This is a genomic window from Comamonas sp. MYb69, assembly GCF_037479315.1.
GTDB lineage: Bacteria > Pseudomonadota > Gammaproteobacteria > Burkholderiales > Burkholderiaceae_C > Comamonas.
In genome coordinates, this window is record NZ_JBBGZG010000012.1 from 57,672 (window position 1) to 115,342 (window position 57,671).

The following is a 57,671-nucleotide window of genomic DNA, read 5'->3' on the forward strand; positions in this document are numbered from 1 at the left end:
TGCAGCCGGTCATCGGACTGCGCCTCGTTCTTTTGCAGCTGGCGCACCAGGCGCCGCGCCCGGTCGGCCGCCTCGCCCCACATGCCCATCAGCTGCGGGGCGCTGTCCGCGTCGCCGTGCCGCAGCCAGCCCACCACCTTGTTGCCGCGCCAGACATCGACGACAAACCAGCACCAGGCCCCGATGATGGCCGCCAACAGTGCACCGGGCAACTGCCCCAGCCACCAGCCCAGGGCCGCGCCCAGGGCCTGAAAAAACAAAAAACTGACAATGCGAAACAGCATGCAGGCCTAACGCTCAAAAACAAAAAAAGCTGCGACCAGCGCAGCCTACAAAAAAAGAGCAAGCTGCCCGAATGCGGAAGTATCCCCGCATCACAGGCAGGCTGCAAGCTAAGCGCGCTGCAGCGCCTGGGGCTGGCCGGTGATGCGGTAGCCGGCACCACGCACGGTCTCCACCATCACATTGGCAGCGCCCAAGGCCTCGCGCAGACGCTTGACGTGGACGTCCACGGTGCGCTCCTCAATGAAGACATGGTCGCCCCAGACCTTGTCGAGCAGCTGCGAGCGCGAGTGCACACGCTCGGCATGCTTCATCAAAAAGTGCAGCAGCTTGAACTCGGTGGGGCCGAGCTTGAGCAGCTCACCCTGGAAGGTCACGCGGTGCGTGGCCGCGTCCAGCACCAGCTCGCCAATCGTCACACTGTCGTTGACCTGCTCGGGAATGCGGCGGCGCAGCACTGCACGGATGCGGGCCAGCAGCTCCTGCGTGGAAAAAGGCTTGGTGATGTAGTCATCGGCACCGGCATCGAGCCCGGCGATCTTGTCGGGCTCATCGCCGCGGGCGGTCAGCATGATGATGGGGATGCCCTTGACGCGGGCATCCGCACGCCATTTGCGCGCCAGCGAGAGGCCGCTTTGGCCAGGCAGCATCCAGTCCAGCAAGATCACATCGGGCAGCACCGCGTCCAACTCGCGCTGTGCAGCATCACCATCCTCTGCCCAGATCGGCAGGCAGCCGTTGTGTCGCAGGTTCACCGCGATCAGCTCGGCAATCGCGGGCTCGTCTTCGACAATGAGAACGCGTGGCAGTTTTTTCATAACTCAGACTCTACAAAACACTCGATTCGATTTCTTGCATGGTGGTGTGGCGCACATCGATACCCTTGACCAGGTAGATGATGAGCTCGGCAACATTCTTCGAGTGGTCACCGATGCGCTCGATGGCCTTGGCCAGGAACAGCAGGTCCAGGCTCGGCGAGATCTTGCGCGGATCTTCCATCATGTAGGTGATGAGCTTGCGCACAAAACCGTCGAACTCGGCATCGATCAGGTCGTCTTCCTTGAGGATCGACACGGCCGCCGTGGTGTCCAGGCGGGCAAAGGCATCCAAGGTCTTGCGCAGCAGGCCCGAGGCGAGCTCGGCGGCCACACGCAGGTCCGAGGTCGGCAGCGAGCGGGCGGCGCCGCTGTCAATGATGGAGCCGACCATGCGGGCCATCTTGTGGGCTTCGTCACCCATGCGTTCCAGGTTGGCCGTGGCCTTGGAAAAAGCTATCAGCAAGCGCAGATCGCGGGCCGTGGGCTGGCGGCGCGCAATGATGGTCGAGAGTTCGTAGTCGATGTCCACTTCCAGCTGGTTGACGCGCTTTTCCTGCTCTTCAACGCGCTCGACGGCCTCGGTGCTGAACTGCGACAGCGCGTAGATGGCCTGCTGGATCTGGGACTCGACCAGGCCGCCCAACTCCATCACCCGCGAGGAGATGCTGTTGAGCTCGCTGTCGAACTGTGATGAGAGATGTTTTTCTGTCATATCAGGCTCTTTTCGTTGTAGTGGTTGGCGTGACCGCGCGGCTTAGCCGAAACGACCGGTGATGTAGTCTTCGGTCTCTTTGCGCTGGGGCTTGAAGAACATCTGTTCGGTGGCACCGAACTCCATCAGGCTGCCCAGGTACATGTAGGCGGTGAAATCGCTGCAGCGGGCGGCCTGCTGCATATTGTGGGTCACGATCACCACCGTGTAGTCGTCCTTCAGCTCAGCGATCAGCTCTTCGATCTTGGCCGTAGAGATGGGGTCCAGCGCCGAGCAAGGCTCATCGAGCAGCAGCACTTCGGGCTTGATCGCGATACCGCGGGCAATGCACAGACGCTGCTGCTGACCGCCGGAGAGGCCCGAGCCGCTTTGGCCCAGCTTGTCCTTGACTTCGGTCCACAGCGCGGCCTTGCGCAGCGCCCATTCCACGCGCTCTTCCATGTCGCTCTTGCTCAGGTCCTCGAACAGCTTCACGCCAAAGGCGATGTTGTCGTAGATGGACATCGGGAACGGCGTGGGCTTTTGGAAGACCATGCCGACCTTGGCGCGAATCAGGGCCACGTCCTGCTTGCTGGTCAGCAGGTTTTCACCATCCAGACCGATATGGCCTTCGGCGCGCTGCTCGGGGTAGAGCTCGTACATGCGGTTGAAGGTACGCAGCAAGGTGGACTTGCCGCAGCCCGACGGGCCGATGAAGGCGGTGACCTTGTTTTCCGGGATTTCCAGGTTGATGTTCTTGAGCGCGTGGAACTTGCCGTAGTAGAAGTTCAGGTCGCGCACCGAGATCTTGGAGTTCAGTGCATTGGCGTTAGCCGCATTGGTTTTTGTCAACATAGGGTTCACCTGTGAATACTTATTTTTGGCGCGCCATGCTGCGCGCAAGAATGTTCAGACCCAGCACCGCCAGCGTGATCAGGAAGACACCTGCCCAGGCCAGTTGTTGCCAGTTTTCATAAGGGCTCATCGCAAACTTGAAGATGGTGACCGGCAGGCTCGCCATCGGCTTGGACAAGTCGGTATTCCAGAACTGGTTGTTCAGTGCGGTGAACAGCAGCGGAGCGGTTTCGCCAGCGATACGGGCCACGGCCAGCAGCACACCGGTGATGACACCGGCACGGGCGGCACGCAAGGTCACCATGCTGATCACCTTCCACTTGGGCGTGCCCAGTGCGTAGGCCGCTTCACGCAGGCTCGATGGCACCAGGATCAGCATGTTCTCGGTGGTACGGATGACCACCGGAATCACGATCAGCGCCAGCGCAATGACACCGGCATAGCCCGAGAAGCTCTTGAAGCGGATCACGATCATCGAGTAGACGAACAGACCGATCACGATCGAGGGTGCCGACAGCAGAATGTCGTTGACAAAGCGGGTCACCGACGCGAGCCAGCCGGTCTTGTTGTACTCGGCCAGGTAGATACCGGCCATCACACCGATGGGCGTGCCCACGAAGGTGGCCAGGGTCACCATCACCAGCGAGCCCCAGATGGCGTTGGCGATACCGCCAATTTCATTGGGAGCCGGGGTCATCTGGGTGACCAGGGCCACGCTCAGACCGCCCACGCCCAGGCGCAGGGTTTCCCACAGAATCCAGATCAGCCAAAACACGCCAAAGGCCATGGCTGCGAGGGACAGGGCAATCGCGACTTGGTTGACGCGGTTGCGTGCACGGTACTTGGCAGCGCGCTGGCTGGCCAGATCGGATGCCTGGATCAAGCTTTCTCCGGTGGTCATGAACGGGCTCCTTCATTCTTTTGCAGGCGGCTCAGCATAAATTTGGAGCAGGCCAGGACGATGAACGTGATGAAAAACAGGGCCAGACCCAGGTAGATCAGCGATGCCTGGTGCAGACCTTCGCCGGCTTCGGCGAACTCATTGGCCAGTGCCGAGGTGATGCTGTTGGCCGCTTCAAAGATGGACAGCGAGTTGAGCTGGTTCATGTTACCGATCACGAAGGTGACGGCCATGGTCTCGCCCAGTGCGCGGCCCAGGCCCAGCATCACGCCACCGAAGACACCGGTCTTGGTGTAGGGCAGCACGACTTTCCACATCACTTCCCAGGTGGTGGAACCCAGGCCATAGGCCGATTCCTTGAGCAGCGCGGGGGTGACTTCAAACACATCACGCATCACCGATGCGATGAAGGGGATCACCATGATGGCCAGGATCACGCCGGCCGAGAAAATACCGATACCGACGGGAGGGCCGGAGAAGAAGGCTTCCATGTAAGGAACGCCTTGGAACAGGTTCTGCAGCGGCTGCTGCACATAGGTGGCCAGCAAGGGGCCAAACACCATCAAGCCCCACATACCGTAGACGATGGACGGCACGGCAGCGAGCAGTTCCACAGCGGTACCCAGCGGGCGCTTGAGCCAGACGGGGGAGAGTTCAGTCAGGAACAGCGCAATGCCAAAGCTCACGGGCACAGCGATCAGCATCGCAATGAACGAGGTGGCCAAGGTGCCATAGATCATCACCAGACCGCCGTAACGGTTCTGGACAGGATCCCACTCGCTGTTGAAGAAAAATCCGATGCCGTATTCACGGATGGCAGGCCAGGCGCCGACGATCAGCGAGCCCATGATGGCCAACAGCAGGGCCAGGGTCAGCACCGCAGCACCGCGCGCGAGGAACGCAAAAAAGCCGTCAGCGACGGAGTTGGAGAGCCAAGGCTTGCGCGTTGGCGGTTGGCTGGATTGCATCTGCGCTTTGCCGGCGGCAACCGTTTTGTTTTGAACAGGAAAGGATGTCGACACGTTTGATTCCATTCAGTGTGGAAAAGGGCCGCTACCCGAGCGGCCCATCATTTTTCGACTTACTTGGCGAACACAGCCTTGCCGCTGCCGTCCTTGATCTCGCCCCAGGACTTGTAGATGATGTCCTTGACGCTGGCAGGCATTGGCACATAGTCCAGGCCGTCAGCAGTGCCGTCACCGGAGGTGTAAGCCCACTCGAAGAACTTCAGCGAGGTGGTGCCCTGGGCTGGCTTTTCCTGCAGCTTGCGCATCAGGATGAAGGTAGCCGAGGTGATGGGCCATGCATCCTTGCCAGGCTGGTTGTTCAGGATCTGGTAGAAGCTCTTGTTCCAGTCGGCACCGGCAGCAGCGGCCTTGAAGTTGGCGCTTTCTGGGCTGACAAAGTTGCCATCGGCGTTTTGCAGCTGGGCGAAGACCATCTTGTTTTGCTTGACGTAGGCGTATTCCACGTAGCCGATGGAGTTAGGCAGGCGACCCACATAGGCGGCCACGCCTTCGTTGCCCTTGCCACCGGCACCGGTAGGCCAGTTCACGGCAGCGCCCTCACCCACTTTTTCCTTCCACTCGGTGTTGACCTTGGAGAGGTAGTTGGTGAAGCCGAAGGTCGTGCCCGAGCCGTCAGCGCGGCGCACGGGAGCGATGGTGGCGTCTGGCAGAGCCACGCCGGGGTTCAGCTTGGTGATCGCTGGATCATTCCACTTGGTGATCTTGCCCAGGTAGATGTCGCCCAGCACTTGGCCGTTGAGCTTGAGTTGACCGGGGGTGATGCCCTTGATGTTGACCACGGGCACAATGCCGCCGATCACGGTGGGGAACTGCACCAGACCCTTTTGTGCCAGCTCTTCGTCCTTCAAAGGCATGTCGGAGGCACCGAAGTCCACGGTCTTGGCATCGATTTGCTTGATACCGGCGCTCGAACCCACCGATTGGTAGTTAATCTTGACGCCAGTGGCCTTGTTGTAGTCAGCAGCCCACTTGGAATACAGTGGAGCTGGGAAGCTTGCACCGGCACCGGTAGCCTCTTCGGCGTGCACATGGGCAAACGCACCGGCGGCAACCAGACCAGCTACCAGCACTCGAATCGCGGACACTTTCATGAAAACTCCTGTTGGTGATGAAACGCAATGGAGTGAACTGTAAAAAATGTATATGACACTGGCATGACATTTTTCACCCAATTTGCCCCGTACGGGGGTCGATGTCACACAACAACAGCGCACAGGATTGTCATATTAGATTCACGCGAAAGACTTACTTTTAAAGTTTTGTCAGCATGCCGCTGTATAGCGGAGTCACCTAGAGAGTCAGGTGCTATGCTGCCTGCCTCGACTGCAGAACCGATAGATGACGACACTTATGCTTGATGGCACCTTGCTTGCCGCGGTGGATCTGGGATCCAATAGTTTCCGCCTGGAAGTTGGCCGCTATGCCGCTGGCCATATTGAACGCGTGCAATATTTCAAGGAGATGGTGCGCCAGGGCGCCGGCCTCGATGAGCAAGGCCTGCTGACGGCCGAGGCCATGCAGCGCGGCTGGGACTGCCTGGCCCGCTTTGCCGAGCGCCTGCAGGGCTTTCCTGCCGCCCATGTGCGCGCCGTAGCCACCCAGACCTTGCGCGAGGCGCGCAACAGCGATGTCTTCATCCAGCGCGCCAACCAGATTCTGGGCTACCCGATCAGCATCATCTCCGGGCCCGAAGAAGCGCGCCTGATCTACCAGGGCGCGGCCCACTCGCTGCCCCCGTCGGACGAGCGCCGCCTGGTGGTCGATATCGGCGGCCGCTCCACCGAGCTGATCCTGGGCCAGCGCTACAGCTCGCAGCGCGTGGCCTCCTTCCCCGTGGGCAGCGTGGCCTGGTCGTTGCGTTATTTTCCCCAGGGTGAATTCAGCAAATCGGCGCTGAAAACCGCGCAGATCGCCGCGCAGGCGGTGATGGAAGAAGCAGCCCACCATTTTGTGCCCGGCAGCTGGGACTGCGCCTATGGCACCTCGGGCACGGCCAACGCGATTGCCGATGTGCTGGCGCTGCACGGCGGCCAGCCCGACGTGGTGACGCGCGAGCAGCTGCACTGGCTCTGCGACCAATTGCTGGCTGCCGGCAATGCCAGCGAGCTGCGGCTTGAAGGCCTCAAGGAAGAGCGCCGCGCAGTGATTGGCGGCGGCGTGACCGTGCTGTGCGCAGTGTTTGATCTGCTGCAGATCCAGGAGCTGCGCATTGCCAGCGGCGCGCTGCGCCAAGGCCTGCTGCGCGACATGGTGCAGCACGAGGAATTCAGCGATATCCGCCACCGCACGATCGCCGCGCTCAAGGAGCGCTACCAGGTCGATCGCACGCAAGCGGGCCGCGTGCAGCGCACTGCCGCCACCTTGTACGAGCAGGCACGCCGCTATGCGGGAGCAACCGCGCCGGCCGAGCTGCAGTCGCCCATGCTCGACTGGGCCAGCCAGCTCCATGAGATCGGCTGCCTTATCTCGCACACCGACCACCACCACCACGGCGCCTATGTGCTGGGCCACAGCGATGTGCCCGGCTTTACCCAAACCGAGCTGTCCCACCTGGCAGCCCTGGTGCTGGCGCAGAGGGGCAAGCTGCGCAAGGTCGATGCCTTCTTGCAGGACCGCGATTTTGCGCTGGAGCTGCTGTGCCTGCGCCTCGCGACCCTGCTGTGCCATGCGCGCCGCGACCCGGCGCTCGACCAGATCTGCCTGCGCGACAAGACCGAAAAATGGTCGCTCAAGGTGGCCCCCGGCTGGGCCGAGCAGTTTCCGCAATCGGCCTACCTGCTGGGCGAAGAAGTGCTGGCCTGGCAGAAGACGCCCTACCCCTTCCAGTTCAAGCAGGCGCTGGGCATCACCGCCAAATAAGGCGCTACACACCCAGGCCGGTGACGGCCTGGGTGTTTTTTCTGCCGAGCCTTAAGCGCCCAGATTCACGGGCGCCACAGCGCCCTTACCCGAGAACACGCCCGTCAGGTTGCCGATGAACTGCGTCAGGCTCGCCTGGGTGGCCTCTGGCGACCAGCCCGCCACATGGGGCGTGATGAGGATGTTGGGCAGGTCGATCAGCGGCTCGGGGCGATGCGGCTCGCTCTCATAGACATCGATGCCGGCGCCAGCAATGGTGCCGTCCTTCAAGGCCGCAGCCAGCGCCAGTGTGTCCACCACCGAGCCCCGCGCAATATTGATCAGGTAGCCGCTCGGGCCCAGCGCCTGCAGAATCTCGGCATTGACCAGGTGCTTGGTGCCCGGGCCGCCCGGCGTGGCGCAGACCAGGATATCGGCCCAGCTGGCCAGCGCATGCAGCGAATCGAAATAGCGGTGGCCCACCCCTGCCTTGGGCTGGCGGTTGTGGTAGCCCACCGGCATGTCAAAGCCCTCGGCACGCCTGGCGATCTTCAGGCCGATATGACCCAGGCCCAGAATGCCCAGCTTCTTGCCCGACACGCTGGGCGGATGGGCCAGGCTGTAGCGGTCGACACCGGCGCGGGCCTGCTGGTCCAGGGTGCGGAAATTGCGCATGGACGCCAGAATCAGACCAAAGCTGTGGTCGGCCACGCTGGTGTCATTGGTGCCCGCCCCGGTCGCCAGCACAATGCCGCGCGCGCGCAGCGCATCCAGCGCCAAGCCTTCATAGCCCGCGCCCAAGGTGCAGGCCAGGCGCAGCTGCGGCATCTGGTCGATTTCTTCGGCCGTCAGGCCAATCGAGCCAATGGTCAACACGGCCTGCGCCTGGGCGCCGTGCGAGGCCACCGCGCTGGCGCGCAGCTCGGGGGTGGGTGCATACACCACCTCAGCATGCGCGCGAATCTGGTCGAGCAGCGGCTCGGCCATGGGGTTGAACACCAGCAAGGTAATCGGCGGTTGTGGGGATTGCGAGAGAGAGCTCACCATAGGTCCTTTGGATAGCAAAAAACACCGCCTGCAGCACAAGCAGTGTTTTGATTATGAGGACTTTCCACTAGGCCTATATGCATCCATTCTGTATGCCTACGTTGCCGCCTTGGAATGGACCCGAGAGGTGAACCGTCACTTGCGCCCGGCGTCCTTCGGAAGGGGAGGCGCAGCGCTTGCAAGCGGCTTGCGCCATCAACCCAGAAAGTGCTTGCGGTAGCGCGCAGGCAGGCGGTCGAGCTGCATCAGCATCGGCAGATCGGCGGTATTGAAGTCTGGATCCCAGGCCGGCGCACCGATCACCTCGGTGCCGACGCGCAGATAGCCCTTGATCAGCGCAGGCGGCTCCACATCGACCTGGTCGTTGAGTTGCTCCAGGGGCAGCGGCAGGTGCGGCACGACGCTGTATTCATGGGAGATCTGGCCCTTGGCCAGCAGTTGGCGCCAGATGCTGGCAGCGGCATCACCACTGACAATCCCGTTGTGCCACATGGGGATGCTCGCGCAGCCCATCATCACATCGAGCTTGTTGCGCAGCATGAAGCTGGCCAGCGCGCCCCACAGCGCCATGATCACCCCGCCCTGGCGGTAGTCCGGATGCACGCAGCTGCGGCCGAGTTCCACCATGCGCGGGCGCAATGCATCAATGGCGCTCAGGTCAAACTCTCCGTCAGAATAGGTGCGGCCGGCGCGCAAGGCCTGGGCGGGGGTCAGCAGGCGGTAGGTGCCGATCACCTGCTTGCTCTGGCCCTGGCGCACCAGCAGGTGCTCGCAGTAGTCATCAAAGCCATCGACATCATGGCCTTCCAGGCTGGTTTGCAGCTGCGCGCCCATCTCGCCGGCAAAAATCTGGTGGCGCAGGCGCTGGGCTTCGCGCACCTCGTCGAGGTGGCAGGCCCAGGAGACCTCGATGTCCAGCGGGTTGGCCGCCGCGGCGGTTGCAGGCAGGGTCGCCTGCGGTTTCGGCGCCGAGGGCGTGACAATGGCGGTCTCGGATGCGCTGAAAAAGCTGTGTTTGTTGTGCATGGCAGAGCTCCTGTAGCGCCCTGCCGCCCTTGCATGGTGCCAGACCGCCGTGCGGCCCCGGCTGCTCGACGGGCTGATACAGAGCGCTTTCAGTGTCCTGCCCGCAGATGACAGCGCCATGTGCAAAACATGACAGTTGCATGAAGGTGCACTCCTACAACAACTGCCTTCAAAACACTGCTTACACGCAGCTACACATCAGGACTGGCGGGCTACCTCGGCCAATTGTTCCGCACAGCGGCTGGCCTGGGCCGCATCAAAGGCCTCGACCATCACGCGCAGCAGCGGCTCGGTACCGCTGGGCCGGATCAGCACCCGGCCCTGGCCGGCAAAGTCGTCGGTGATGCTGCGCTCGAGTTCAAACAGCTTGTTGTTGTTGCGCCAGTCCTGGCCCGGCTGCAGCCGCACATTGAGCAGCACCTGGGGGCACAGATCCACGCCATCGAGCTGCTCGGCCACGCTCTGGTTGCGGCTCACGCAGGCTTGCAGCACCTGCAGGGCACTCACCAGGCCATCGCCGGTGGTGTGCTTGTCCAGCGCCAGCAGGTGGCCCGAGCTCTCACCGCCCAGCACCCAGTTGCGGCGCTGCAGCTCTTCGAGCACATAACGGTCACCGACCTTGGCACGCACCAGCTCCACGCCCTGCTTTTGCAAGGCGGTTTCCACCGCCAGGTTGGTCATCAAGGTGCCCACGACGCCGGGCAGCTTCTTGCCCCGGCGCAGGCGGTCCATGGCCATCAGGTAGAGCAACTCATCGCCGTTGTAGAGCCGGCCCTTGGCATCGACCAGTTGCAGCCGATCGGCATCGCCATCGAGCGCCACGCCCAGATCGGCGCCGTTGGAGCGCACCGAGCGCACCAGCGCATCGGGATGGGTGGCCCCCACATCCTGGTTGATGTTGAGGCCGTCCGGATTGCAGCCAATGGTGATGACCTCGGCGCCCAGCTCATGGAAGACCTTGGGCGCAATATGGTAGGCCGCGCCGTGGGCTGCATCGACCACGATCTTGAGGCCGCGCAAGGTCAGCCGGTGGTCAAAGGTGCTCTTGCAGAATTCGATATAGCGGCCTGCAGCATCATCGAGGCGGCGGGCCTTGCCCAGCGCTGCGGAGGGCACCCAGTCAAAGCCCTCCATCAGAGCCGCTTCCACCGACTCTTCCCAGCTGTCGGGCAGCTTGGCGCCTTCGGCGCTGAAGAACTTGATGCCGTTGTCGTCAAAGGGGTTGTGGCTGGCGCTGATGACCACACCCAGGCTGGCGCGCTGGGCGCGCGTGAGGTAGGCCACGCCCGGGGTCGGCAACGGGCCCAGCAGAACCACATCGACACCGGCCGAATTGAGTCCCGACTCCAGCGCGCTCTCAAGCATATAGCCCGAGATGCGCGTGTCCTTGCCGATCAGCACCGTCGGGCGCTCCTGCTCGCGGCGCAGCACCCGGCCCACGGCATGGCCCAGGCGCAGCACAAAGTCAGGGGTGATCGGTGGCTTGCCTACCGTGCCACGGATGCCATCGGTTCCAAAATACTGTCGTGCCATAGTGTTCTTGCTTGTGGGGGGCCTGAGAGAAAGTGAAAACGCGCCATCGGTGGTGTATGGCGCAGTAGCAGTGTAGCGCCTGACCAACGATGCCAGGCGCAAACCGCGTCAGCCCTGGGTATCCAAAGATTGCGGGGCGCGCATCGCCTGCAGCACGGCCAGCGCATCGCAGGTCTCGCGTACATCGTGCACACGCACAATGGCCGCGCCATGCTCGACCGACAGCAGCGCCGCCGCAATGCTGGCGGGCATGCGCTCGGCCACCACCCGCCCCGTCACCTTGCCCAGCGAGCCCTTGCGCGACCAGCCCGCCAGCAGCGGGTAGCCGGCCGCAGCCAGCCGGGGCTGCTGCTGCAGCAGCGCAAAGTTCTGGCCCGGGCTTTTGCCAAAGCCGGTGCCGGCATCCCAGACGATGCGTTCGGTCTGCACACCCAGCGCCTCCAGGCTGCGGGTCTGGGTCTGCAAAAAATCCAGCACCTCGGCCGCCACATCGCCCAGAGCGGCCATGTGCTCCTGGTGCATGGTCTGCGGATCGGCATGCATGTGCATCAGACAGACGCCGCATTGCGGGTGGGCCGCAACCACCGCCTGCGCGCCTGGCTGGCGCAACGCCCAGATGTCGTTGATGATGTCCGCGCCTAGATCCAGCACCGCCTGCATCACCTCGGGCTTGTAGGTATCGACCGAGATCGGCACCTGCAAGGCCACCGCAGCCTTGACCACCGGCAGCACCCGGCGCAACTCTTCGTCCAGCGGCACCGCAGGGCTGCCCGGGCGGGTGGACTCACCGCCAATGTCCAGGATATGCGCGCCATCAGCCAGCAGCTTTTCCGCATGGATCATCGCGGCCGAGACGCCCTCGTGGCTGCCGCCGTCCGAGAACGAGTCCGGCGTGACATTGACGATGCCCATCACTTGCGGCGCAGTCAGGTCAATACGAAAGCGGGTGGTTTGCCAGTGGCGCATCAGAGGTGTCCTTTAAAAATAAGAAAAGCGCTCGGGCAGAGCGCTTTTCGCCAGGGTCTGTCGTGATCAGACCGGGGTGTGTGCCGGCTCCGTCACCACGGTGGGGCTGCCGCCTGCGCCGCCGTCATTGCTGCTCGACGGTGGGTTGCGTGGCGTCCAGTCCTTGGGCGGGCGCGGTGCCTTGCCCGCCATGATGTCGTCCAGCTGCTCGGCATCGATGGTTTCCCACTCCAGCATGGCCTTGGCCATCGCATGCATCTTGTCGCTGTGCTCTTCGATCAGGCGGCGCGCCAGACCATATTGCTCATCGATGATGCGGCGCACTTCGGCGTCCACCTTCTGCATGGTCTCTTCGCTGATGTTGCTGGGCTTGCTCATCGAGCGGCCCAGGAAGGGCTCGCCTTCCTGCTCGGCGTAGACCATCGGGCCCAGCGCATCGGTCATGCCGTAGCGGGTCACCATGTCGCGCGCCAGCTGGGTGGCCTTGTTGAAGTCGTCCGATGCACCCGTGGTCATCTGGTTCATGAAGACTTCTTCAGCAATCCGGCCGCCAAACAGCATCGCGATACGGCTCAGTGCCCATTCCTTGTCGTAACCGTAGCGGTCCTTCTCGGGCAGCGTGAAGGTCACGCCCAGCGCACGGCCACGCGGCACGATGGTGACCTTGTGCACCGGATCGCACTTGGGCAGCAGCTTGCCGATCAGCGCGTGGCCGGCTTCGTGGTAGGCGGTGTTCTTCAGCTCTTCGGGGTCCATCACCGCAGACTTGCGCTCTGGGCCCATGAAGATCTTGTCCTTGGCCTTTTCGAAGTCCTGCATCTCCACGGTGCGTGCGTTACGGCGGGCAGCCATCAGCGCAGCTTCGTTGCAGAGGTTGGCCAGATCAGCACCGGACATGCCGGGCGTGCCACGGGCGATGATGTTGGGGTTCACATCCTGGCCCACCGGGATCTTGCGCATGTGCACATTCAGGATCTGTTCGCGGCCACGCACATCGGGCAGGGTCACGTAGACCTGGCGGTCAAAGCGGCCTGGGCGCAGCAAGGCGGCATCGAGAATGTCGGGGCGGTTGGTGGCAGCCACCACGATCACGCCCATATTGGTCTCGAAACCATCCATCTCGACCAGCATCTGGTTCAGGGTCTGCTCGCGCTCGTCGTTGCCACCGCCCATGCCGGCGCCACGCTGGCGGCCGACGGCGTCGATTTCGTCGATGAAGATGATGCAAGGCGCATTCTTCTTGGCGTTCTCGAACATGTCGCGCACGCGGGCCGCGCCCACGCCGACAAACATTTCGACGAAGTCCGAACCCGAGATCGAGAAGAACGGCACCTTGGCTTCGCCGGCAATGGACTTGGCCAGCAAGGTCTTACCGGTACCGGGAGGGCCGACCAGCAGCAGACCACGGGGAATGCGGCCGCCGAGCTTTTGGAACTTGTTGGGGTCTTTGAGGAAGTCGACGACTTCCTTGACTTCTTCCTTGGCCTCGTCGCAACCGGCCACATCGGCAAAGGTGACGCTGTTGTTGTTTTCGTCGAGCATGCGCGCCTTGGACTTGCCAAAGCTGAATGCACCGCCCTTGCCGCCGCCTTGCATCTGGCGCATGAAGTAGACCCAGACGCCGATCAGCAGCAGCATCGGGCCCCAGCTGATCAGCAGGCTCATCAGCAGCGAGCCTTCTTCGCGCTCCTTCACGTCAAACTTGACGTTGTTGTTGATCAGGTCGCCAATCAGGCCACGGTCCATGTAGGTCGCCGTGGTCTGGAGCTTGCGATCGTCGCCCGTGGTCGCCGTGATCACCGTGCCGGCAGGGCTTTCCTGCAGGGTCGCAGTCTTGATGCGGCCATTGCGGACATCTTGCAAAAACTCGGAATACGGGATCTTGTTCGCGCTGGCGCCTGCACGGTTGTCCAATTGCTTGAACACGGTGAACAGCACCATGGCAATGACAAGCCATACGGCGATCTTAGAAAACCACTGATTGTTCAAGGGGGCTCCAGTAGTAGGAAATCGGGAAAGACACAGAATCTGTTATGTCAGATATGCACTATTTTAGGACTTTCAAGGGTCAATGCTTGCGCTTTCCCCTTGGTGGCACGCAGGATTGCTCAGTAAAGCCTATTGTCTCAGTGTTTCAGCGCCCTCTGTGCATGCCGCACTAAAGCAGGCAGTTTGCCAAGGGTGCTCAGCGCTGCGCCTCGGGCTTGAGGCGCATGCCGATCAAATAGGTTTCCGAGGATTTATCGCGCGAGGCCTTGGGTTTGTAAGGCTTGACCACCTGGAAGGTCTGCCTGAACAAATCCACCAGTTGCGAGTAACCACTGCCGTGGAACAGCTTGACCACCAAGGTGCCCTCGGGCTTCATGTGCTGGCAGGTAAAGTCCACGGCCAGCTCGATCAGATGCGAAATACGGGCGGCATCCACGTTCTCCACCCCTGACAGGTTGGGCGCCATGTCCGAGATCACCACATCGACGCGGCGCTTGGCCAAGGTTTTCTCCAGCTGGTCCAGCACTTCCTGCTCGCGGAAATCGCCCAGGATGAAGTCCACACCCTCGATGGGCTCCATCGGCAGCATGTCCAGCCCGATGATGGCACCATTGAGCTCCCCCACCGCAGCACCCTCGGGCGAGAGGCGGCGGCGCACGTACTGGCTCCAGGCGCCAGGCGTGGAGCCCAGATCGACCACCACATCGCCCGGCCGGATCAGCTTGAAATGCTCATCGATTTCCTTGAGCTTGTAGACCGCACGGGCGCGGTAGCCGTCTTTTTGCGCGGCCCGCACATAGGGGTCATTGATGTGCTGATTGAGCCAAGTCTTGTTGACCTTCTTGGTTTTAGTACTTACTTTCATGTTTTCTCCCCGGAGCCCCGATAATACGGGCTATGCCCCAAATACAACTCACTCCCGCCCAACGTCGCGAGCACCGCGCCGAAGCCCACCACCTCGACCCCGTGGTTCTGATTGGCGGTGACGGCTTGACCGAAGCCGTCGAAAAAGAGGTCGACCTGGCCCTGAATGCCCATGGCCTGATCAAAATCCGTGTTTTCTCCGATGACCGCGCCAACCGCGAGGCCATCTTCCTGAAGCTGACCGACTCGCTCAATGCAGCGCCTATCCAGCACATCGGCAAGCTGCTGGTCCTGTGGCGCCCGATGCCCGAGAAGGAAAAGCAACTCGACGAAGACCGCAAGGCCGGTCCGCGCGAAGTCAAGGTGCTCAAGTTCAGCAAGAACGTCTGGCAAAAGCCCGAAGTCAAGCAGATCCGCATCCTGGGTAACCAGCGCCTGACGGCCGGCGGCCAGGTCAAGCGCGCCAAGCCCAAGCAAAAGTCGATCAAAAAGCAGCAGGGCAGCTAGTGTGACCGATCGCCACATCCTTTGCATGAAATGGGGTACCAAATATGGCCCCGACTATGTCAATCGGCTGTACGCCATGGTTCGCCGCCATCTGAGTGGCGATTTTCGCTTTGTCTGCCTGACCGACGACACGCAAGGGATTCGCAGCGAAGTGGAATGCCACCCGATTCCGGACCTGAACATCCATCTGGCCCCCGGCCAGCGGGATGGCGCCTGGAAAAAGCTCACCACCTTCGAGCAGGACCTGTATGGTCTGCAAGGCCAGGCGCTGTTCCTGGACCTGGATGTGGTGATCGTCGGCAGCATCGATGAGTTCTTCACCCTGCCGGGTGAATTTCGCATCATCCATGACTACCCGCGTTTTTGGCGCTTTGGCGAGCGCATTGTCGGCAACTCTTCGGTCTACCGCTTCACCTTGGGCGCCCATGCCGATGTGCTGGCCAACTTCCGTGCCAACACCGAGCAGCTGCGCGCCCAGTACCGCAATGAGCAGGAGTACCTGTCGCATTTTCTGCACCAGCAGGGCAAGCTCGATTACTGGCCGGCTGCCTGGTGCCCGAGCTTCAAGTACTACTGCATCCCCACCTGGCCGAGCAACTACTGGAAGGAGCCGGTGCCGCCCGCCGATGCGCGCATCGTCATCTTCCACGGTGAGGTCAACCCGCCCGACGCGCTGCAAGGCCTGCGCAACAAGCGCTTCCACCATATCCAGCCGGCCCGCTGGATTGAAAAGGCCTGGGGCTAAGCCGCCCTGCGCATAAAAAACCAAAGGCGTTGATCCCTGCGATCAACGCCTTTTTTTGGCCCGCAGCGGGCTTTGGCGCAGCAGGTTTAGCGCTGGTCAGCTGCCACCAGCGCATGGCCCTGCATGCGCGTCAAGATCGCCAGCGGGCTTGCATCGGGGTTGTATTCCTTGCCCGGGGGCAGGAAGAAAGTCTGCTCCAGCATGTACTGGCCCGACATCACCGCATGCACCGCCTGGTCCGAAAAGCAGACCCAGCTGGAGCCGGCAGCAAAGGGCACGGTCTCCTGCGGCGCATTGCGCTGGTAATCCATGTCGCCCTTCATGCCATCGTGCAGCTGCAGCATCAGGTGGTCGTATTCGCTGCGAAGCGACTTGGTCACATGCAGCATCGCCAAGGCCTTGGCCTGCCAGGCCACATAGGGCTTGGCGCGTGGCAAGAACTTGCGCGCCACATCCTCGAAAGGCTCACCCACACGCCAGACACGGGGCTGGCCATCGGGATTGACATTGCTGAACACGCGCAGGATGCGCTCGCCGTAGTTGGGCCGCGAGGGAAAGGCGTCGACATGCATGCGCTTGTCGTCGGCACGCCAGGACTGGGCACGGGTCTCGACCTGTGAGGGCCGGTAGCTCGTGGGCGCCATGCGCACCAGCGGCATGTAGTCGGGGAACAGACCGGCAATCAGCGCGGTGGCCTGCGCGCGAAAACGCGTGACCATGGCCGCCACGGCAGCCTGCGTGGCGGCATCACCGGCCACGCCCTTGATGCTGCCATCCACATTCAGGCTGATGTTGCGCGACTTGGGGTCGCGCACATCGGGGCGCAGCAGCGTCTTTTCCTGCTCGGAGAGCGCAAACGCGAGTTGGGGGAAATACAGCACCTTGCCCGATTCAACGGCGGCCGTCCATTCCGGACGGCCCGGTGTGTTGCGCCAGTCATTGGCGTCGATGGAAACGATGGGAGATTGCATGGCCCGCCCAGTGTAGCGCGGCGGCGGGCGATTGCCTTGGGCCAGATCAAGCCCGTGGTGCGGGTGCGGATGTCCGCCACAGCACAAGGGCCGCGCACAGCCACTGCAGCGCATACAGCAAGGTGCCCAGGCCGTGCCAGAGCTTGAGGTTCTCGCGCTGCACGATCTTGGGCGAGATGCCGTACTGCACGACCAGCGCCATCAGCATGCCGGCCAGCACAAAGCCCAATGCCGCGCGCGCCCAGCGCTCGATGGTGTTGCTGGCCTTGTCCTTGGCCAGCACCAGCAGCACCAAGCCGCAGGCCAGCGACACCCAGGTCTGCGCCGCAAACAGCTTGGCGGCCATGAAGCCCGCCATCGATGCCTGCGGCAGGTTGGCAAACAGCATGGGCACGGCCATGAAGCCGATGGCCGACAGACTGCCCCACCACAGGGCGGCTGCGAAAACGGGCAGACGGTTTTTCATCGCGGGCTCGGTGCGCAGTGGCCGATGGCTTTAGAGGTAGCGCACGGCCACGACTTCGTAGCGGCGCTCGCCACCGGGGGCCTGCACGACGGCGGTGTCGCCCTCTTCCTTGCCGATCAGCGCACGGGCAATCGGGCTGGAGACATTGATCAGGCCCTGCTTGAGGTCGGCCTCGTCTTCGCCGACGATCTGGTAGGTCACCGGATCGCCGCTGTCCTCATCGGCCAGGTCCACGGTCGCGCCAAACACCACCTTGCCGCCCGCGTCGAGCTGCGAGGGGTCGATGATCTGGGCGGCCGACAGCTTGGCCTCCACTTCCTGGATACGGCCTTCGATAAAGCCTTGGCGGTCTTTGGCCGCATCGTATTCGGCGTTTTCGCTCAGATCGCCATGCGAGCGAGCTTCCGCAATGGCCGCGATGACGCCGGGACGATCCACGGTCTTGAGGCGTTGCAGCTCTTCTTTGAGCTTTTCTGCACCGCGCTTGGTAATGGGGATAGTGGCCATCTCGGTCTCCACAAACAGTCGCGATGCCAGCGCTGTGGCTGGCATCTGATAGACATCATCCGCCTGCTATGCGGCGGGGGTTCAAAAGCAAACCGCCGCGCTGGGGAGCGCGGCGGTTGCGAGGCAGTCTCTATTATGCCGATTTTTGAGCCTTGCAACAAAAATCGGCCAACGGCGATGCGATCAGTGCTGCAAGCTGGCGTGCAGCTCCTGCACCGAGTACACCTCCAGGTCATCCATGTTGCGCAGGCCTTCGACAGCGGCCTCGGCCCCAAAGATGGTCGTGAAGGTGGTCACGCGGGCCAGCAAAGCACTGGTGCGGATCGCACGCGAGTCGGCAATGGCGTTGCGGCGCTCTTCCACGGTGTTGATGACCATCGCAATTTCATTGTTCTTGATCATGTCCACGATGTGGGGACGGCCCTCGGTCACCTTGTTGACCGTTTGCACCTCGATACCGGCATCGGCAATCGCAGCCGCAGTGCCACGGGTGGCGCAGAGCTGGAAGCCCATGCTCGCCAGCTCCTTGGCAATCTGCACGGCGCGTGGCTTGTCGGCGTTCTTCACGGTCAGGAACACCTTGCCCGAGCGGGGCAGCTTGGTGCCTGCGCCCAGCTGGCTCTTGACATAGGCTTCGCCAAAGGTCTTGCCCACACCCATCACCTCACCCGTGGACTTCATCTCGGGGCCGAGGATGGTGTCCACACCGGGGAACTTGACAAACGGGAACACGGCTTCCTTGACGCTGAAGTACGGAGGCGTCACTTCCTGGGTGATGCCCTGCTCTTCGAGCGTGTCGCCCACCATGCAGCGTGCGGCCACCTTGGCCAGCTGGATGCCGGTGGCCTTGGAGACAAAAGGCACGGTACGCGATGCGCGAGGATTCACTTCCAGCACATAGATGATGTCCTTGCCGTCGCGCTCCTGGATCGCGAACTGCACGTTCATCAGGCCCACCACGTTCAGGCCTTCGGCCATGGCTGCGGTCTGGCGCTTGATCTCGTCGACCGTCGCCTTGCTCAGGTAGTAAGGCGGCAGCGAGCAGGCCGAGTCACCGGAGTGCACGCCCGCTTGCTCGATGTGCTCCATCACGCCGCCGATGAACACCTTGCCGGTGCGGTCACGCACGCAGTCCACATCGCACTCGATGGCGTTGGACAGGAAGTGGTCCAGCAGCACGGGCGAGTCGTTGGAGACCTTGACCGCTTCACGCATGTAGCGCTCCAGATCACGCTCTTCGTGCACGATCTCCATCGCGCGGCCGCCCAGCACGTAGCTGGGACGCACCACCAGCGGGTAGCCCAGCTCGCGGGCGTGCTCCATCGCCTGCGCCTCGGTACGCGCGGTGGCGTTGGGCGGTTGGCGCAGGTTCAGCGTCTGCAGCATCTGCTGGAAACGCTCACGGTCTTCGGCCGCGTCGATCATGTCCGGCGTGGTGCCGACGATCGGCACACCGGCCTCTTCCAGCGCCAGCGCCAGCTTCAACGGGGTCTGGCCACCGTACTGCACGATCACGCCCACGGGCTTTTCAACGGCCACGATTTCCAGCACGTCTTCCAGAGTCACCGGCTCGAAGTAGAGGCGGTCCGAGGTGTCGTAGTCGGTCGAGACGGTTTCGGGGTTGCAGTTGACCATGATGGTTTCATAACCATCTTCGCGCATCGCGAGCGCGGCATGCACGCAGCAGTAGTCGAACTCGATACCCTGGCCAATGCGGTTGGGGCCGCCGCCGAGCACCATGATTTTTTTCTTGTCGCTGGGCTGGGCTTCGCACTCTTCGTCGTAGGTCGAGTACATGTAGGCCGTGTTGGTCGAGAACTCGGCCGCGCAGGTATCGACGCGCTTGAACACGGGGCGCACATTCAGCGCATGGCGCGCTTCGCGCACGGCCTTGTCGCTCGTGTGCAGCAGCTTGGCCAGACGGCGGTCGGAGAAGCCCTTTTGCTTGAGGCTGCGCAGATCATCGGCCGACAGTGCAGCCAGCGCCTTGTCGTCGCCCTGGGCTTCGGTGTGCTTGTCCAGTGCCAGCTCGAGCTTGACGATCTCCTCGATCTGCACCAGGAACCACTTGTCGATCTTGGTGATGTTGTGCACTTCATCGAGCGACCAGCCGGCGGCAAAGGCATCGCCCACATACCAGATACGGTCGGGACCGGGCTCGCCCAGTTCCTTTTCCAGGATCTCGCGGTCCTGGGTCTTTTCGTTCATGCCGTCCACGCCCACTTCCAGGCCGCGCAGCGCTTTCTGGAAGGACTCCTGGAAGGTACGGCCCATGGCCATCACTTCACCCACGGACTTCATCTGCGTGGTCAGGCGGTTGTCGGCCGTCGGGAATTTCTCGAAGGCAAAACGCGGGATCTTGGTGACCACGTAGTCGATGGTCGGCTCGAACGACGCGGGGGTCTTGCCACCGGTGATGTCGTTCTTCAACTCATCCAAGGTGAAGCCCACGGCCAGCTTGGCCGCGATCTTGGCAATCGGGAAACCCGTGGCCTTGGAGGCCAGTGCCGACGAACGCGAGACACGCGGGTTCATCTCGATGACGACCATCCGGCCATCCTTGGGGTTGATCGAGAACTGCACATTGGAGCCACCGGTGTCCACACCGATCTCGCGCAGCACGGCCAGCGAGGCATTGCGCAGGATCTGGTATTCCTTGTCGGTCAGGGTCTGGGCAGGGGCCACGGTGATCGAGTCACCGGTGTGCACGCCCATCGGGTCCAGGTTCTCGATCGAGCAGACGATGATGCAGTTGTCGGCGGTGTCGCGCACCACCTCCATCTCGTACTCTTTCCAGCCCAGCAGAGACTCTTCGATCAGCAGCTCGTTGGTGGGCGATGCCTCCAGACCGCGCTTGCAGATGACTTCGAACTCTTCGGGGTTGTAGGCAATGCCGCCGCCGGTGCCGCCCAGGGTGAAGCTGGGGCGGATCACGGTGGGGAAGCCCACCTGGCGCTGCACATCCCAGGCCTCTTCCATGCTGTGCGCAATGCCCGAGCGGGCCGAACCCAGCCCGATCTTGGTCATCGCGTCCTTGAACTTGAGACGGTCTTCTGCCTTGTCGATGGCTTCGGGCTTGGCGCCGATCAGCTCGACCTTGTACTTGTCGAGCACGCCGTTCTTCCACAGGTCCAGCGCGCAGTTCAGCGCGGTCTGGCCACCCATGGTCGGCAGGATGGCATCGGGGCGCTCCTTGGCGATGATCTTCTCGACCGTCTGCCAGGTGATGGGCTCGATATAGGTGACATCGGCTGTGGCCGGGTCGGTCATGATCGTCGCAGGGTTGCTGTTGATCAGGATGACCTTGTAGCCCTCCTCGCGCAGCGCCTTGCAGGCTTGCACGCCGGAGTAGTCGAATTCGCAGGCCTGGCCGATGATGATCGGGCCAGCGCCAATGATGAGAATGCTTTTGAGATCGGTGCGTTTAGACATGAGGCTCGCCTTGCAGTCGCGCGCGCTGGCTGGCTACCCTGGTAGGCAGCCGCCCAGCGCTGGGTTTATACGCGGTCGGTATCTAATTTGTTCAAAATGGCCAGGACACGGGCCTCGGGCAGGCTCTTTTGCATCAGCTGCAGCAGGCCATCCCCTTGCACCATGGGGCGCAGAACCTGCGCCTCGGCTTCGTAGAACTTGGCGTCCCACTCGGCCATCACCTGGTCGAATTCCTCGTCCGTCATGGTCTTGCACTTGGACACGATGGTCACCAGCGGCAAGGCCTTGTTGTCGAGGAACGATTTCTTGTAGGGCTTTTGCTGCCAGCGCGCCATGAACCATTCCTTGTGCTCGGCAGGCAAGGTCATGATGCGTTTGCTGATCGCTTTCTCTAAGGTGGCGACAGGAAAAGAAAACAGTTTCACGGCAGCATATTCCTTGGGTTCATCGTGTGCAGGTTCGGGCGCGGGCAACAGGCGCCTGGCATCAGGCCTTCTTGTGCTCGCGCATCAGGTTCACAAAACGGTCGAACAGGTACGACACGTCATGCGGGCCTGGCGAGGCTTCGGGGTGGCCCTGGAAGCAGAAGGCCGGGCGGTCGGTGCGCTCCATGCCTTGCAAGGTGCCATCGAACAGGCTCACATGCGTGGCACGGGTGTTGGCCGGCAGGGTGTCCAGGTCCACGGCAAAGCCATGGTTCTGGCTGGTGATGCAGACGCGGCCCGAGTCCAGATCCTTGACCGGATGGTTGGCACCGTGGTGGCTGTTTTGCATCTTGAAGGTCTTGGCACCGCAGGCCAGCGCCATGATCTGGTGGCCCAGGCAGATACCAAAGGTCGGCACGCCACTGTCCATGATGGTGCGCGCAGCGTCGATCGCGTAGTCGCAGGGCTCCGGGTCGCCAGGGCCGTTGGACAGGAAGACGCCATCGGGCTGGTACTTGAGCACTTCGGCCGCAGGCGTCTGGGCGGGCACCACCGTCACGCGGCAGCCGCGCTCGGCCAGCATGCGCAGGATGTTCTTCTTGACGCCGTAGTCATAGGCGACCACGTGGAAGGCATGGTCCTGCAGCTTGCCGTAGCCGGGCGTGCCATCGGCGCGCGCCAGTTGCCACTCGGTCTGCACCCATTCGTAGGACTGCGAGACGCTGACCACCTTGGCCAGGTCCAGACCCTTCATGCTGGGCGCGGCCTGGGCGGCGGCGATGGCTTCGTCGATGCGCGCCTGCGAGACCTGCTCGCCAGCGGCCAGACCGACGATGGCGCCGTTTTGCGCACCCTTGTCGCGCAGCAGGCGGGTGAGCTTGCGGGTATCGATGTTGGCGATGGAGACCGTCTTGCTGCGGACCAGGTATTCCGACAAGGTTTCCGTGCTTCGGAAATTGCTGGCCAGCAGGGGCAGATTCTTGATGATCAGGCCAGCAGCAAAGACTTTGTCGGACTCAATATCTTCCGCATTGATCCCGTAGTTGCCGATGTGCGGATACGTGAGTGTCACGATCTGCTGGCAGTAGCTGGGGTCGGTGAGGATTTCCTGGTAACCGGTCATCGCGGTGTTGAACACCACTTCGCCGGTCGTGGTGCCTTGCGCACCGATTGAGTTGCCAATAAAGACCGTGCCGTCTGCGAGCGCCAGGATGGCGGGAGGAAACGCGCTCTGTTGAGACAAAAACACTGGGTTCTCCGGATGGTTACGGGTCGCCCGGAGTCTGTGGTGTCCCTGAGGATCACCGCGAAGACTGTGCTTATGAGAGATTGCTTTGAGTGCAGCCGGGCGACGTGATTACTTGAAAGCCACCCATTGTAGCGTGCAAGCTGCAATCTGAGTGGAGGCAGGGGATGATTTGAGGGTCAAATCGCTAAAAATTACACACTCTGCGCAGAAGCGCACCAACGCAGAGCGTAGTTACAACAGCAAATTTACGCAATGCGCATACTCGTTATTACTGGCAGAGCCTACCCCAGTGCCCGCTGCAGCCGCATCAATCGGCGCGCGCTGCCGCACTGGCATGCAGGCAAATGGCCGCTGCCGCGCCCACATTGAGCGACTCCTCACCCCCAGGCTGGGTGATGCGGATGTGCTGCTGGGCCACCGCCTGCAAGGGCTCGGACACGCCCTGCCCCTCATGGCCCATGACCCAGGTGCAAGGCCAGGGCAAGGCGGCGCGGTGCAGCCAGTCGCCCTGGTGCGAGCTGGTGACCAGCATCGGCTGCTGCAAGGCCAGCACATCGTCCTGCGAGGCATTCTCGACCAGGTGCAGCGCAAAATGCGCACCCATGCCGGCGCGCAGCACCTTGCCGCTCCACAGCGCAGCCGATCCCTTGAGCGCAATCACCTGGCCAAAACCAAAGGCCGAGGCACTGCGCAAGATGGAGCCCACATTGCCGGCATCCTGCACACGGTCCAGCACCACGGCGGCCACGCCGGGCTGGATACCCGCCTGCTGCAGCGGCAGATCCATCAAAAAGCCAAAAGGCGCAGGCGATGGCAGCGGGCTGAGGCTGGCCAACAAGGCCGTGTCGATGACGATGTTGCGAGCGGCCGCATGGGCATAGACGTTCTCGGGCGACTGCCAGAATTTCTCGGAGAACACGGCCACTGCCGGCTTGACGCCACGCGTCAGCGCTGCGCGGCAGAGGTGGTCGCCCTCGATCCAGTAGCGCCCCTGCTTGCGGTAGGCCGCACCCTCTTCCATCAAACGGCGTAAATCCTTGACCAAGGCATTGTCACGCGACTGGATAAAAACGGGAGGATGCGCAGCAGGGGACACAGATGATTCCTTTGCGCAGGCTTGGCGCCTGCAAACAGCGAGGGCGGAGGTTTAGGCGCCCGTCTTGACCAAGGCCATCGCCTGGGCCACCGGAGAGAACGAGCGCCGGTGCTCAGGGCAGGCACCAAAGCTCTGCAGCGCCGCCAGGTGAACGGCGGTGCCATAGCCCTTGTGCGCGGCAAAACCGTACTGCGGGTAGAGCCGGTCGATGTCCTGGCACCAGCGGTCCCGGTGCACCTTGGCCAGGATCGATGCCGCCGAGATGGCCTGCACCAGCGCATCGCCTTTGACGATGGCCTCGGCCGGCATCTCCAGGCGCGGAATGCGGTTGCCGTCAACCAGCACGCGCACGGGCTTGAGGCGCAGGCCGTTGACCGCACGCTGCATGGCCAGCATCGTGGCTTGCAGGATATTGAGGCCATCGACCTCTTCGACGGAGGCCTGTGCGATCGAGCAGCACAGCGCCTTGCCGCAGATCTCGTCATAGAGACGCTCGCGGGCGCGCGCCGTGAGCTTCTTCGAATCGGCCAGCCCGGCAATGGGCGAGCGCTCATCCAGAATGACCGCTGCCGCCACCACCGGGCCCGCCAAGGGGCCCCGCCCTGCCTCATCCACACCCGCAACCAAGCCCGGCGGATGCCAAGGCAAGGAGGCCTGGTCAGGCAGAGAGAATTTTTTGGATGGCATCGGCAGCAAGCTTTGGGGTATCCCTGCGCAGTTCCAGGTGCAGGTCATGAAAACGCTGCTCCAACTGGGCCAGGCGTGCTGGATCAAGGCGTGGCGCGTCCAACCATTGCGCCACTGCCTCGGCCAAGGCCTCGGGCGTCGCCGCCTCTTGCAGGAGCTCGGGCACGACAAAGTCTTGGCACAGGATATTGGGCAGGCCCACCCAGGGCTGCAGCTGCTTGCGGCGCATCAAGCGCCAGCTGATGGCATGCATGTGGTAGCTGATGACCATGGGCCGCTTGAACAGCGCCGCCTCCAAGGTGGCGGTACCGCTGGCGATCAAGGTGCAGTCACAGGCCTCCAGCGCCAGATGCGACTGGCCATCCAGTACCCGGATGCGCTCCAATATCCCGCATTCAGCAGCCAGCGCATCAATGCGTGCGCGCAAAGCCGGAACGGCAGGGACGACGATTGTAAGCGAAGGTCGCGCCTGCAAAAGGCGCGCGGCGGCCAGAAAGAATGGCTTGGCGATGTAGCTGACTTCCGAGGCGCGGCTGCCCGGCAGCAGGGCCAGCACTTCGCCCTCCAGCGGCAAGCCCAGCTGCTGGCGTGCCGCTGCACGGTTGGGCTGCAGCGGGATCACATTGGCCAGCGGATGGCCCACATAGGTGCCGGCAATGCCGTGCTGGGCCAGCAAGGCGGGCTCAAATGGGAAAATGCACAGCACATGATCGGCCGAGCGGCGGATCTTCTCCACCCGCTCTGGGCGCCAGGCCCAGATCGAGGGGCAGACAAAATGCACCGTCTTGATGCCCTGGGCGCGCAGCCGCTCTTCGACACCGAGGTTGAAATCGGGCGCATCGACACCGACGAATAGCCGAGGCGGCTGCGCCGTCAAACGCTGCACCAGTTGCTTGCGGATGCGCAAAATACCCCAGATGCGCCGGACCAGCTCGGCGCTGTAGCCATGCACGGCCAGGCGCTCGCTGGGCCACCAGGCCTCAAACCCGGCCTGGGCCATGCGCGGCCCGCCAATGCCAGCCGAGCGCAGGCCGGGAAAATCAGCAGCCAGGCCCTGCAGCACCAGGCCAGCGAGCAGGTCGCCCGAGGTCTCGCCGGCCACCATGGCCAAAAACATCTCTTGCTGCGGGTCCATGACGGCAGGCACAGCCATCAGCGCACGATGCCGCGCTTGGATTGCTGCAGAAAGTCGAGCATCAGCTGCACATCGGCCTGGGCTTCGGCCTCGCAGCTGCCCTGCAGGTTGTCCAGCGCTTCAACGGCCGCCTGCAAGGTCAGGCCGCTGCGGTACAGCAGCCGGTAGGCCTGCTTGATGACCGCCAGGCGCTCGGCACTGAAACCGCGCCGGCGCAGGCCTTCCAGGTTGAGACCGCGCACCGCCAGCGGGTGGCCGTCGACCATGCAGAACGGCGGCACATCCTGGCTGATATGGCTGGCAAAACCGGCCATCACATGGGCGCCCACCTTGGTGAACTGGTGCACGCCCGACAGACCGCCGATGATGGCCCAGTCGGCCACATGCACATGACCGGCCAAGGTGGCATTGTTGGCCAGGATGGTCTGGTTGCCGACCTGGCAGTCATGGGCAATATGCACATAGGCCATGATCCAGTTGTCGTCGCCGACACGGGTTACGCCGCCATCCTGGGCGGTGCCGGTGTTGAAGGTGCAGAACTCGCGAATGGTGTTGCGGTCACCAATCTCCAGCCGAGTCGGCTCGCCTGCGTATTTCTTGTCCTGCGGCACGCCGCCCAGAGCAGCATGCGAATGGATCACATTGGATTCACCGATCGTGGTGATACCCTCGATCACGCAGTGCGTCCCCACCTTGGTGTGGGCGCCAATGCAAACCTGGGGGCCAATAACTGCGTACGGCCCAACTGACACCGTGGGGTGCAACTGGGCCGCAGGGTCAACGATCGCCGTGGGGTGGATGGGACTGACCGCCGTCATCTACCGTTATTCCACGTGGCGCATGGTGCACATCAGCTGTGCTTCTGCGGCGACTTCGCCTTCCACGCTGGCCACGGCATTGAACTTCCAGATACCGCCGCGCACGCGGTCAATGGTGATCTCCAGCACCAGCTGGTCTCCCGGCACCACCGGGCGCTTGAAGCGCGCCGAGTCGATACCGACGAAGTAGTAGATATTGTTTTCATCGGGCACCTGGCCCATGGCATCAAAGGCCAGCAGGCCAGCGGCCTGCGCCAGGGCTTCCAGGATCAGCACACCAGGCATCACAGGGCGGCCCGGGAAGTGACCGGTAAAGAACGGCTCATTGAAGGTGACGTTCTTGATCGCCTTGATGCGGGTGTTGCGCTCAAGCTCTTGCACGCGATCCACCAGCAAGAAGGGGTAGCGGTGAGGCAGCTGCTTGAGAATTGCTTGAATATCCATCATTGTGAACTCGGCTTAGCCGTTTTTCTGAGTTTGCTCCAAGGCCTTGATTCGGTCCCTCAACGCATGGAGATGTTTTAGGGTAGCGGCGTTCTTTTCCCAGCTGCCATTGTCGTCGATAGGAAAGAAGCCGGTGTACTGACCGGGCTGCCTGATCGAGCGACTGACCACGGTGGCCGCCGAAATATGTACATTGTCGGCGATTTCCAGGTGGCCAAGAATCATTCCAGCCCCTCCAATCGTGCAATGGCGTCCGATTTTGGCGCTTCCGGCGATGCCGACGCAGCCGGCCATGGCCGAATGCTCACCAATCTCGACGTTATGGCCGATCTGCACCTGGTTGTCGATCTTCACGCCATTGGCAATGATCGTGTCGCGCAGCGCTCCGCGATCAATGCAGGTGTTCGAGCCGATCTCGACATCATCGCCGATCTGCACACCACCCAGTTGCTCAATCTTGATCCAGCGCCCGCCCTCATTGGCAAAGCCAAAGCCGTCGCCGCCGATGACCGCACCGGGCTGCACCAGCACACGCTCGCCCAGCACGCAGTCGGCCCCGACGGTCACGCGCGAGGTCAGCACCGAATCGGCACCGATGACGGCCCCGCTGGCCACATGGCACAGCGGCCCAATGGACGCAGAAGGGTGCACGATGGCACCCTCTTCCACCACCGCAGAGGGGTGGATACCGGCGGGCACCGGGCGTATCGCATGGTGCTTGCGCCACAGCTGCGTCAGCCGCGCAAAGTAGAGGTAGGGGTTGTCCACCATCAGGAAGGCGCCGCCACGCTGGCGCGCCTGCTCCTGCATCTGCGCACTGACGGCGATGCAGCCGGCCTTGGAGGCCAGCATCTGGGCCTGCAGCTTGGGGTTGCTGAGAAAACTGAAGTCCTGCGGACCGGCATCTTCGAGCGAGGCAATCGCCTGGATCTCCATCGCTGGATCTCCTTGCCGAAGCGCCCCTCCCAGGACCTCAATGATCTGAACTAGCTGCAGGCTCACGCGTACCTCTGTCTTACTTGGCAGGGGCAGAAGCGTTCAGGGCCTTCAGAACCTTTTCGGTGATGTCGAACTTGGGGTTGATGTAGACCGCTTCTTGCAGCACCACATCGTACTTTTCCTGCTCGGCCACTTGCTTGACGACCTTGTTGGCACGCTCGAGCACCTGGGACAGCTCTTCGCTCTTGCGGGCGCTGAGGTCTTCCTGGAATTCGCGGCGCTTGCGCTGGAATTCACGGTCCTGGTCCACCAGCTGACGCTGGCGCGTCACGCGCTGGCTCTCGGACAGCGTTGGCGCGTCACGCTCAAACTTTTCGCCAGCGGTCTTCAGGGCATTACCCTGGTCCAGCAGGTCTTTTTCACGCTTGGAGAACTCGGCCTCCAGCTTGGTTTGCGCAGCCTTGGCGGCGTTGGCTTCGCGGAAGATGCGATCTGTATTGACAAAACCTGCCTTGAACTCTTGGGCCTGCGCTGCAGCGCCAAAGGACAGCGCTGCTGCCAATACCAGCAATGGGAAAGAACGAGATACGGTTTTCATTAGAAAGATGTTCCGATTTGGAATTGCAATTTCTGGATTTTATCGCCTGTGAATTTGCGAAATGGCTGAGCATACGCCAAACGCAGCGGTCCCAGTGGGGAAATCCAGCTCAACCCGATACCTGCAGACGCACGCATTTCATTCAGTTTCAAATCCTGCTCGTCACCCCAGACATTGCCCGCGTCCACAAAGGCAAACCAGCGGAAGGTGCGGTCGTTGCCGGTGCCGGGCATCGGGCCGATGAACTCGGCGTTCAAGGTGACCTTCTTGGAGCCGCCCAGCGTCGCGCCGGTCACGTCACGGGGACCGAGGGTGTTTTGCTCAAAGCCGCGCACCGAGCCCAGACCACCGGAGAAGTAGTTCTTGAACACGGGGAAGACCTTGCCGCCCATGCCCTTGCCCCAGCCGGCCTCGCCGTTCAGCGCAATGGTGTAGCGCTTGTTCAGTGGCAGGTACTGCTGGATCTGGTAGTTACCCTTCAGATAGCGGGCATCACCAAACAGCGACCATTCGGAGTTCAGCTTCTGGAAGCGGCCCGAATTGGGCGCCAGTGCGCTGTCACGGCTGTCACGCGACCAACCCAGGGTCAGCGGGAAGTTCAGGCTCGTGTCGCCATAGCGGGTGGCGTAATCCAGGTAGGCCGCCGGCATGTTGGTGCCCAGCTTGATGCGGGTGTTTTCCAAGCCGCCGCCGACATAGATGGTGTCAAGTTCGCTGAACGGAATACCAAAGCGCACGCTGGCACCGGTGGTCACGATCTGGTAGTTGCCGCCCTGCTCGTCATAAGGACGGTCGGTACGGTAGTACATGTCGTAGGTACGCGAGATACCGTCCGGCGTGAAGTAGGGGTCGGTCGTGCTCACCACCAGGGTGCGGTGGTACTTGCTGGTGTTGACGTCGATACCCAGGTAGTTGCCCGAGCCAAAGACGTTTTCCTGCTTGATACCAAAGGTCAGCGAGACCTTTTCAGCGCTGGAGTAACCGGCACCCAGCTGCAGCGAGCCGGTGGGCTTTTCCTGCACAGTGACATTGACGTCAACCTGGTCGGGCGCGCCGGGTACCTCTTGCGTGTCGATCGCGACATCGTTGAAGAAGCCCAGGCGGTCGACGCGGTCGCGTGAGAGCTTGATCTTGTCCGAGTCGTACCAGGACGCCTCGTACTGGCGCACTTCGCGGCGCACCACTTCATCACGCGTGCGGTTGTTGCCAGCCACGTTCACGCGGCGCACATAGGCGCGGCGCGATGGCTCGGCCTTGAGCACCAGCTCAACGCGGTTGTTCTCGCGGTCGATCTCGGGCACCGCTTCCACGCGCGAGAACGCATAGCCAAAGCTGCCGAAGTGGTCGGTAAAGCGCTTGGTGGTCTCGGTCACGCGGTCGGCGTTGTAGGGCTCACCGGGCTTGATCGAGATCAGCGACTTGAACTCGTCCTCGCGCTCCAGGTAGTTGCCTTCGAGCTTGACGCCCGAGACCACGTACTTGGGGCCTTCATGGATCTGCAGGTTGATCGAGATGCGCTCCTTGTCCGGCGAGATCGACACTTCGGTCGACTCGATGCGGAACTCCAGGTAGCCACGCGAGAGGTAGTAGGACTTGAGCGTCTCCAGGTCGGCATTGAACTTGGAGCTGGAGTAGCGGTCACTCTTGGTGTACCAGCTGAGCCAGCCACCGGTGTCCTGGTCGAACAGGTCGGTCAAGGTCGATTCCTTGAAGTCCTTGTTCCCGCTGATGTGGATTTCCTTGATCTTGGCCGCATCACCTTCGGTGACGGTGAAGGTCAGGTTCACGCGGTTGCGCTCGATAGGCGTGACCGTGGTCACCACCTCGGCCGCATACAGGCTCTTGTTGATGTACTGGCGCTTGAGCTCTTGCTCGGCGCGGTCGGTCAGCGCCTTGTCGTAAGGACGGCCTTCGGTCAGGCCCACATCCCGCATCGCCTTTTTCATCGCGTCCTTGTCGAACTCCTTGGTGCCCAGGAAGTCGACGTTGGCAATGGTGGGGCGCTCTTCCACCACCACAACCAGCACATTGCCATTGGCTTCCAGGCGCACGTCCTTGAACAGGCCCAGCGCAAACAAGGAGCGAATGGCTGCCGATCCCTTTTCGTCGTTGTAGTCATCGCCCACATGCAAAGGCATGGACGCGAAGATGGTGCCCGGCTCTACGCGCTGCAGGCCTTCCACACGAATGTCCTGGATAGTGAATGGGTCCAAAGCCCACGACAGCTTGGCAAGCAGCATCAACGCAGCTGCAGCCGTGGTCTTGCGAAGAAGCGAAGAAGGGATGGAATATGTCATTTGTGATAGCAACCAGAGCCGCTCATTATGCAGCAGGGGCAAGAAAGTCAGCCCAAGAGCCGAGACAAATCGTTAAAGAACGCAATGCACATCATGAGCAGCAAAACGGCTATACCGCCTTTTTGCAAGCGCTCCATCCATTGCAGGGTGGGTGGCTTGCCAGTGACAGCCTCCCAAAGATAATACATCAGGTGACCGCCATCGAGCACCGGCAGCGGCAGCAGATTGAGCACGCCCAGACTGACGCTGATCAGGGCCAAAAAGGCCAGGTATTGGGTGAGGCCGACCTCGGCAGATTTGCCCGCGTATTCGGCAATCGTCAGCGGCCCGCTGATGTTCTGCAGCGAGGCCTGGCCGATGACCATCTTGGCCATCATCTTGACCGTCAGCGCCGAGACTTCCCAGGTCTTTTGCGCACCCCGGGCAAGGCCTTCCCAGGGGCCATAACGCACATCCACCATCGCAGGCGGCGCGCCGATGAAGGCGCCCAGGCGGCCGATCTTGCTGCCCTTGTCCTCACTTTGCGCGAGCTGCACCGGCACATGCAGCTGCGCGCCGTTGCGCGACACCAGCCAGTCCTGCAAGGCAGGCACGCCCTGCTCGCCCGATGCGCGAATCATGCGGCGCAGCTCGCCGCCATCGCCCACGCGCTGGCCATCGATGGACAGCACCTTGTCGCCCTTGCGCAGCGCCGACTGGGCCGCTGCACTGCCTGCCTCAAAGTCGCCCAGCACGGCATCATTCCAGGGGTGGGTCAACCCAATTTTTTCGACCAGCTTGGCATCGGCCTCACGGGCATCGATGCTTGACAGCGGCAAGCGGTAGCTGCGCTCTGCCGCGCCGGCACCCGGGCGGGCGCTCAGCACCACATCCTTGCCACCCAGTGCAGCCTGCGCCACAAACCAGCGCAGGTCGTCAAGCGAACGCACCGCTTCTGGCTCCGCATCGGGGAAACCCATGGACACAATTTCTTCACCGCCTTGCATGCCCGCCTGGGCCAGCATGCTGGCAGCCGGTGGCGTGCCGACAATGGCCGCGGGCTCGCGCACGCCCACCCAGTTCACGCAGGCGTAGAGCAGCACGGCCAGCAGCAGATTCGCCAGCGGCCCTGCGGCCACGATGGCCGCGCGCGAGCGCAGCGGCTGCACATTGAAGGCCAGATGGCGCTCATGCGCGGCAACCGGCGCCTCACGCTCATCGAGCATGCGCACATAGCCGCCCAGCGGAATGGCGCTGATGACGAATTCGGTGTCTGCGCCTTTTTTCTTCCAGCGCAGCAGGGGGCGGCCAAACCCCAGCGAGAAACGCAGCACTTTCACGCCGCAAGCCACGGCCACGCGGTAGTGGCCATATTCGTGCACGGCAATCAAAACGGCCAGCGCAACGACAAATGCAACAACGGTCAACATTGCTCAAGCCCTTGCTATGAAAAACGCGATTCTACTGAGCCGGACAATAGCCCTGTCAAACGGCCAGCTCCGAAATAAGGCCTTCGGCATAGGCGCGCACCTCGGCATCAAGCGCCAGCAGCGCATCGATGCTGTCCGGCGCCTGCGGCTGCACGCCTTCGAGTGCCTGCGCATTGACCTGGTAGATCTGGTCAAAGCGCATGCGGCCGTCCAGAAAAGCGGCGACCGCCACTTCGTTGGCAGCATTGAGCACCGTGGTCGTGCCATGGGGCGCACGCAGCGCCTGCCAGGACAGGTGCAGGCCAGGAAAGCGTGTTGCATCGGCCTCTTCAAAGGTCAGCGCCGATAGCTTGACGAAATCCAGTGGCGCCGCGCCACTGGCCACGCGCTCGGGCCAGGCCAGGCCACAGGCGATCGGCACGCGCATATCGGGCGTCCCCAGCTGGGCCAGCACCGAGGCATCACGGAACTGCACCATCGAATGCACGATCTGCTGCGGATGGATCACCACCTTGATCTGCTCGGGCTGCAGGTTGAACAGCCAGCGCGCTTCGATCACCTCCAGCGCCTTGTTCATCATCGTCGCCGAGTCGATCGAGATCTTGCGGCCCATCGCAAAGTTGGGGTGGTTGCCCGCCTGCTGCGGCGTCACATCACGCAGGCTCGATGGCTCACGGGTGCGGAACGGACCGCCCGAGGCCGTCAGGATGATGTGGTCCACGCGCTGGGGCCAGACCGCAGGGTCTTCGGGCAGGCACTGGAAGATGGCCGAATGCTCGCTGTCGATCGGCAGCAAGGTCGCGCCGCCGTCGGCCACCGCATCCATGAAGAGCTGGCCACCGACGACCAGGGCTTCCTTGTTGGCCAGCATCAAGCGCTTGCCGGCCTTGGCCGCTGCCATCGCAGGGCGCAGGCCGGCGGCGCCCACAATGGCCGCCATCACCGCATGCACATCGCTGTGGGAGGCCACCATCTCCAGCGCCGCCTCGCCTTCGAGCACTTCGACCCGGCTGCCTGCCGCTTGCAGGCCTGCGCGCAACTGGGCGGCAGCCGCAGCGCCGGTCATCACCGCATAGCGCGGCTGGAACTGCAGGCACTGCGCGAGCATCAGGTCCACGCGCGAATGCGCGCTCAGCGCAAAAACGCGGTAGAGGTCAGGGTGGCGCGCCACCACATCCAGGGTATTGGTTCCGATCGAGCCCGTCGATCCGAGCACGGTAACTTGCATGGTCATCGCGAGGTTCACTTATCCAAAAATTGCAGCAGCATCAGCGCCAGCGGCACCGTCGGCAAGATGGCATCGATGCGGTCAAGCACACCACCATGGCCGGGCAGCAGATGGCTGCTGTCCTTCATGCCGGCGCTGCGCTTGACGAGGGACTCCACCAGGTCACCGGCCACGCTCATGCCGGCCAGAAACACGCAGGACAGCACCATCAGCCAGGGCGAAAAATCCCAGAGCCGGCTGTAGAAGCTGGGCACCTGCGCGCCAAAATGGCGGTCCGCCCAAATCCACACCAAGGCCATCAGCAGCACGCCCAGCGCGCCGCCCCATACGCCTTCCCAGCTTTTGCCCGGGCTGATCGCCGGCGCGAGCTTGTTCTTGGTAAAACGCAGACCGAACTGGCGGCCTGCAAAGTACGCGCCAATGTCGGCCATCCACACCAGGGCAAAGACCGACAGCAGAAAATTCACGCCCATCCACTTGGCCTGTGCAATCGCCAGCCAGGCCACCCACAGCGCCAGCACACCCACCACCAGGCGCAGCGCGCGCGGAATGGGCGCCCAGCCAGGCACCCCGCCCTTGAGCAAGAAGGCAGCCAGCAGCACCCAGGCGGCACCAGCCACCAGCCAGACAGCGGGCAGCGCAGCCTGCGTCCAGCCCATGGCCCAGGCAGCGCCGCACAGCAGCAACGCGACAGCCCCCAGGCCGTAAGCGGCCATGCCTTGCAGGCCATTGAGGCGCCCCCACTCCCAGGCCGCGGCGACCACAGCCAACAGCATCAACGCAGCAAAGGGAACCGGATTGCCCGCGACGATGGCGGGCACCAGAATCAGCAGGAGAACAATGGCCGTGATGATGCGTTGTTTGAGCAAATGGATCTCCTGAAAAAAGAAAACTGATGCCTACAGCGGCAGGCATCAGCGGGCAGGGGCACTACGAGGGGGACTGGACCAGTTGCTCGGACGTCTTGCCAAAGCGGCGTTCGCGCCGCTGGAATTCGGCTATCGCTTCGTCCAGGGCCTGTTCGTCAAAATCAGGCCACCACTTGTCACTGAAATACAGCTCCGAATAGGCCGATTGCCACAGCAGAAAATTGCTGATGCGCATCTCGCCACCGGTTCGGATCAGCAGATCGGGGTCGGGCACATGGGCCAGGGCCATGGCATCGTTGAGGGCCACTTCGGTGATGGCCTGGCCCGCAGCGGCCAGCTTGGCTGCCGCCTGGGCAATATCCCAGCGGCCGCCGTAGTTGAAGCAGACGTTGAGCACCATGCGGTCGTTGTGGGCCGTGGCCTGTTCGGCTTGTGCCAGACCCGCCTGCACCTTGGCAGACAGGGAGGCGCGGTCACCGACAAAGAACAAACGGATGCCGTCACGGGCCAGCGATGGCACCTCCTTGGCCAGTGCGCCGGCCAGCAGGTTCATCAGGCCATCGACCTCGTCGGTCGGCCGGTTCCAGTTCTCGGAAGAAAAGGCAAACACGGTGAGCACCTTGACGCCGCGCTCGGCACAGGCCTTGGCGCAGCGGCGCAGCGAGTCCACCCCTTGCTTGTGGCCTGCCAGGCGTGGCAGAAAACGGCGTTTGGCCCACCGGCCATTGCCATCCATCACGATGGCAATGTGGTGCGGTATTGCAGCAGCAGTCATGCGCGGAAAAACAGATCCAGACCTGGATCAGACCGCCATGATGTCTTTTTCTTTCTCGACCACCAGCTGGTCGATCAGCTGGATGTGCTTGTCGGTGATCTTCTGCACCTCGGCTTCCGAGCGCTTTTGGTCGTCTTCCGATGCTTCCTTGTCCTTGACCAGCTTCTTGACGCCTTCGTTGGCATCGCGGCGCAGGTTGCGGATGGCGATCTTGGCGTTCTCGCCTTCGGCCTTGACCAGCTTGGTCATTTCCTTGCGGCGCTCTTCGCTCATCGGCGGCATCGGCACGCGGATCAGGTCGCCCATTGAGGCTGGGTTCAGGCCCAGGTCGCTTTCGCGGATGGCCTTTTCCACCTTGGCCGCCATGGCCTTTTCCCAAGGGGTCACGCTGATGGTGCGGCTGTCGATCAAGGCGACATTGGCCACTTGCGACAGCGGCATCATCGAGCCGTAGTAATCAACCTGGATGGTGTCCAGCAGCGCGGGATTGGCGCGGCCGGTGCGGATCTTGGTCAGGTTGTTTTTGAACGCGGCAATCGATTGGTCCATCTTGCCTTCGAGATTCTTCTTGATTTCTGCGACTGTCATTGTCAACTCCTAACTACCACATTCTGCTCTTGCACACGCCAGCCGCCCATCAGGCGTAGACCAGCGTGCCCTCTTCTTCGCCCATCACCACGCGCTTGAGCGCGCCACTCTTGACGATGGAGAATACACGGATGGGCAGCTTCTGATCACGGCACAGGGCGAAGGCCGTGGCATCCATGATGCCCAGGTTGCGGCTCATCGCCTCATCAAAACTCAGCTTGGTGTAGAGCGTGGCATTGGGATCCTTCATCGGATCGGCCGTGTAGACACCGTCGACCTTGGTGGCCTTGAGCACCAATTCTGCGCCAATTTCAGCACCGCGCAGCGCCGCTGCGGTATCGGTGGTGAAGAAGGGGTTGCCCGTACCTGCAGCAAACACCACGACCTTGCCCTCTTCGAGGTACTGCAGCGCCTTGGGGCGCACATAGGGCTCGACCACCTGCTCGATGCCGATGGCCGACATCACGCGGGCCGTCAGGCCCTGCTTGTCCATCGCATCGGCCAGTGCCAGCGCATTCATCACCGTCGCGAGCATGCCCATGTAATCGGCAGTGGCACGGTCCATGCCGACCGAGCCGCCGGCCACGCCGCGGAAGATATTGCCGCCACCGATCACGACAGCGACCTGAACGCCCAGCCGAGTCACCTCGGCAATCTCCTCGACCATCCGCACAATGGTTGCGCGGTTGATGCCAAAAGCATCATCCCCCATCAGAGCTTCACCGGAGAGTTTGAGAAGAATGCGCTTGTGGGCAGGGCTTTGGGACATGGTGGAGAGCTCCAGGTGTGGGGGATGGGTGAAAAAACGATAGGTGAAACAAAGGGGCCGTAGCCCCTTTGTCAGGATGATTACTGGCCCTTGGCGGCCGCAACCTGCGCGGCGACCTCGGCAGCGAAGTCATCCACCTTCTTCTCAATGCCCTCACCCACCACGTAGAGCGTGAAGCTCTTGATCGAGGTGTTGGCAGCCTTGAGCATTTGCTCAACGGTTTGCTTGCCGTCAGCGGCCTTCACGAAGACCTGGTTGAACAGCGAGACTTCCTTGAGGTACTTCTGCACAGCGCCGTCCACCATCTTGGCAGCGATGTCAGCGGGCTTGCCCGACTCTTCAGCCTTGGCTGCAGCGACGGTGCGTTCCTTCTCGATCAGCTCGGCAGGCACGTCAGCGCTGGTCAGCGCCACGGGCTTCATCGCAGCCACGTGCATGGCCACGTCCTTGGCAGCTTGCGCGTCGCCTTCGAACTCGACCACCACACCGATGCGGGTGCCGTGCAGGTACAGCGCCAGGTTGCTGCCTTCGAAGCGCTTGAAGCGGCGGAACGACATGTTCTCGCCGATCTTGCCGACCAGGCCCTTGCGCACGTCTTCCAGGGTGGGGCCAAAGCCGTCTTGCTCGTAAGCCAGTGCGCTCAGGGCTGCCACGTCGGCAGGGTTCTTTTCGGACACCAGCTTGACCGCTGCATTGGCCAGGGCGATGAAGCTGTCGTTCTTGGAGACGAAGTCGGTTTCGCTGTTGACTTCGATGATCGCGCCGTTGTTGCCTTCAACCACAGCGGCGATCACGCCTTCAGCGGCAATACGCGATGCTGCCTTGCCGGCCTTGGTGCCCAGCTTGACGCGCAGCAGCTCTTCAGCCTTGGCCATGTCGCCATCAGCCTCGGTCAGAGCCTTCTTGCATTCCATCATGGGCGCGTCGGTCTTAGCGCGCAGTTCTGCCACCATGCTTGCGGTAATTGCCATTTTTCTCTCTCCGTATTCAGTTCAGTTGGGGTGATTGTGGAAACGTAGGTAAAAAAAACGGGGCTAATCTGGAGCCCCGCTTTTCATTCGCGGCCCAATGGGCAGCCCTGTGGATTAAGCAGCGGTGTTTTCCACTTCCACAAACTCGTCGCCTTCTTCGCCGGAAGCAGCCTTGACCACTTCGTTCACGGCGTTGGCACGGCCTTCCAGGATCGCGTCGGCGATACCGCGAGCATACAGCTCAACAGCCTTGGCCGAGTCATCGTTACCAGGGATCACGTAGTCGATACCTTCTGGGTTGTGGTTGGTGTCAACCACGCCGATCAGAGGAATGCCCAGCTTCTTGGCTTCAGCGATAGCAATCTTGTGGTAGCCCACGTCGATCACGAAAATGGCGTCAGGCAGAGCGTTCATGTCTTGAATGCCGCCGATGTCCTTTTCCAGCTTTTCCAGCTCACGAGCAAACATCAGTTGCTCTTTCTTGCTCATCGATTCCAGACCCGCTTCTTGCTGAGCCTTCATGTCCTTCAGACGCTTGATCGAGGTCTTGACGGTCTTGAAGTTGGTCAGCATGCCGCCCAACCAGCGTTGGTCGACGTAAGGCACGCCAGCACGTTGTGCTTCGGTAGCCAGGATTTCGCGAGCTTGGCGCTTGGTGCCCACCATCAAGATGGTGCCACGGTTGGCCGACAGCTGCTTGATGAACTTTTGTGCGTCCTGGAACAGAGGCAGGGTCTTTTCCAGGTTGATGATGTGAATCTTGTTGCGGCTACCGAAAATGTACTGGCCCATCTTGGGGTTCCAGAAACGGGTTTGGTGGCCAAAGTGGACGCCGGCTTCCAGCATCTCGCGCATCGTAACGGACATATATCTTCTCCGAAGGTTAGGTCTAAAATTCTGCCCAACTATCACGGCCGCCGTGCTTGTGCACCGCATGCCGCAACACCTTAGGTAGGCAGGTTTGCGATTTCGTTTTGAACCGATATGGCAAGCCACACTCGGCAAAACCCTAGGATTCTAACATAGTCCGGCATGGGTCGCGAAGAAGTCGCGCCAACCCCACCTTGACGATTGCTTGCGTTTTTTGAACCACAGTGGCGCGCCTTACCACGGCGAGCGCAAAAAACTAGGCACAATCTGGCACTCGAACGCACGGCTTTTGCAAATGCTTGCACCGGCCGTGCCCCACTCTATGAACGGCCCCCTGTTTTTGTTGTTATGAAGATTGCGATCGTTGGAGCAGGCATTGCAGGTATTGCAACGGCCTTCGAGCTGATGGAGGCCGGCAACGAGGTCAGTGTTTTCGAGCAGCACCGCGCTGCTGGCGAAGAAGCCAGCTTTGCCCCCTCAGGGCTGATGTGGCCCTGCGCGATCAATCCCTGGGGCGCCACCGCCTTCCAGCAGGCCTTGCAGCTGGGCATGTCGCGCCCGGCCTTTGCCGAACTGCAGGTCCAGGGCAGCGTGCTCTCCTCTCCCCGCCGCTGGGCGCGCCGCCAGCAAGGCGTCGCCAAGAAGCTGCGCGACAGCGAAATCCTGCCCGCGCTGCAGTCGCTCGAGCTGCTGGCGATGCAGCGCATGCAGCATGTGCAGGAAATGCTCGAGATCAACGGCCAGTTCAGCCAGGGCCTGCTGCTGCCGCTGCGCAAGGAGCCCAGCGCCGCTGCACTGTATGAACTCACCCGGCGCCTGTCGGCCGCGCATATTGACTACCAGCGCTGCGACGAAGCCCAGACCCGCGCCATTGAGCCGGGCCTGGCCACCGAGATTCAGATTGCCGGCGCCCTGCACCTGCCCGAGGCCTGGTCGGGCAATGGGCGGCTGTTCTCGCAAGGGCTGCTGCAGGCGCTGCAAACGCATGGGCTGCAGCTGCACACCCAGCAAGCGGTCAGCGGCATCCAGAGCGCCGGCAATGGCGTACGCCTGCAACTGGCCAGTGGCACGCAGGATTTTGATGCGGTGGTGCTCTGCGCCGGCGCCCACACCAACCAGCTGCTGCGCCCGCACCATGTGCAGCTGCCCAGCGCGCCCATCTATAGCTATAGCGCCAGCATCCAGATCAGCGAAGAGTCGCTGGCGCCGCGCCGCGCAGTCATCGATCTGGAAAACAACATGATCCTGACGCGCCAGGGCTCGCGCCTGCGCATCAGCGGCGGCGCCGAGCTGGGCTACCCCGACAGCCCCGAGCGCAGCGATGACGCCCGCCACGCCCTGATCAGCGTGCTGCTCGAGTGGTTCCCCGGCTGCATCCAGCCGAGCCAATCGATCCTGCAGATGTGGCGCGGCGCGCGCCTGACCGTGCCTGATGGCCTGCCGGTGGTGGGCGCCTCCGGCATCCCGGGCGTCTGGCTCAACACCGCCCACGGCGGCTTTGGCTGGGGGCTGTCGATGGGCTGCGCCCACCATGTGCGCCAGCTGGTCATGGGCCAGAGCACCAGTACTGCCCCCGAAGCGCTGGACCTGCAGCGCCTGCGCTGAGCACTTCGGCGAGCGGCCCGCCCGCAGCCAGGGCACTGCGCTACGATAGCGCCATGCCCGCTTCTGCCGCTCTGCCCTATCCCGCCCTGCTCTCCAGCGACCAGGTTCGCGCACGCGAGCAATCGCTGGCGGCCACGCTGCCCCACTACCGCCTGATGGCCCGCGCTGGCGAAGCCACCGCCCGCCTGGCCCTGGCGATCGCGCCGCATGCCCGGCATATCTGGGTCGTGTGCGGCGCCGGCAACAACGGCGGCGATGGCATGGAAGCCGCCATCCATCTGCAAGCCGCTGGCAAGACGGTACACATCAGCCTGCAGCCCAGCGCCGGCAAGGCCCTACCCGCCGATGCCGCCCATGCACTGCAACGCGCCCAAGCCGCAGGCCTGGCGATCAGCGCGCAACCGCCCGCCCATTTCGACCTGGCCATCGATGCGGTCTGGGGCATTGGCCTGCGCGCCGGCCGCAGCGCCCCCATTGAAGGCCCCGTACTGGCCTGGCTGCAGCAGCTGCTGGAAACCGATCGCGATGTGCTGTGCATCGACACGCCCTCGGGCCTGCTGGCCGATACCGGCGCCTGGCTGCCCTCGCTAGATCCCCTGGTGCCACCAGCACCCCAAGGACGCCGCTTCACGCTCAGCATGCTGGCCCTCAAGCCCGGGCTTTTTACCCTGCAGGGGCGCGACTGGGCGGGCGAGGTCTGGCTGGCAGCGCTGTCGGCCCACAACCCGGTCTGGCGCTGTGACCAGATTCCTGCCGCCGACATGGATACCTCCTCAGTCACCGGCCAGCTCGTCACCCAGGCTCCAAGCCCTCTACCAACCCACAACAGCCACAAAGGCCTGTTTGGCGATGTCGGCGTCATCGGCGGCCAAAGCGCCAGCCACGATGGCCAGGGCATGGAAGGCGCAGCCATGCTGGCCGCCAGTGCGGCGCTGCATGCAGGCGCGGGCAGGGCCATGCTGCACCTGCTTGGCAGCAGCTCCGCATCGCCCAGGCCTGGCGGTGTCGCAGCCGACATCATGCTCCGGTCGCTGGAGGCCATGGGCGCACTGCGCGGCAGCCTGGTTTGCGGCTGCGGCGGTGGCAGCCTGGTGGCCGGGGTGGTGCCCCAGGCCCTGCAGCATGCAGGCAGCCTGGTGCTCGATGCCGATGCGCTCAACGCCATTGCCAGCCAGCCGGCACTACAACAAGCACTGTTGCAACGGGCAGCCCAAGGGGGTGCAACCGGCGCCACGGTGCTCACGCCCCATCCACTGGAGCTGGCGCGCCTCTTGGGCAGCAGCACCGCGCAGATCCAGCACGACCGCATAGGCGCCGCGCGCCAGGCGGCACGGCAATGGCAGTGCCTGGTGGTGCTCAAGGGCAGCGGCTCGGTCATTGCCGCGCCAGATGGGCGCTATGCCATCAACCACAGCGGCAATGCCCGCCTGTCGATTGGCGGCACCGGCGATGTGCTGGCCGGCTGCATTGGCGCGCACCTGGCAGCGTTGCCGCCCGGCAGCAGCTGGGCAGATGCCTGGCAGCCGCTGCTCCATGCCGTCTGGCTGCATGGCCATGCGGCCGATATCTGGCCGCCCGCACGCATGCTGACGGCTTCGCGCCTGGCACGCAGCCTGCAACGGCCAGGTTAAAGATCAACCAACGGGCTTAGCCCCGGCCCACAAACGGCATCTTGGTGGCCATCACCGTGTGGAACAGCACATTGCATTCCAGCGGCAGATTGGCCATGTAGAGTACCGACTGGCCCACAACATCGACATCCATCAACGGCTCGGGTGCAATCTCGCCATGCGCCTGCATGACGCCCTGGGTCATGCGCATCGCCAGCTCGGTGCCGGCATTGCCCACATCGATCTGGCCGACGGCGATGTTCCACTTGCGGCCATCGAGCGCAGCGGTCTTGGTCAGGCCCATCACCGCATGCTTGGTGGCAGTGTAGGCAATCGACATGGGCCGGGGTGCATGGGCCGAGATGGAGCCATTGTTGATGATGCGGCCGCCCATCGGCGACTGCTGGCGCATCACGCGGAAGGCCTGTTGCAGGCAATAGAACATGCCGTTGAGGTTGACATTGACGACATCCTGCCAGGTCTCGACCGGCAGCTCATCGATCGGCACCGCAGGCGCGCCGCGCCCGGCGTTGTTGAACAGCATGTCCACCCGGCCAAACTGGGCGATGGCCGCATCGAACAAGGCCTTGACCGCCACCGGGTCGGCCACATCGGTGGGCACCACCAAGGCCTGGCCGGCGTCTGCCGCATGGCTGGCCACTTCCTGCAAGGGCTGCGCGCGGCGGCCCGCCAGCACCACCGACCAGCCGTCCTTCATCAAGGCCAGCGCCGCTGCGCGGCCAATCCCGGTGCCCGCACCGGTCACCACTGCAATCTTGCGCGTCTTCTCGGTCATCCGTACTCCTTGGTTCTGTCAACAAAAAAGCCAGGCCATCGCTGGGATGGCCTGGCTTCGATCATAGTGAATTCACAGCCGATCAGCGGCGTTTGCGCGGGGTCTTCTGTCCCGGTTGTTTGCTGGCGCCCGCGCCCCGGTCGTTGCCACGCGGCTTGCCGGCACCATGGGCGGCACCCTTGGCCTTGCGCTTGAGGCTGGCGCGCTGCGCGTCATAGGCCTCATCGCGCCCCTCGCGCTGGCGGCTGGACGGCGACGATGTCACCTTGGCCGCACGGGCGCTGGAGGCCGGCGCGCGGGCCGCATCCTCGCCCTCGCGCACCAGGCGGAAGTCGATCTTGCGCGCATCCAGATCCACGCGGCTGACCTGGATCTGCAGGCGGGTGCCAATCGTGTAGCGGATGCCGGTGCGCTCGCCGCGCAGCTCCTGGCGCATCTCGTCAAAGCGGAAGTAGTCGCCACCCAGCTCGGTGATGTGGATCAGACCTTCAACATAGAGCTGGTCCAAGGTCACGAACAAGCCAAACGAGGTGACAGCCGAGACCATGCCGCTGTACTCCTCGCCCAGGTGCTCGCGCATGTACTTGCACTTGAGCCAGGCTTCGACATCGCGGCTGGCCTCATCGGCGCGGCGCTCATTGGCACTGCAATGCAGGCCCGCCGCTTCCCAGGCCTGCACTTCGCGCGATACGCGTTGCACGCGCTCGGCCTGCAGCTTTTGCTTGGGGGCAGCCACTCGGCTGGCCAGGCGCTTGGCCAGCTTGGCCTCGGCCTCGCCCGGCGTGGGCAGCAGCGGCAGCTGGTAGCGCTTGCCCAGCAAGGCGGCCTTGATGACGCGGTGCACCAGCAAATCGGGGTAACGGCGGATCGGGCTGGTGAAGTGGGTATAGGCCTCGTAGCCCAGGCCAAAGTGGCCGCTGTTGATCGGCGTGTAGATCGCCTGCTGCATCGAGCGCAGCAGCATCGTGTGGATCTGCTGGGCGTCGGGCCGGTCCTTGGTCGCCTGCGCAATGGCTTGGAACTCGGCCGGGCTCGGGTCGTCGCTGATCGACAGGCCCACCCCCATGGCCTTGAGGTAGCCGCGCAGAATGTCCTGCTTCTCGGGCGTCGGGCCTTCGTGCACCCGGAAGAGCCCGGGCTGGCCGCTTTGCTGGATGAAATCTGCCGCGCAGACATTGGCTGCCAGCATCGCCTCTTCGATCAGGCGGTGGGCCTCGGTGCGGGTTCGGGGCACGATTTTCTCGATACGGCCGTTCTCGTCGCAGATGATCTGCGTCTCGGTGGTCTCGAAATCCACCGCGCCGCGACGGCCACGCGCCGACAGCAAGGCCTTGTACACATCGTGCAGGTTCAGCAGGTCAGCCACGCGCTCCTTGCGCTTGATCGCTTCCTGGCCCCGGGTATTGGCCAGAATGGCCGCCACCTCGGTATAGGTAAAGCGTGCATGACTGTGCATCACCGCAGGGTAGAACTGGTAGGCCTGCAGCTCGCCATCGGCGGTGACCAGCATATCGGCCACCATGCACAGGCGGTCCACATTGGGGTTGAGCGAACACAGGCCGTTGGAGAGCTTCTCCGGCAGCATCGGAATCACGCGGCGCGGAAAGTAGACGCTGGTGGCACGGTCGTAGGCATCGACGTCAATGGCATTGCCGTTTTGCACATAGTGGCTCACATCGGCAATCGCCACCAACAGGCGCCAGCCCTTGGTGCGGCCGATCTTGGCGGGCTCGCAGTACACCGCATCGTCAAAGTCACGCGCATCTTCACCATCGATGGTGACGAGCGGGATATCGGTGAGGTCGATGCGGGCCTTGCGGTCGGCCAGGCGCACCTTGTCGGGCAGCTTCTTGGCCAGCGCCAGGCACTCGTCCGAGAACTCATGGGGCACGCCATATTTGCGCACCGCGATTTCGATTTCCATACCGGGGTCATCGATCTCGCCCAGCACCTCAACCACGCGGCCCACCGGCTGGCCAAACAAGGCCGGCGGCTCGGTCAATTCAACAACGACCACTTGGCCGGTCTTGGCCGCGCCGATCGCGCCATTGGGGATCAGTACATCCTGGCCATAGCGCTTGTCCTCGGGCGCCACCAGCCAGACGCCGCTTTCCTGCAGCAGCCGGCCGATGATGGGCTGCGCGGAGCGCTCGATGATTTCAACAATGCGGCCCTCGGGGCGGCCGCGGCGGTCGGTGCGCACGATGCGGGCGCGGACCCGATCTCGGTGCAGTACGGCGCGCATTTCATTGGCCGGGATGTAGATGTCGCTTTCGTTGTCATCCCGGATCACAAAGCCGTGGCCTTCACGGTGGCCTTGGACTACACCTTCAATTTCTTCTGACAAATTATCTGCTCCTGTTTTGGAAGCCGTTTTTTTGATATACAATCTGATTCTTTCCTGAAATGCCCAGGTGGCGGAATTGGTAGACGCACTAGTTTCAGGTACTAGCGGGTAACTCCGTGGAGGTTCGAGTCCTCTCCTGGGCACCAAGTTTAACGACAAGTACAACTTGTTTTGTGAAAACGGTGAAAAATCAGTCTTAACGGGCTGGTTCTACAGTGGTTTTTTTAGGAAAGTCGATAAGGGGCACTGCCCTGCATCATCAGCCCAGGTGGCGGAATTGGTAGACGCACTAGTTTCAGGTACTAGCGAGTAACATCGTGGAGGTTCGAGTCCTCTCCTGGGCACCAGACATAAGCCGTTGCACTTTTTGTGCAGCGGCTTTTTCTTTGTCTGCGATGCGCATCTACCCTGAGCCCAGCGACGACGGCGCACATCGCATCTTTGCGCTGCCAATATAGCCTGCCCTCGGCAGACAGCACACCATCCGCTGCAAAGGCAGCAAAACACCCTCCTCGCCACACGTTACTGCACAGTGATGCCGTATTCACCCGGACGCCATGCCTACCCGCGTCGCTTGCCAGGCAGGGCCAGCACCAGCCACGGCAACCGCTCGCAGCACCTTGGCACCAAGGCCGCCGCTGAGCGACATAGCACCCACACCAAGCGCTCTGAAAAATTTTCCGAATTTGCCCCAAAGCGGCCAAAAATCGCCCCTATAATTGCGGCTTCCCTGAAAGCCCAGGTGGCGGAATTGGTAGACGCACTAGTTTCAGGTACTAGCGGGTAACTCCGTGGAGGTTCGAGTCCTCTCCTGGGCACCAAACAGCAAAAGCTGCTGCACACACGATGTGCAGCAGCTTTTTTGCTTTGGGCCGGGCATGCATCGCGGCAGCGCACAGCCACCCACAGTCTCACGCTATCTTTTTTGAGAAAAATTTTGCAGTTTTTCTCAAACCACCGCCAACACGCCCCTATAATTGCTCCATCCTGAAAGCCCAGGTGGCGGAATTGGTAGACGCACTAGTTTCAGGTACTAGCGAGTAACATCGTGGAGGTTCGAGTCCTCTCCTGGGCACCAAACATCAAGCCATTGCACCCATGTGCAATGGCTTTTTTGTTGCCTGCTCTCACGCAAGCTGCCAGCCCGCACCCACCATAGACCCCACCTTTCACCCCACCCCTCTCCACCAGGTAAGCCCAGCACCAGGCCCATGAAAAAACGCCCTGGCGTTCAAGCACAGGGCGTTGTGGGGGAGGCGCTGTAGAAGGCTTACTTCTTCAGCAAAGCCTTCAAGGCATTTTGCAGGCGGCGGGCCGAGGCCTCGTCGCTGCCGGTGGCCAGCACCTTGGCAACATCCTGCTGCCAGGTTTCTTGCGGCGAAGGATCATTGCGGCGCGTCAGCAGCTGCAATTGCAGTGCACGGCGGGCATTGATGTGCTCGGCTGGGGTGGGCACCTCGGCGGCCATCTCCAGGCGCAGCATGGCTTCGCGGCCATCACCTGCGGCAGGTGCGGCAATGGCGTGGCTCCAGCTGTTGCGCGAGCCGCTGGCAAGGCGTCCCAGATCCTGGGCCTGGGGCAGCAGCGCGGCATCGCGCTTGCTCCAGGCCTCCATCATCTGCGTCAGCGCCTGGCCATGGGCCTGGGTGGCGAGCTTGCGCAGTGCTGCCTGGGCATGCTCCACCGCATCGCGCTGGGCGCGGAAGGCGGCATCGCCCAGACGGGGACCCCGGTCTTCACGCGGCGCGCGGTCCATGCGGTCGCCACGGCCAAAGCGGTCGTCAGCACCACGGCGCTCCTGGCCACGGTCGCTGCGTGGGCCACGGCTGTCGCGGCCATCGCGGCTGTCACGGCGATCGCCACCGGGCTTGCCAGGGCGGCCAGCGGCTGCGGGCGCATCACGGCGCATACCAGGGCGGTCATCGCCGCTGCGCTGGGCAATCACGGGCTTGGGGGCTACAGGTGCTGGCGCTGGTCCCGAGGCAGCAGCGGCCTCTGCATCGGCACCCTCTTGGGCTGCCGGCTCTGCTGGCTGCTCCGCATCCGCAGGCGCTGCCGCCGCTACGGCTGCCGCATCTGCTGCGATCGCTTCTGGCGCGGCTGCCTTTGCTGCAGCGGCAACAGGCTCGGCCGCCACCGGGGCTTGCTGGGCCTGCAGCGCTTGCTGCAAACCATCGAGCGCGGCCTGGATCTGGGCGGCATCGCCGCTGTGGTTGGCCGCTTCGAGCGCCTTGGAGGCATCGAGCACGGCCTGGTCGCGGGCGCTCAGCTGGTGCTGCACACGTTCGCGCTGCTGGGTCTTGCGGGCAAAGGCTTCATCGAGGGGCTTGCGGAACGCATCCCAGAGCTTTTGCTCATGGCGGCGGTCCATCGGCACGGACTGGGCTTCGGTCTGCCACTGGCGCTGCAGCTCGCGCACGGCGTCAATATTCAGGTTGGGCGCAGCGGCCAGCTCCACCGCCTGGGCCACCATGGCTTCGCGGCGCGCAATGCTCTGCTTCTGGGCTGCATGCAAAGGCGCAGAGGCCTCGTGCAGCGCGGTCTTCCAGGCCTCTTGCAGCTCGGCATAGGCCTTTTCGCCCACATGGCCACTGGCGCGCCAGCGGTCACCAAACTGGAACAGGTCGCGCTGAATGCGCTTCCAGTCGGTCGATGGCTTGTGCGCCTCGACCCAGCCCTTGAGCTCGGCAATCAGGGCCTCGCGCTCGGCGCGGTGCTTGGCACCCTCTTCGCGCACCTTGGACAGCCAGACCTCGACATGCTTGTAGGCCGCGTTGCAGGCCTCATCAAACTTCTTCCACAGCGCATGGTTGGTGGGGCCGCTTTGGTCGGCCTTCTTCCAGTCCTCGCGCAGCTGGCGCAGCGCTTCTTGCAGCTTGCGGCCGCCCAGCTCCTGGCCTTCGGGGCGGGCGAGCAGGCCCTGGGCCTTGGCCAGCAGCTCCTCGCGCACCTTGTCGGCGCTCCAGCGCTGCCAGCCTTCGAGTTCACCGGCGGCGATCAGCGCGGTATTGACCTGCGATTCCAGGTCCTGGTCGATCAGCTTGCCGTGCTGCTTGAGGGCAGCGCGCAGCTGCTGCGCCGCGCTGGATGCGCCCTTGCCATGGCCTTCGGCCGTGTGGGCCTGCAAGGCCTTGAGCGCTTCTTGCACCGCATGCTTGGCGCGCTTGGCTTCCTGCGGATCCGCAGCGGGCTTGGCGGCAGCAGCACGGGCGGCTGCTTGCTCCACCTCGGTGGGCAGGCCGCGCCCGGCGCGGATCTCGTCGGCCCAGACCGGCACCGTGGGCAGCGGTGCTTGCGCATCTTCAGCGGCAGCCAGGGTTTGCTTGAGGGCCGACTGGAACGCATCCCAGACCAGCAGCAGCTGCGACTTGGAGGCCTCGAGCATGCTCGGGTAGCGCGCTTCGACGCTGCCCCAGCTGGCATCGCCTTCGAGCACGGCGGCCTGGTCCTGCCAATGCTGCACATCGGTGGCCAGTGCCGTCTCGGCAGACTGGGCATCCTTGTAGGACTTGGTGGAGAGCACTTCGACGCGCTGGGCCAGCAGCACGGCGGCCTCGCGCTGCACCTGTACGCGGTGCTGCAGGTCTTCAATCGTCTTGATGCGGTCGGCCAGCTGGATCTTGAGCGCAGCGAGCGGCTCGCGCGACAGCGGCGCGCCAGCCTTGGCCGCGTCGCGCTGCCAGGCCAGGGCATCGGCAATGTTCAGCTTGGAGGCGCCCAGCAGCTTCTCGGCCTTCTCGGCCCATTCCGCAGCGATGGCTTCCTGGCCCTTGGCGCGGCGCATCTCGTCCATGCGCTCACGGATGGCCTTGGCGGCACCCTTGTCGCGGGCAGACAGCTCCTTGAACACTTCCTGCAGCTGCTCGGCACCCGGGTTGGTTGCCAGCCATTCGCGCACCTTGGCTGCACGCTCACCCGAGGTGGCAGCCGAGAAAGCACCACCGGTGACGCCATCGAGGGGATGGGGGGCAGCGGCCGCCTTGGCGGGTGCGGGTGCGGGCTCAGGGGTTTCGGGCGTCTTGTTGCGCGAGATAAAGGGGAACATGGAGTCAGTTCAGTCGTAAATACGGCCTGCATCGCAGCGCAATGCAGCCATTGGCACATAAAAAAGAGGGAGGCCGGCCCGAGGGAGTCTCTGCGAAACTGCCTGGCCTGCATCCAGGTTGCTATTTTGACCCGGTTTGGCGAGGACTCCAAGCACACGGGCATCGCTATAAGGTAATTCAACCCAAGCATGGCCAAAAACAAAGGGCTGGCGCCCTGCGGCCCAGCCCTTGTTCAATGGTCTGTCAGCGCTCAGCGCGGCGCCAGACTGAGCTCGGCATGCGGCGTCCAGTCCTTGTCCTCGCCAAAACCCTCGGTCTTGGCATTGCCCAGGAAGAGGCGTTCGAGCTTGACGCCCTTGCTGGCCAGGTAGTCACGCACCGTCACGCCCCGGGCCAGTGCCAGCTCGCGCATCGCATTGTCGGGCACGCTGATGCTGGTCAGCAGCAGGGTTTCCATCTCGGCCACCGGGATGTCGCTGGCCATGCCCACCAGGTTGCGCGGCTTCTGGATATCGGCACGTTTGTACACCTCCTTGAGCAAGGCGGGGTACTCGGCAGCGCTCACGGCCTGCACGTCTTCGGGTTTGCCACCGGCGCGCACCGCGCTGCGGCGCTTTTGGGCCAACACCAGGTCGTCGATGCGGGCCTTGCGCCAGCCATCCTTCTCGCGCTCCAGGTCGGCCTGGCCGGCAACGGTCAGCTGCAGCGCCGGCCGGTCTTCCAGCGCCTTGGCCACCTTGTCCAGGCTTTGCTTGCTGTCCGCATCCAGCACCGCACTGCCGGGGGCAAAAGGCACATGGCTGGCTTCGCTGCCACCACCAAAGGCGCCCGAGAGCAGCGCAAACGGCGAGGTCACCGCCTTCATGATCAGGTTGCCAATCACCTTGAAGATGATCGGCGCCAGGCGGAACTGCGGATCGTTGAGCGAGCCGCTGATGGGCAGGTCCAGGTCGATCACTCCATTGCGGTCAGCCAGCAAGGCCACAGCCAGCTTGACCGGCAGGCTCGCTGGCGCGCCCTGCACCGCATCGCCAAAGGTCAGCTGGTTGAGCACCAGCTTGTTGCTGGCCGTCAGCAGGCCCTCGGGCGTCACGTCGTACTGCACGTCCACACTCATCTTGCCGCGCTCGATACCGTGGCCGGCGTACTTGATGCTGTAGGGCGTCAGCGGCGACAGCTCCAGATCGCGCACCTTGCCATGGATATTGAGCGCCAGCGGCTTGACCAGCGGGTTGAGCTTGCCGGTGATCTCCAGCGACGCGGTGCCCTCGGCCTTGCCGCGCAGCTCCAGCTCGGCCAGCTGCAACTGGCCGGCCGTTGGCTCGGACGAGAACGCGCCCATGCGCCCGGCCAGCTCGGACAGGTCGGCCGAGTAGTTGGGCCGCACAAACTGGTCGCTGAACTTGACGGTACCGCCGGCCAGCGTGATCGGGCCCATGTCGATGATGGGCCCCGTGGCGGGTTCGGGCTTAGTTGGTGCAGCCGGTGGGCTGACCGCTGCAGCACCCGATGCCTCGACCACCACGCCTTCAGCCGGTGCCGCCGTATTGCCAGCGCCCGCAGCACTGCTGCCGCCCAGGTCCTGCAGATTGAGCTTGCCGTTCTCCTGCACCACGAGGCGCGCATAAAAGTCGGTCAAGGCCGTCTCGCCCACTTGCACTTTCATGCGCTGGCCCGGCACCATGTCCACGGCCAGGGCGCGCAGGCTCAGCAGCTTCCAGTTCAGCAGGTCATCGCCCGCCCCCATCAACCCAATGCCCAAGGTACCGGTACCCCGGTTGGCAGCAGCTGCAGCCGCCTTGCGGCCGGTCTCGCTCGCGCCATTGCCGTCGTCGTCGCTTGCGTCGTCGCTGCTGGACGGCGTTGCGGCGGCCACCAGGGGTCGCACGCGCACATCGTCCAGCCCGGCATCGCCCTTGACATGCAGCACTGGCCCCTTGTCCGATTGCGCATAGTCCACCGTGCCCCGGAAGTTGGCATCCGCGCGCATGAGGCGCACCGGCAGCAGGGCCGCCGCATAGGGCTCAAAGGCGTGGATGGGCAGCTGGCTCACATTCAGGCGCCCCATGGCCGACACCGGCGCCAGGCCCAGGCTGCCGTCATAGGCGATGCGGCCGGGCTCGGCGCGGCCACTGCCAATCCGGCCTGAGAGCTTGAGCGGCGAGGGCTTGGCCTTGGTCGCCAGCGGCGCATAGTCGCGCAGCTCCAGATCCCAGCCGATCAGGCGAAAGGCGACCTTGCGGGCGGTCGATTCATCCTGGAAGGCCAGCTGGGCACCCTTGATGGCGACCAGGTCCAGCTGCACATCCCAAGGTTTGCTGGCTGCGGCCTTGCTGGCGCTGGCAGGCTTTGCGGGCGCCTTGGCCTCATTCTGGCGGGCCTGCGATGCGACCAGCCAGTCCTCAAACATCATGCGGCCATCCTTGGCGCGCGAGACACCCAGCACTGGCTCGACCAGTTGCACCGAACCGAGCTTGACCTGCTGGGCTTCGGTATCCAGCACGGCATCCTTGACCAGCAGCTGGCGCAGCTCCAGCAGGTTGTTCTTGCCCTTGAGGCCGATCGCAGGGCCATGGGGCGGCGCGCAGTTGGCCTTGCTGTTGCACTGCAGGGCCACGTCCGACACGCGCATCTGCGCCAGCGCGACTTTGAGCGCCGTGCCCTGGCGACTCAGGTGCATCTCGCTGTCGATCGTGCCCAGCAGGCCCGGCTCGATCACCCCGGTCAAATAAGAAGCCCCCAGCTGCAGCGGCAGGCCCGTGGTGCTCACATCCACCTCGGCCATCTGGTCGGTCGCCTTGCCCGAAAACACCAGGCGGCCGGTAGACGGCACACCCTGGGCACCCGACAGCCCCGACGAACCCTCAAAACTGAAAGGTTCCTTGAAGGGCCAGGCAATCTGCTGGGCCTCCATGCTGAAGTCATCGAGCTGTACGCGCGCAGGCAGCGGCACGCTTTCATCGACCCAAACCCCCTTGAGGCGGCTGAGCTTGAGCGCATCGACCCGCACCGACCAGGCAGCTTGGCCGCTGCTGGCTTTGCCTGCGGATGCACCAGATTCGGCAGCGACTGCCTGAGAGTCCGCGTTGTCGGCCTTGTCAGCCTTGTCGTCCTTCGCTTCGGGGCTTGCACCATCTGCACTGGCCACGGAGGTTGCAGGCTCCGCCTTGTCTGCTGCGGCAGCGGTTTCTGTGGACTTGGCGGCTTGCGGGGCATCCTCAGCCCGGCGCGGTATTGCCTGGCCCTGGGCATCGAGCAGGCTCAGCTGGCCATTCTTGCCCCGCTTGAGCGACAGCTGCGCGCCATCGAGCGCCAGCTGGGCGATATGCACCTGCCCCAGCAAGGGCTGCACATCGGCCAGCTGCACATCCAGCCGCTCCCAGCCCAGCAATTCGCCGCCGGCCGCGTCGTGCAGCTGCACACCGCTGGCATGCACCTCGCCGCTCAGGCGCACCTGCGTCTTGTCCTGCTGCTCAAAGGCCAGAGCCAGGTCGGCATTGAGCACGCCAGCCACCAGCTTGACGGGCAAGGACGCGGGAATATAGGCCAGGTAGGGCTGGAGGTCGAGGTCCTTGATCGCAAATTGGGCCTCGGCCTTGCGGTCATCGGCAAAGGGCGTGGCCTCGGCATGGCTGGCAAACTGGCTGCCATTGAGCACAAAGGCCAGCTGGGGCAGCACCTTGATCTCGCGCTTGGATTCGAGGTTGCTCAGAAAAGGAATGCCCAGCTGCAGGCCCTGGAGTTCATGGGTCTGGCCCACGGTATCGTCGCGGAAGACCACCTGCCCCTCTTTGAGCTCGATGTTGTAGAGCGCAAAGTGCGCCGTCTTGCCGTCATCGGGCGGCGGCTCAGGGCTGCGCAGCTTTTGCAGAATGTCGTCAAAGTCAAATTTCCCGGGGGCGGTCTGCGCGATGCGCAGCACGGGCTTGTCCACCTGGATGGCATCGAGCACCGGTGCGAGCCTGAACACCGACTGGATATCGGCATCCACATAGATGCGCTCGACCGCCAGCATCGCCGCGCTGTCTGCCTGGGGCCCGGCGATCTGCAGGTCGCGCACGGTCAGCTCCAGCGACCAGGGCTTGAACTCCACCGCCCCGATATGCACCGCCCGCCCGAGTTTTTCCGTGCCCAGCTTCTCCCCCTGGGTGCGCAGCAGCCAGGGCAGCAGCAGCCACGACAGCGCCCACAGCAGCAGCAGCGCCAGCAGGCACCATCCCAGCCGGCGCAACCAGCGCATCGCGACGACCTTTTTCTTGTTTGTTTCTTGCGTTTCGCTCACGGCGATGATCCTCACTCAGAGTCAGTACGGCCCACCCCATGGTATCCATGGCTGCGATGGCAGGCCCAAGATCCATTGTGCACAAATAAGCCGCTGTGGCGGCGCTGGCTTAGCACACAAAAGCGGCATCTGTCGCTGGTTCACAATCGTTCAAATCCTGCAGGCTGCCCCAGGAAACGGTGTGCCTCTCTATATATAGAGGAAAAACGCAGTTTCTATGGCGGCACCCCCTACGGTAGCGGCACGGCCATGGTCGAAAGCAGCAGGGGGCGATGCCGCGATGCATGGATCCAACAGCCGGATCGGGCATCCGCCCGTCCGCCCTCCTCAAACACCGCGATGCTTTTCACACTGCGGCATGCTAAACCGCAGCGTGGAGCCGCAAAAACACAACGCCAGGCCCTGCTTTTTTGCGTCCATCGGCGTTCTACCCAGGTATAAATGCCAAAAACCTGATGTAGCTATGGGTTATTGGCTGTTTTATCCTGGTTTTTATACAGTTTTTTGGCCTTTTCAGGTGAAATTTGTGTCGGCGCAGATGACCGCATGATGACCAAGACCTGCCCGCCCAAATCAGGCCAGCGTTTTGCGCGGTCCGCAACGGTTCTGTGCGCCTATGCGCAGGCGGCACCCAGGCACCGCCCTGGGCTGCAAAAGCGCAAATGGGGCTGCGCGCTACACCAAAAATAGAGCACAACAGCCGCGCAGCATTTGATAAAGATTGACTTTTTGCTGCATCCTTTATATCAATCAATGTATTTAAAAGATTAAATACAAGCTATTGAACCCATAAAACCGGGTCCCCGACAGGGCACCGATCCGGTGCTTTTTCTGCCTGCCATCCCCGCTGCAGGGCTGGCTGCCGCTCCTGCCCGGATCCGGCCCTACAGCAGCCCGCTATACACGTTTTTTTATTACTTTTTTTTCTCATTCTCCAATTCAATAGTGTTGACTGGGTATTAAGCAAGCTTCTAGAATTCAGCCCATTGCATTGATTGCTGATTTTTTAGTCAACACCCCTCACGGTGTTTTGATCGTAGCCCCTGACACGCAAGAGCGTGCTTGAAACGACAAAGGGCCGTCTGCAACGCAGACAGCCTGCCGGAGACCACACAGGACAGTGTGGCTCCACCCTGCCAGACCCCAGCCCGGTGCACTATCCGCCGGGCTATTTGTTGGAGGTGGCGGGACTTAGAAAGGAAAAATCCCTATGACGGCTCCCGCGCAAGTGGATGCCGGTGCGCGCTCATTGAGCGCCACCATCAGCCGTGGTCTGATGACCATGGCACACAACAGTTTTGCTTTGATCGGTCTGGTGGTGGCGTTCTGCGCCCTCACCCTGGTGTCGCGCGACGATCTGCGCCACGCCGGCGAGGCGCAATTGCGCAGCTGGCTGCAGGCCCGCACCCATGCACCTGCCGTTGACCTGGCAGGTGCCGATGCCGACGCATCCACTGGCGACGATGCCGCCATGGTGGCTGCCGTGGACCGTGCCACCGCCAGCAACCCCCAGCAATTGCCCCGCAACCAGGCCAATGTGGCCTATTGGCTGGCCAAGAAATACCGCGTAGCGCCAGAGCCCCTGGCCGTGCTCGTCTCCGAAGCCTACCTGGTGGGCAAGGAAACCAAACTGGACCCCACCCTGATCCTGGCGATCATGGCCGTGGAGTCGAGCTTCAACCCTTTTGCCCAAAGCTCGGTGGGTGCGCAAGGCCTGATGCAGGTGATGACCAAGATCCACACCGACAAGTACGAGCACTTCGGCGGCCACTTTGCGGCCTTTGACCCGGTGACCAACCTGCGCGTGGGCGTCAAGGTGCTGCAAGAGTGCATCGAGCGCGCCGGCTCGCTCGAAGGCGGCCTCAAATACTATGTGGGCGCTGCCAACCTGCCGACCGACGGTGGCTACGCCGCCAAGGTGATGGCCGAGCACTTCCGCATCAAGCAAGTGGCCGAAGGCCGCAGCAACACGCCCAAGGCCCCGGTGGCTCCCGCTGCCAAGCCTTCGCTGTCGGCCCAGGCGGATACGCCCGCCGCAGCCGGCACCGTGGCCGACAAGGCCAAGGCCGCCAGCAACAGCGCAGCTGCGGGCAACGCTTCTGAAACCGTGGCCCTGGCCGACAAGCAAGCCGCGCTGCCAGCAGCGGCCAAGGCCGAGGCCACCGCCGTGGCCATGGGTTCCTGACCAGCCCCTCCGGCCCATCGCCCTCTTCGCACAAGCACCCAGCCGGGTGCTTTTGTTTTTTCTGGCCCTGGCACAGTTCCCGGAACCGGTTTTTATCCAGACGTGGCGATAAACCCATTGCCCCAGGCCGGTGCAGCCTCGGCTACACTAGCCGGGTACGCGACTGGCGATAGACATCTGTATGACCGGATTGTTGACGTGGAATGCAGGCCCGGCCTGCAGCAACCACCGGGGAGCGTACCGTGCAGTGCCAGGGCGAGCGCATCGCCCCCCGCACCCGCCACGTGTTAGCCGTGCGCCTGGGCAGCCCCTGTTTTCGCCAACCTCACTGTTGGCAGGCAGGGCTCACTTCTGACTCCAACGACCGCCATGTACCAACGTAACATCCTTGTCGAACAGACCGACGCAGAACTCTTTGCGGCCATCCAGGCCGAAAACCAGCGCCAAGAGCAGCACATCGAGCTGATCGCCAGCGAAAACTATGCCTCCCCCGCCGTGATGTGGGCCCAAGGCACCCAGCTGACCAACAAGTACGCCGAAGGCTATCCAGGCAAGCGCTACTACGGCGGCTGCGAATTTGTTGATATCGCCGAGCAGCTGGCCATCGACCGCGTCAAGCAGCTGTTCGGCGCCGATGCTGCCAATGTGCAACCCCATTGCGGCGCATCGGCCAATGAAGCGGTTTTCCTGGCTTTCCTCAAGCCCGGCGACACCATCATGGGCATGAGCCTGGCCGAAGGCGGTCACCTGACCCATGGCATGCCGCTCAATATCTCCGGCAAGTGGTTCAACGTCGTCTCCTACGGCCTGAACGAGAAGGAAGAGCTGGACTACGACGCCATGGAAAAGAAGGCGCACGAGACCAAGCCCAAGCTGATCATCGCTGGCGCATCGGCCTACTCGCTGGAAATCGACTTTGCCCGCTTTGCCAAGGTGGCCAAGGACGTGGGCGCGATCTTCATGGTGGACATGGCCCACTACGCTGGTCTGATCGCCGCTGGCGAATACCCCAACCCCGTGCCCCACGCCGACGTGGTGACCACGACCACCCACAAGAGCCTGCGCGGCCCCCGTGGCGGCGTGATCCTGATGAAGGCCGAGCACGAGAAGGCCATCAACTCGGCCGTGTTCCCTGGCCTGCAAGGCGGCCCGCTGATGCACGTGATCGCAGCCAAGGCGGTGGCCTTCAAGGAAGCGCTGACGCCTGAGTTCAAGCAGTACGCCCAGCAGGTCAAGACCAACGCCCGCATCGTGGCCGAGACCCTGACCGAGCGCGGCCTGCGCATCATCTCCGGCGGCACCCAAAGCCACGTGATGCTGGTGGACCTGCGCGCCAAGGGCATCACCGGCAAGGAAGCCGAAGCCGTGCTGGGCGCTGCCCACATGACGATCAACAAGAACTCCATCCCCAACGACCCGGAAAAGCCGATGGTCACCAGCGGTATCCGTATCGGTACGCCCGCGATGACCACCCGTGGTTTCAAGGACGAAGAGGCGCGCCTCACGGCCAACCTGATCGCCGATGTGCTGGACAACCCACGGGACGAAGCCAACATCGCTGCCGTGCGCGCCAAGGTCAACGCCCTGACCGCACGCTTCCCCGTCTACCGCTGATCTGAGCAGCGCCCGCGCCTATGAAATGCCCCTTCTGCAGCCACCCCGATACCCAGGTGGTGGAGACCCGTGTTGCAGAAGATGGCGGCTTTGTACGGCGCAGGCGCCAGTGCGGCAACTGCGAAAAGCGCTTTACCACCTATGAGCGGCCCGAAGTCAGCCTGCCGGTCATCGTCAAAAAGGACGGCCGGCGCATCGACTACGACCGCAGCAAGCTGCGCGGCTCATTCAGCCTGGCGCTGCGCAAGCGCCCAGTCCCCATCGACAAGGTGGACCTGGCGCTCGAGCATGTCGAGGACAAGCTGCGCACCTTGGGTGCGCGTGAGGTGCAGACGCATTTGATCGGCGAGCTGGTCATGGCCGAGCTGCAAAAGCTCGACAAGGTGGCCTACATCCGTTACGCCAGCGTCTACCGCAGCTTCGAGGACATTGACCAGTTCAAGTCCATCGTCGACGAGGTGACGACCCCGCCGCCCGAGCCCAAGAAAGACAGCGCCCGTAAAAAGGACTGAGGCACAAAAAAATGCGAACCCCTGGGTTCGCATTTTTCTTT

At 63.0% G+C, this 57,671-nt stretch carries 47 protein-coding genes, 4 tRNA genes and 1 riboswitch (1 of these 52 only partly in view); of the genes, 12 read left to right on the forward strand and 39 right to left on the reverse strand.

Annotated features, from left to right (window positions below; all coding sequences use genetic code 11):
* The 7 genes from phoR to pstS form a co-directional block, all read right to left on the reverse strand.
* A protein-coding gene (gene phoR / locus WH303_RS16795) for a phosphate regulon sensor histidine kinase PhoR (RefSeq protein WP_021026592.1) crosses the window boundary here: on the reverse strand, positions 1-284 show its 5' end (the start). 1,066 nt of this gene lie to the left of the window's left edge; only the first 284 of its 1,350 coding nucleotides appear in the window; its start codon is at positions 282-284; the stop codon falls past the left edge of the window.
* A gap of 108 nt (positions 285-392) precedes the next feature.
* Positions 393-1,100 carry a phosphate regulon transcriptional regulator PhoB gene (gene phoB, locus WH303_RS16800; RefSeq protein WP_021026591.1) on the reverse strand — a complete coding sequence of 236 codons (708 nt, stop codon included), beginning with the start codon at positions 1,098-1,100 and terminating at the stop codon, positions 393-395.
* Positions 1,101-1,110: 10 nt separating this feature from the next.
* Complete coding sequence (gene phoU / locus WH303_RS16805) at positions 1,111-1,812, reverse strand: phosphate signaling complex protein PhoU (RefSeq protein ID WP_021026590.1); 702 nt, start codon at positions 1,810-1,812, stop codon at positions 1,111-1,113.
* Between the two features lie 42 nt (positions 1,813-1,854).
* Complete coding sequence (pstB, locus tag WH303_RS16810) at positions 1,855-2,646, reverse strand: phosphate ABC transporter ATP-binding protein PstB (protein WP_021026589.1); 792 nt, start codon at positions 2,644-2,646, stop codon at positions 1,855-1,857.
* Positions 2,647-2,665: 19 nt separating this feature from the next.
* A complete protein-coding gene (pstA, locus tag WH303_RS16815; protein ID WP_312986472.1) occupies positions 2,666-3,547 on the reverse strand; it encodes a phosphate ABC transporter permease PstA in 882 nt (293 codons plus the stop codon).
* Positions 3,544-4,515 carry a phosphate ABC transporter permease subunit PstC gene (pstC, locus tag WH303_RS16820; protein WP_043339725.1) on the reverse strand — a complete coding sequence of 324 codons (972 nt, stop codon included), beginning with the start codon at positions 4,513-4,515 and terminating at the stop codon, positions 3,544-3,546. The genes pstA and pstC overlap by 4 nt, the downstream gene beginning before the upstream one ends.
* Positions 4,516-4,628: 113 nt before the next feature.
* Entirely contained in the window at positions 4,629-5,666 is a 1,038-nt protein-coding gene (pstS, locus tag WH303_RS16825; protein ID WP_339519890.1) for a phosphate ABC transporter substrate-binding protein PstS, read from the reverse strand.
* A gap of 259 nt (positions 5,667-5,925) precedes the next feature.
* Here pstS and WH303_RS16830 point away from each other — a divergent pair, with 259 nt between their 5' ends.
* The gene (locus WH303_RS16830; protein WP_445228305.1) at positions 5,926-7,434 is read left to right on the forward strand and encodes a Ppx/GppA phosphatase family protein; all 1,509 of its coding nucleotides are present in this window, start codon (positions 5,926-5,928) and stop codon (positions 7,432-7,434) included.
* A 51-nt stretch (positions 7,435-7,485) separates the two neighbouring features.
* Here the strand turns inward: WH303_RS16830 and WH303_RS16835 are convergent, their stop codons facing one another.
* The 6 genes from WH303_RS16835 to WH303_RS16860 form a co-directional block, all read right to left on the reverse strand.
* Complete coding sequence (locus WH303_RS16835; protein ID WP_445228301.1) at positions 7,486-8,457, reverse strand: 2-hydroxyacid dehydrogenase; 972 nt, start codon at positions 8,455-8,457, stop codon at positions 7,486-7,488.
* A 198-nt stretch (positions 8,458-8,655) separates the two neighbouring features.
* Positions 8,656-9,486, reverse strand: a complete 831-nt coding sequence (locus WH303_RS16840) for a GNAT family N-acetyltransferase (RefSeq protein WP_339519894.1) — start codon at positions 9,484-9,486, stop codon at positions 8,656-8,658.
* Positions 9,487-9,684: 198 nt separating this feature from the next.
* A complete protein-coding gene (gene glmM / locus WH303_RS16845; RefSeq protein ID WP_339519895.1) occupies positions 9,685-11,019 on the reverse strand; it encodes a phosphoglucosamine mutase in 1,335 nt (444 codons plus the stop codon).
* Between the two features lie 108 nt (positions 11,020-11,127).
* A complete protein-coding gene (folP, locus tag WH303_RS16850) occupies positions 11,128-11,985 on the reverse strand; it encodes a dihydropteroate synthase (RefSeq protein ID WP_445228302.1) in 858 nt (285 codons plus the stop codon).
* Positions 11,986-12,051: 66 nt separating this feature from the next.
* A complete protein-coding gene (gene ftsH / locus WH303_RS16855) occupies positions 12,052-13,974 on the reverse strand; it encodes an ATP-dependent zinc metalloprotease FtsH (protein ID WP_021026580.1) in 1,923 nt (640 codons plus the stop codon).
* A gap of 196 nt (positions 13,975-14,170) precedes the next feature.
* On the reverse strand, positions 14,171-14,839 hold the full coding sequence (locus WH303_RS16860; protein WP_021026579.1) for an RlmE family RNA methyltransferase: 669 nt from the start codon (positions 14,837-14,839) through the stop codon (positions 14,171-14,173).
* 32 nt (positions 14,840-14,871) lie between these two features.
* Between WH303_RS16860 and WH303_RS16865 the strand changes: the two genes are divergently transcribed.
* Both WH303_RS16865 and WH303_RS16870 read left to right on the forward strand, forming a co-directional pair.
* Positions 14,872-15,345, forward strand: a complete 474-nt coding sequence (locus WH303_RS16865) for a YhbY family RNA-binding protein (RefSeq protein ID WP_021026578.1) — start codon at positions 14,872-14,874, stop codon at positions 15,343-15,345.
* Between the two features lie 25 nt (positions 15,346-15,370).
* Positions 15,371-16,090 (forward strand): hypothetical protein, encoded by a 720-nt coding sequence (locus WH303_RS16870; RefSeq protein ID WP_021026577.1) that lies wholly within the window; start codon positions 15,371-15,373, stop codon positions 16,088-16,090.
* Between the two features lie 86 nt (positions 16,091-16,176).
* Here the strand turns inward: WH303_RS16870 and WH303_RS16875 are convergent, their stop codons facing one another.
* From WH303_RS16875 to rpsB, 22 genes are all read right to left on the reverse strand, one after another.
* Positions 16,177-17,061, reverse strand: coding sequence for a Kdo hydroxylase family protein (locus WH303_RS16875; RefSeq protein WP_339519897.1), 885 nt, complete (start codon positions 17,059-17,061; stop codon positions 16,177-16,179).
* A 46-nt stretch (positions 17,062-17,107) separates the two neighbouring features.
* Positions 17,108-17,527 (reverse strand): DUF4149 domain-containing protein, encoded by a 420-nt coding sequence (locus WH303_RS16880; RefSeq protein ID WP_339519899.1) that lies wholly within the window; start codon positions 17,525-17,527, stop codon positions 17,108-17,110.
* Between the two features lie 30 nt (positions 17,528-17,557).
* Positions 17,558-18,034 (reverse strand): transcription elongation factor GreA, encoded by a 477-nt coding sequence (gene greA, locus WH303_RS16885; protein ID WP_027010824.1) that lies wholly within the window; start codon positions 18,032-18,034, stop codon positions 17,558-17,560.
* A 183-nt stretch (positions 18,035-18,217) separates the two neighbouring features.
* Positions 18,218-21,466 carry a carbamoyl-phosphate synthase large subunit gene (gene carB, locus WH303_RS16890; RefSeq protein WP_021026573.1) on the reverse strand — a complete coding sequence of 1,083 codons (3,249 nt, stop codon included), beginning with the start codon at positions 21,464-21,466 and terminating at the stop codon, positions 18,218-18,220.
* A 65-nt stretch (positions 21,467-21,531) separates the two neighbouring features.
* The gene (locus tag WH303_RS16895; protein WP_027010823.1) at positions 21,532-21,891 is read right to left on the reverse strand and encodes a hypothetical protein; all 360 of its coding nucleotides are present in this window, start codon (positions 21,889-21,891) and stop codon (positions 21,532-21,534) included.
* A gap of 61 nt (positions 21,892-21,952) precedes the next feature.
* Positions 21,953-23,140: a glutamine-hydrolyzing carbamoyl-phosphate synthase small subunit gene (gene carA, locus WH303_RS16900; protein ID WP_021026571.1), complete on the reverse strand. Its 1,188-nt coding sequence runs from the start codon at positions 23,138-23,140 to the stop codon at positions 21,953-21,955.
* A 307-nt stretch (positions 23,141-23,447) separates the two neighbouring features.
* Complete coding sequence (locus tag WH303_RS16905) at positions 23,448-24,236, reverse strand: TrmH family RNA methyltransferase (protein ID WP_339519902.1); 789 nt, start codon at positions 24,234-24,236, stop codon at positions 23,448-23,450.
* Positions 24,237-24,287: 51 nt separating this feature from the next.
* Positions 24,288-24,923 carry a ribonuclease HII gene (rnhB, locus tag WH303_RS16910; protein ID WP_027010822.1) on the reverse strand — a complete coding sequence of 212 codons (636 nt, stop codon included), beginning with the start codon at positions 24,921-24,923 and terminating at the stop codon, positions 24,288-24,290.
* On the reverse strand, positions 24,895-26,076 hold the full coding sequence (gene lpxB / locus WH303_RS16915) for a lipid-A-disaccharide synthase (protein ID WP_339519904.1): 1,182 nt from the start codon (positions 26,074-26,076) through the stop codon (positions 24,895-24,897). The genes rnhB and lpxB overlap by 29 nt, the downstream gene beginning before the upstream one ends.
* Positions 26,076-26,876 carry an acyl-ACP--UDP-N-acetylglucosamine O-acyltransferase gene (lpxA, locus tag WH303_RS16920; protein ID WP_021026567.1) on the reverse strand — a complete coding sequence of 267 codons (801 nt, stop codon included), beginning with the start codon at positions 26,874-26,876 and terminating at the stop codon, positions 26,076-26,078. The genes lpxB and lpxA overlap by 1 nt, the downstream gene beginning before the upstream one ends.
* Before the next feature lie 6 nt (positions 26,877-26,882).
* Positions 26,883-27,323: a 3-hydroxyacyl-ACP dehydratase FabZ gene (fabZ, locus tag WH303_RS16925; protein WP_021026566.1), complete on the reverse strand. Its 441-nt coding sequence runs from the start codon at positions 27,321-27,323 to the stop codon at positions 26,883-26,885.
* 12 nt (positions 27,324-27,335) lie between these two features.
* Positions 27,336-28,322 carry a UDP-3-O-(3-hydroxymyristoyl)glucosamine N-acyltransferase gene (lpxD, locus tag WH303_RS16930; protein ID WP_339519907.1) on the reverse strand — a complete coding sequence of 329 codons (987 nt, stop codon included), beginning with the start codon at positions 28,320-28,322 and terminating at the stop codon, positions 27,336-27,338.
* Positions 28,323-28,335: 13 nt separating this feature from the next.
* Entirely contained in the window at positions 28,336-28,857 is a 522-nt protein-coding gene (locus tag WH303_RS16935) for an OmpH family outer membrane protein (RefSeq protein ID WP_021026564.1), read from the reverse strand.
* Positions 28,857-31,097, reverse strand: a complete 2,241-nt coding sequence (gene bamA / locus WH303_RS16940; protein WP_373604917.1) for an outer membrane protein assembly factor BamA — start codon at positions 31,095-31,097, stop codon at positions 28,857-28,859. Before bamA ends, WH303_RS16935 begins: the two co-directional genes overlap by 1 nt.
* 104 nt (positions 31,098-31,201) lie before the next feature.
* A complete protein-coding gene (rseP, locus tag WH303_RS16945; RefSeq protein ID WP_339519909.1) occupies positions 31,202-32,563 on the reverse strand; it encodes an RIP metalloprotease RseP in 1,362 nt (453 codons plus the stop codon).
* A 55-nt stretch (positions 32,564-32,618) separates the two neighbouring features.
* Entirely contained in the window at positions 32,619-33,797 is a 1,179-nt protein-coding gene (ispC, locus tag WH303_RS16950) for a 1-deoxy-D-xylulose-5-phosphate reductoisomerase (RefSeq protein WP_339519910.1), read from the reverse strand.
* Between the two features lie 8 nt (positions 33,798-33,805).
* On the reverse strand, positions 33,806-34,660 hold the full coding sequence (locus WH303_RS16955; RefSeq protein WP_339519911.1) for a phosphatidate cytidylyltransferase: 855 nt from the start codon (positions 34,658-34,660) through the stop codon (positions 33,806-33,808).
* A gap of 61 nt (positions 34,661-34,721) precedes the next feature.
* On the reverse strand, positions 34,722-35,435 hold the full coding sequence (gene uppS / locus WH303_RS16960; RefSeq protein WP_339519912.1) for a polyprenyl diphosphate synthase: 714 nt from the start codon (positions 35,433-35,435) through the stop codon (positions 34,722-34,724).
* A gap of 27 nt (positions 35,436-35,462) precedes the next feature.
* The gene (frr, locus tag WH303_RS16965; RefSeq protein ID WP_021026558.1) at positions 35,463-36,023 is read right to left on the reverse strand and encodes a ribosome recycling factor; all 561 of its coding nucleotides are present in this window, start codon (positions 36,021-36,023) and stop codon (positions 35,463-35,465) included.
* A gap of 49 nt (positions 36,024-36,072) precedes the next feature.
* The gene (pyrH, locus tag WH303_RS16970; RefSeq protein ID WP_312986498.1) at positions 36,073-36,792 is read right to left on the reverse strand and encodes a UMP kinase; all 720 of its coding nucleotides are present in this window, start codon (positions 36,790-36,792) and stop codon (positions 36,073-36,075) included.
* Between the two features lie 80 nt (positions 36,793-36,872).
* On the reverse strand, positions 36,873-37,763 hold the full coding sequence (gene tsf / locus WH303_RS16975) for a translation elongation factor Ts (RefSeq protein WP_339519914.1): 891 nt from the start codon (positions 37,761-37,763) through the stop codon (positions 36,873-36,875).
* A gap of 114 nt (positions 37,764-37,877) precedes the next feature.
* A complete protein-coding gene (gene rpsB, locus WH303_RS16980) occupies positions 37,878-38,630 on the reverse strand; it encodes a 30S ribosomal protein S2 (RefSeq protein ID WP_133855603.1) in 753 nt (250 codons plus the stop codon).
* Positions 38,631-38,981: 351 nt separating this feature from the next.
* Between rpsB and WH303_RS16985 the strand changes: the two genes are divergently transcribed.
* Positions 38,982-40,238, forward strand: a complete 1,257-nt coding sequence (locus tag WH303_RS16985; RefSeq protein WP_339519916.1) for an NAD(P)/FAD-dependent oxidoreductase — start codon at positions 38,982-38,984, stop codon at positions 40,236-40,238.
* A 53-nt stretch (positions 40,239-40,291) separates the two neighbouring features.
* Positions 40,292-41,869, forward strand: coding sequence for an NAD(P)H-hydrate dehydratase (locus WH303_RS16990; RefSeq protein ID WP_339519917.1), 1,578 nt, complete (start codon positions 40,292-40,294; stop codon positions 41,867-41,869).
* Positions 41,870-41,885: 16 nt separating this feature from the next.
* Here WH303_RS16990 and WH303_RS16995 read toward each other — a convergent pair whose 3' ends face one another.
* Positions 41,886-42,644: an SDR family oxidoreductase gene (locus WH303_RS16995; protein ID WP_312986502.1), complete on the reverse strand. Its 759-nt coding sequence runs from the start codon at positions 42,642-42,644 to the stop codon at positions 41,886-41,888.
* Between the two features lie 82 nt (positions 42,645-42,726).
* On the reverse strand, positions 42,727-45,033 hold the full coding sequence (gene rnr / locus WH303_RS17000) for a ribonuclease R (RefSeq protein WP_339519919.1): 2,307 nt from the start codon (positions 45,031-45,033) through the stop codon (positions 42,727-42,729).
* A 19-nt stretch (positions 45,034-45,052) separates the two neighbouring features.
* On the opposite strand from rnr, the gene WH303_RS17005 reads away from it, so the two are divergent.
* From WH303_RS17005 to WH303_RS17020, 4 genes are all read left to right on the forward strand, one after another.
* Positions 45,053-45,137: transfer RNA gene (locus WH303_RS17005), tRNA-Leu, on the forward strand.
* 116 nt (positions 45,138-45,253) lie between these two features.
* Positions 45,254-45,338, forward strand: a tRNA-Leu gene (locus tag WH303_RS17010).
* A 389-nt stretch (positions 45,339-45,727) separates the two neighbouring features.
* Positions 45,728-45,812: transfer RNA gene (locus WH303_RS17015), tRNA-Leu, on the forward strand.
* A gap of 172 nt (positions 45,813-45,984) precedes the next feature.
* A tRNA-Leu gene (locus WH303_RS17020) sits at positions 45,985-46,069 on the forward strand.
* Positions 46,070-46,261: 192 nt separating this feature from the next.
* Here WH303_RS17020 and WH303_RS17025 read toward each other — a convergent pair.
* Positions 46,262-49,036, reverse strand: coding sequence for a DUF349 domain-containing protein (locus WH303_RS17025; protein ID WP_339519921.1), 2,775 nt, complete (start codon positions 49,034-49,036; stop codon positions 46,262-46,264).
* A gap of 251 nt (positions 49,037-49,287) precedes the next feature.
* Positions 49,288-53,319, reverse strand: a complete 4,032-nt coding sequence (locus WH303_RS17030) for a DUF748 domain-containing protein (RefSeq protein WP_339519923.1) — start codon at positions 53,317-53,319, stop codon at positions 49,288-49,290.
* A 1,210-nt stretch (positions 53,320-54,529) separates the two neighbouring features.
* Between WH303_RS17030 and WH303_RS17035 the strand changes: the two genes are divergently transcribed.
* The 3 genes from WH303_RS17035 (at position 54,530) to nrdR (ending at position 57,630) form a co-directional block, all read left to right on the forward strand.
* Positions 54,530-55,504: a lytic transglycosylase domain-containing protein gene (locus WH303_RS17035; protein WP_312986507.1), complete on the forward strand. Its 975-nt coding sequence runs from the start codon at positions 54,530-54,532 to the stop codon at positions 55,502-55,504.
* Positions 55,505-55,653: 149 nt separating this feature from the next.
* Positions 55,654-55,816: riboswitch (ZMP/ZTP riboswitch) on the forward strand.
* Between the two features lie 57 nt (positions 55,817-55,873).
* Positions 55,874-57,118 (forward strand): serine hydroxymethyltransferase, encoded by a 1,245-nt coding sequence (gene glyA, locus WH303_RS17040; RefSeq protein WP_021028725.1) that lies wholly within the window; start codon positions 55,874-55,876, stop codon positions 57,116-57,118.
* 20 nt (positions 57,119-57,138) lie between these two features.
* Positions 57,139-57,630 (forward strand): transcriptional regulator NrdR, encoded by a 492-nt coding sequence (gene nrdR, locus WH303_RS17045; protein ID WP_021028724.1) that lies wholly within the window; start codon positions 57,139-57,141, stop codon positions 57,628-57,630.
* Positions 57,631-57,671: the final 41 nt, after the last annotated feature.

Coding starts and splice junctions, on each gene's coding strand:
- pstB (WP_021026589.1), bottom strand. CDS start 2,646: ATGTTGACAAAAACCAATGCGGCTAACGCCAATGCACTGAACTCCAAG.
- nrdR (WP_021028724.1), top strand. CDS start 57,139: ATGAAATGCCCCTTCTGCAGCCACCCCGATACCCAGGTGGTGGAGACC.
- WH303_RS16830 (WP_445228305.1), top strand. CDS start 5,926: ATGCTTGATGGCACCTTGCTTGCCGCGGTGGATCTGGGATCCAATAGT.
- WH303_RS17035 (WP_312986507.1), top strand. CDS start 54,530: ATGACGGCTCCCGCGCAAGTGGATGCCGGTGCGCGCTCATTGAGCGCC.
- WH303_RS16995 (WP_312986502.1), bottom strand. CDS start 42,644: ATGACCGAGAAGACGCGCAAGATTGCAGTGGTGACCGGTGCGGGCACC.
- greA (WP_027010824.1), bottom strand. CDS start 18,034: ATGGCCACTATCCCCATTACCAAGCGCGGTGCAGAAAAGCTCAAAGAA.
- WH303_RS16880 (WP_339519899.1), bottom strand. CDS start 17,527: ATGAAAAACCGTCTGCCCGTTTTCGCAGCCGCCCTGTGGTGGGGCAGT.
- pstC (WP_043339725.1), bottom strand. CDS start 4,515: ATGCAATCCAGCCAACCGCCAACGCGCAAGCCTTGGCTCTCCAACTCC.
- lpxB (WP_339519904.1), bottom strand. CDS start 26,076: ATGGCTGTGCCTGCCGTCATGGACCCGCAGCAAGAGATGTTTTTGGCC.
- pstS (WP_339519890.1), bottom strand. CDS start 5,666: ATGAAAGTGTCCGCGATTCGAGTGCTGGTAGCTGGTCTGGTTGCCGCC.
- WH303_RS17025 (WP_339519921.1), bottom strand. CDS start 49,036: ATGTTCCCCTTTATCTCGCGCAACAAGACGCCCGAAACCCCTGAGCCC.
- WH303_RS16870 (WP_021026577.1), top strand. CDS start 15,371: ATGAAATGGGGTACCAAATATGGCCCCGACTATGTCAATCGGCTGTAC.
- phoB (WP_021026591.1), bottom strand. CDS start 1,100: ATGAAAAAACTGCCACGCGTTCTCATTGTCGAAGACGAGCCCGCGATT.
- carB (WP_021026573.1), bottom strand. CDS start 21,466: ATGTCTAAACGCACCGATCTCAAAAGCATTCTCATCATTGGCGCTGGC.
- ispC (WP_339519910.1), bottom strand. CDS start 33,797: ATGACCATGCAAGTTACCGTGCTCGGATCGACGGGCTCGATCGGAACC.
- bamA (WP_373604917.1), bottom strand. CDS start 31,097: ATGCTGCTTGCCAAGCTGTCGTGGGCTTTGGACCCATTCACTATCCAG.
- WH303_RS16865 (WP_021026578.1), top strand. CDS start 14,872: ATGCCCCAAATACAACTCACTCCCGCCCAACGTCGCGAGCACCGCGCC.
- pstA (WP_312986472.1), bottom strand. CDS start 3,547: ATGACCACCGGAGAAAGCTTGATCCAGGCATCCGATCTGGCCAGCCAG.
- glyA (WP_021028725.1), top strand. CDS start 55,874: ATGTACCAACGTAACATCCTTGTCGAACAGACCGACGCAGAACTCTTT.
- WH303_RS16935 (WP_021026564.1), bottom strand. CDS start 28,857: ATGAAAACCGTATCTCGTTCTTTCCCATTGCTGGTATTGGCAGCAGCG.
- folP (WP_445228302.1), bottom strand. CDS start 11,985: ATGCGCCACTGGCAAACCACCCGCTTTCGTATTGACCTGACTGCGCCG.
- glmM (WP_339519895.1), bottom strand. CDS start 11,019: ATGGCACGACAGTATTTTGGAACCGATGGCATCCGTGGCACGGTAGGC.
- tsf (WP_339519914.1), bottom strand. CDS start 37,763: ATGGCAATTACCGCAAGCATGGTGGCAGAACTGCGCGCTAAGACCGAC.
- WH303_RS16985 (WP_339519916.1), top strand. CDS start 38,982: ATGAAGATTGCGATCGTTGGAGCAGGCATTGCAGGTATTGCAACGGCC.
- rnhB (WP_027010822.1), bottom strand. CDS start 24,923: ATGCCATCCAAAAAATTCTCTCTGCCTGACCAGGCCTCCTTGCCTTGG.
- rseP (WP_339519909.1), bottom strand. CDS start 32,563: ATGTTGACCGTTGTTGCATTTGTCGTTGCGCTGGCCGTTTTGATTGCC.
- WH303_RS16875 (WP_339519897.1), bottom strand. CDS start 17,061: ATGCAATCTCCCATCGTTTCCATCGACGCCAATGACTGGCGCAACACA.
- lpxA (WP_021026567.1), bottom strand. CDS start 26,876: ATGACGGCGGTCAGTCCCATCCACCCCACGGCGATCGTTGACCCTGCG.
- fabZ (WP_021026566.1), bottom strand. CDS start 27,323: ATGATGGATATTCAAGCAATTCTCAAGCAGCTGCCTCACCGCTACCCC.
- WH303_RS16840 (WP_339519894.1), bottom strand. CDS start 9,486: ATGCACAACAAACACAGCTTTTTCAGCGCATCCGAGACCGCCATTGTC.
- phoU (WP_021026590.1), bottom strand. CDS start 1,812: ATGACAGAAAAACATCTCTCATCACAGTTCGACAGCGAGCTCAACAGC.
- frr (WP_021026558.1), bottom strand. CDS start 36,023: ATGACAGTCGCAGAAATCAAGAAGAATCTCGAAGGCAAGATGGACCAA.
- rpsB (WP_133855603.1), bottom strand. CDS start 38,630: ATGTCCGTTACGATGCGCGAGATGCTGGAAGCCGGCGTCCACTTTGGC.
- pyrH (WP_312986498.1), bottom strand. CDS start 36,792: ATGTCCCAAAGCCCTGCCCACAAGCGCATTCTTCTCAAACTCTCCGGT.
- uppS (WP_339519912.1), bottom strand. CDS start 35,435: ATGACTGCTGCTGCAATACCGCACCACATTGCCATCGTGATGGATGGC.
- WH303_RS16990 (WP_339519917.1), top strand. CDS start 40,292: ATGCCCGCTTCTGCCGCTCTGCCCTATCCCGCCCTGCTCTCCAGCGAC.
- WH303_RS16860 (WP_021026579.1), bottom strand. CDS start 14,839: ATGAAAGTAAGTACTAAAACCAAGAAGGTCAACAAGACTTGGCTCAAT.